At 63.2% G+C, this 49,834-nt stretch carries 44 protein-coding genes, 1 tRNA gene and 1 pseudogene; 14 read left to right on the forward strand and 32 right to left on the reverse strand.

Translation table 11 applies throughout. The features are described from left to right. Positions 1-509 precede the first annotated feature (509 nt). Both Mgrana_RS10100 and Mgrana_RS10105 read right to left on the reverse strand, forming a co-directional pair. Complete coding sequence (locus Mgrana_RS10100; RefSeq protein WP_119357489.1) at positions 510-947, reverse strand: DUF420 domain-containing protein; 438 nt, start codon at positions 945-947, stop codon at positions 510-512. A gap of 58 nt (positions 948-1,005) precedes the next feature. Beyond that, on the reverse strand, positions 1,006-1,299 hold the full coding sequence (locus Mgrana_RS10105) for a hypothetical protein (RefSeq protein WP_119357490.1): 294 nt from the start codon (positions 1,297-1,299) through the stop codon (positions 1,006-1,008). Positions 1,300-1,363: 64 nt separating this feature from the next. On the opposite strand from Mgrana_RS10105, the gene Mgrana_RS10110 reads away from it, so the two are divergent. After that, on the forward strand, positions 1,364-1,693 hold the full coding sequence (locus tag Mgrana_RS10110) for a tRNA-binding protein (protein WP_119357491.1): 330 nt from the start codon (positions 1,364-1,366) through the stop codon (positions 1,691-1,693). A 63-nt stretch (positions 1,694-1,756) separates the two neighbouring features. Further along, positions 1,757-2,218 (forward strand): CBS domain-containing protein, encoded by a 462-nt coding sequence (locus Mgrana_RS10115; RefSeq protein WP_119357492.1) that lies wholly within the window; start codon positions 1,757-1,759, stop codon positions 2,216-2,218. Here the strand turns inward: Mgrana_RS10115 and Mgrana_RS10120 are convergent. The 9 genes from Mgrana_RS10120 to Mgrana_RS10160 form a co-directional block, all read right to left on the reverse strand. Continuing rightward, positions 2,187-3,803 (reverse strand): helix-hairpin-helix domain-containing protein, encoded by a 1,617-nt coding sequence (locus Mgrana_RS10120; RefSeq protein ID WP_119357493.1) that lies wholly within the window; start codon positions 3,801-3,803, stop codon positions 2,187-2,189. The genes Mgrana_RS10115 and Mgrana_RS10120 overlap by 32 nt on opposite strands. A 44-nt stretch (positions 3,804-3,847) precedes the next feature. Beyond that, positions 3,848-4,636 (reverse strand): histidinol-phosphatase HisJ family protein, encoded by a 789-nt coding sequence (locus Mgrana_RS10125; protein ID WP_119357494.1) that lies wholly within the window; start codon positions 4,634-4,636, stop codon positions 3,848-3,850. 56 nt (positions 4,637-4,692) lie between these two features. Next, a complete protein-coding gene (truA, locus tag Mgrana_RS10130) occupies positions 4,693-5,454 on the reverse strand; it encodes a tRNA pseudouridine(38-40) synthase TruA (RefSeq protein ID WP_119357495.1) in 762 nt (253 codons plus the stop codon). Positions 5,455-5,596: 142 nt separating this feature from the next. Beyond that, a complete protein-coding gene (locus Mgrana_RS10135; protein ID WP_119357496.1) occupies positions 5,597-6,187 on the reverse strand; it encodes a nitroreductase family protein in 591 nt (196 codons plus the stop codon). 161 nt (positions 6,188-6,348) lie between these two features. Next, positions 6,349-7,521 carry a DUF1501 domain-containing protein gene (locus Mgrana_RS10140; protein WP_119357497.1) on the reverse strand — a complete coding sequence of 391 codons (1,173 nt, stop codon included), beginning with the start codon at positions 7,519-7,521 and terminating at the stop codon, positions 6,349-6,351. A gap of 35 nt (positions 7,522-7,556) precedes the next feature. After that, positions 7,557-8,765, reverse strand: coding sequence for a DUF1800 domain-containing protein (locus Mgrana_RS10145; protein WP_119357498.1), 1,209 nt, complete (start codon positions 8,763-8,765; stop codon positions 7,557-7,559). Between the two features lie 131 nt (positions 8,766-8,896). Further along, positions 8,897-9,628 carry an HAD family hydrolase gene (locus tag Mgrana_RS10150; protein ID WP_119357499.1) on the reverse strand — a complete coding sequence of 244 codons (732 nt, stop codon included), beginning with the start codon at positions 9,626-9,628 and terminating at the stop codon, positions 8,897-8,899. 71 nt (positions 9,629-9,699) lie between these two features. Continuing rightward, on the reverse strand, positions 9,700-10,311 hold the full coding sequence (locus tag Mgrana_RS10155; protein ID WP_371862045.1) for a DNA-3-methyladenine glycosylase family protein: 612 nt from the start codon (positions 10,309-10,311) through the stop codon (positions 9,700-9,702). A gap of 17 nt (positions 10,312-10,328) precedes the next feature. Next, positions 10,329-11,573 (reverse strand): aminopeptidase, encoded by a 1,245-nt coding sequence (locus Mgrana_RS10160; protein WP_119357500.1) that lies wholly within the window; start codon positions 11,571-11,573, stop codon positions 10,329-10,331. Between the two features lie 225 nt (positions 11,574-11,798). Between Mgrana_RS10160 and trpB the strand changes: the two genes are divergently transcribed. Both trpB and trpA read left to right on the forward strand, forming a co-directional pair. Continuing rightward, positions 11,799-13,049 carry a tryptophan synthase subunit beta gene (gene trpB / locus Mgrana_RS10165; protein WP_119357501.1) on the forward strand — a complete coding sequence of 417 codons (1,251 nt, stop codon included), beginning with the start codon at positions 11,799-11,801 and terminating at the stop codon, positions 13,047-13,049. After that, positions 13,046-13,828: a tryptophan synthase subunit alpha gene (gene trpA, locus Mgrana_RS10170; RefSeq protein WP_119357502.1), complete on the forward strand. Its 783-nt coding sequence runs from the start codon at positions 13,046-13,048 to the stop codon at positions 13,826-13,828. Before trpB ends, trpA begins: the two co-directional genes overlap by 4 nt. Here the strand turns inward: trpA and Mgrana_RS10175 are convergent. The 9 genes from Mgrana_RS10175 to smpB all read right to left on the reverse strand — a co-directional run bounded on the left by Mgrana_RS10175 (position 13,825) and on the right by smpB (position 23,352). Next, positions 13,825-14,307, reverse strand: coding sequence for a hypothetical protein (locus tag Mgrana_RS10175; RefSeq protein ID WP_186813087.1), 483 nt, complete (start codon positions 14,305-14,307; stop codon positions 13,825-13,827). The two genes, trpA and Mgrana_RS10175, sit on opposite strands and share 4 nt — an antisense overlap. Positions 14,308-14,324: 17 nt before the next feature. Continuing rightward, positions 14,325-16,010, reverse strand: coding sequence for a cbb3-type cytochrome c oxidase subunit I (locus Mgrana_RS10180; RefSeq protein ID WP_119357503.1), 1,686 nt, complete (start codon positions 16,008-16,010; stop codon positions 14,325-14,327). Positions 16,011-16,013: 3 nt separating this feature from the next. Continuing rightward, positions 16,014-16,496: a cytochrome C oxidase subunit II gene (locus tag Mgrana_RS10185; RefSeq protein ID WP_119357504.1), complete on the reverse strand. Its 483-nt coding sequence runs from the start codon at positions 16,494-16,496 to the stop codon at positions 16,014-16,016. 4 nt (positions 16,497-16,500) lie between these two features. Then, on the reverse strand, positions 16,501-16,611 hold the full coding sequence (locus tag Mgrana_RS10190; protein WP_240631321.1) for a cytochrome c oxidase subunit 2A: 111 nt from the start codon (positions 16,609-16,611) through the stop codon (positions 16,501-16,503). A 151-nt stretch (positions 16,612-16,762) separates the two neighbouring features. Beyond that, entirely contained in the window at positions 16,763-17,734 is a 972-nt protein-coding gene (locus Mgrana_RS10195) for a tyrosine-type recombinase/integrase (protein ID WP_119357506.1), read from the reverse strand. 55 nt (positions 17,735-17,789) lie between these two features. Then, positions 17,790-20,981, reverse strand: a complete 3,192-nt coding sequence (locus Mgrana_RS10200; RefSeq protein WP_119357507.1) for an AAA family ATPase — start codon at positions 20,979-20,981, stop codon at positions 17,790-17,792. Between the two features lie 58 nt (positions 20,982-21,039). Then, positions 21,040-21,570 (reverse strand): GerMN domain-containing protein, encoded by a 531-nt coding sequence (locus tag Mgrana_RS10205; protein WP_119357508.1) that lies wholly within the window; start codon positions 21,568-21,570, stop codon positions 21,040-21,042. Continuing rightward, on the reverse strand, positions 21,567-22,850 hold the full coding sequence (locus Mgrana_RS10210; RefSeq protein ID WP_119357509.1) for an N-acetylmuramoyl-L-alanine amidase family protein: 1,284 nt from the start codon (positions 22,848-22,850) through the stop codon (positions 21,567-21,569). Before Mgrana_RS10210 ends, Mgrana_RS10205 begins: the two co-directional genes overlap by 4 nt. Before the next feature lie 70 nt (positions 22,851-22,920). Continuing rightward, complete coding sequence (smpB, locus tag Mgrana_RS10215; RefSeq protein ID WP_119357510.1) at positions 22,921-23,352, reverse strand: SsrA-binding protein SmpB; 432 nt, start codon at positions 23,350-23,352, stop codon at positions 22,921-22,923. 118 nt (positions 23,353-23,470) lie between these two features. Here smpB and gap point away from each other — a divergent pair, with 118 nt between their 5' ends. The 8 genes from gap to paaZ all read left to right on the forward strand — a co-directional run bounded on the left by gap (position 23,471) and on the right by paaZ (position 33,443). Next, a complete protein-coding gene (gene gap / locus Mgrana_RS10220) occupies positions 23,471-24,478 on the forward strand; it encodes a type I glyceraldehyde-3-phosphate dehydrogenase (RefSeq protein WP_119357511.1) in 1,008 nt (335 codons plus the stop codon). Between the two features lie 68 nt (positions 24,479-24,546). Beyond that, positions 24,547-25,734: a phosphoglycerate kinase gene (locus Mgrana_RS10225; protein WP_119357512.1), complete on the forward strand. Its 1,188-nt coding sequence runs from the start codon at positions 24,547-24,549 to the stop codon at positions 25,732-25,734. 7 nt (positions 25,735-25,741) lie between these two features. Beyond that, positions 25,742-26,494, forward strand: coding sequence for a triose-phosphate isomerase (tpiA, locus tag Mgrana_RS10230; RefSeq protein WP_119357513.1), 753 nt, complete (start codon positions 25,742-25,744; stop codon positions 26,492-26,494). 115 nt (positions 26,495-26,609) lie between these two features. Continuing rightward, positions 26,610-27,590, forward strand: a complete 981-nt coding sequence (locus Mgrana_RS10235; protein WP_119357529.1) for an aldo/keto reductase — start codon at positions 26,610-26,612, stop codon at positions 27,588-27,590. A 221-nt stretch (positions 27,591-27,811) separates the two neighbouring features. Further along, positions 27,812-28,939 carry a pyridoxal phosphate-dependent aminotransferase gene (locus tag Mgrana_RS10240; RefSeq protein ID WP_119357514.1) on the forward strand — a complete coding sequence of 376 codons (1,128 nt, stop codon included), beginning with the start codon at positions 27,812-27,814 and terminating at the stop codon, positions 28,937-28,939. Between the two features lie 263 nt (positions 28,940-29,202). Then, positions 29,203-30,237 carry a pyruvate dehydrogenase (acetyl-transferring) E1 component subunit alpha gene (pdhA, locus tag Mgrana_RS10245; protein WP_119357515.1) on the forward strand — a complete coding sequence of 345 codons (1,035 nt, stop codon included), beginning with the start codon at positions 29,203-29,205 and terminating at the stop codon, positions 30,235-30,237. Then, positions 30,234-31,232: an alpha-ketoacid dehydrogenase subunit beta gene (locus tag Mgrana_RS10250; protein WP_119357516.1), complete on the forward strand. Its 999-nt coding sequence runs from the start codon at positions 30,234-30,236 to the stop codon at positions 31,230-31,232. Before pdhA ends, Mgrana_RS10250 begins: the two co-directional genes overlap by 4 nt. A gap of 159 nt (positions 31,233-31,391) precedes the next feature. Continuing rightward, positions 31,392-33,443: a phenylacetic acid degradation bifunctional protein PaaZ gene (paaZ, locus tag Mgrana_RS10255; RefSeq protein WP_119357517.1), complete on the forward strand. Its 2,052-nt coding sequence runs from the start codon at positions 31,392-31,394 to the stop codon at positions 33,441-33,443. A gap of 111 nt (positions 33,444-33,554) precedes the next feature. On the opposite strand, the gene Mgrana_RS10260 is transcribed toward paaZ, so the two are convergent. From Mgrana_RS10260 to Mgrana_RS10285, 6 genes are all read right to left on the reverse strand, one after another. Continuing rightward, positions 33,555-34,397: an MBL fold metallo-hydrolase gene (locus tag Mgrana_RS10260; RefSeq protein ID WP_119357518.1), complete on the reverse strand. Its 843-nt coding sequence runs from the start codon at positions 34,395-34,397 to the stop codon at positions 33,555-33,557. A 29-nt stretch (positions 34,398-34,426) separates the two neighbouring features. Then, entirely contained in the window at positions 34,427-35,263 is an 837-nt protein-coding gene (locus tag Mgrana_RS10265; protein WP_119357519.1) for an XAC2610-related protein, read from the reverse strand. A 38-nt stretch (positions 35,264-35,301) separates the two neighbouring features. Further along, positions 35,302-36,153, reverse strand: coding sequence for a DNA-methyltransferase (locus Mgrana_RS10270; protein WP_119357530.1), 852 nt, complete (start codon positions 36,151-36,153; stop codon positions 35,302-35,304). A gap of 131 nt (positions 36,154-36,284) precedes the next feature. Continuing rightward, on the reverse strand, positions 36,285-36,941 hold the full coding sequence (locus tag Mgrana_RS10275; protein WP_119357520.1) for a hypothetical protein: 657 nt from the start codon (positions 36,939-36,941) through the stop codon (positions 36,285-36,287). A 9-nt stretch (positions 36,942-36,950) separates the two neighbouring features. After that, the gene (locus Mgrana_RS10280; protein WP_170146445.1) at positions 36,951-38,507 is read right to left on the reverse strand and encodes a pyrroloquinoline quinone-dependent dehydrogenase; all 1,557 of its coding nucleotides are present in this window, start codon (positions 38,505-38,507) and stop codon (positions 36,951-36,953) included. Between the two features lie 28 nt (positions 38,508-38,535). Continuing rightward, complete coding sequence (locus tag Mgrana_RS10285) at positions 38,536-38,937, reverse strand: c-type cytochrome (RefSeq protein ID WP_119357531.1); 402 nt, start codon at positions 38,935-38,937, stop codon at positions 38,536-38,538. A 268-nt stretch (positions 38,938-39,205) separates the two neighbouring features. Here Mgrana_RS10285 and Mgrana_RS10290 point away from each other — a divergent pair, with 268 nt between their 5' ends. Then, the gene (locus Mgrana_RS10290; RefSeq protein WP_240631322.1) at positions 39,206-42,895 is read left to right on the forward strand and encodes an alpha-amylase family glycosyl hydrolase; all 3,690 of its coding nucleotides are present in this window, start codon (positions 39,206-39,208) and stop codon (positions 42,893-42,895) included. Here the strand turns inward: Mgrana_RS10290 and Mgrana_RS10295 are convergent. Next, complete coding sequence (locus Mgrana_RS10295) at positions 42,885-44,300, reverse strand: FAD-binding oxidoreductase (RefSeq protein ID WP_119357523.1); 1,416 nt, start codon at positions 44,298-44,300, stop codon at positions 42,885-42,887. The two genes, Mgrana_RS10290 and Mgrana_RS10295, sit on opposite strands and share 11 nt — an antisense overlap. A 58-nt stretch (positions 44,301-44,358) precedes the next feature. On the opposite strand from Mgrana_RS10295, the gene Mgrana_RS10300 reads away from it, so the two are divergent. Beyond that, positions 44,359-44,814: an EVE domain-containing protein gene (locus tag Mgrana_RS10300; RefSeq protein ID WP_119357524.1), complete on the forward strand. Its 456-nt coding sequence runs from the start codon at positions 44,359-44,361 to the stop codon at positions 44,812-44,814. A gap of 8 nt (positions 44,815-44,822) precedes the next feature. On the opposite strand, the gene Mgrana_RS10305 is transcribed toward Mgrana_RS10300, so the two are convergent. From Mgrana_RS10305 to Mgrana_RS10325, 5 genes and pseudogenes are all read right to left on the reverse strand, one after another. Continuing rightward, on the reverse strand, positions 44,823-46,028 hold the full coding sequence (locus Mgrana_RS10305; protein WP_240631323.1) for a YncE family protein: 1,206 nt from the start codon (positions 46,026-46,028) through the stop codon (positions 44,823-44,825). Between the two features lie 94 nt (positions 46,029-46,122). Continuing rightward, positions 46,123-46,208, reverse strand: a tRNA-Leu gene (locus Mgrana_RS10310). Between the two features lie 69 nt (positions 46,209-46,277). Continuing rightward, on the reverse strand, positions 46,278-47,435 hold the full coding sequence (locus Mgrana_RS10315; RefSeq protein ID WP_119357525.1) for an LCP family protein: 1,158 nt from the start codon (positions 47,433-47,435) through the stop codon (positions 46,278-46,280). A gap of 44 nt (positions 47,436-47,479) precedes the next feature. Next, complete coding sequence (locus tag Mgrana_RS10320) at positions 47,480-49,357, reverse strand: S8 family serine peptidase (protein WP_119357526.1); 1,878 nt, start codon at positions 49,355-49,357, stop codon at positions 47,480-47,482. Between the two features lie 20 nt (positions 49,358-49,377). Then, positions 49,378-49,834 (reverse strand): annotated as a pseudogene (locus Mgrana_RS10325) (VWA domain-containing protein); the annotation flags it as partial.

A 49,834-nucleotide genomic window follows, 5' to 3' on the forward strand; every position in this document is an offset into this window, starting at 1 on the left:
GGCTTGGGCCCAGCGTAGGAACCAGCAAAGGGTCGTTATCCAGTGGCGTTTCACCGCCGCCGACGCGCGCATCAAGCTGGCCCACCTGTACCCCAGAAGGAGTGGCGATGATTAACTTACCAGAGCACTAGAGCCATGAAACGCTACCTGGGACGGTAGCGCACCTGTCCTACCGCCAGGGCTGCCCCAAGCGCACTTGGCGGCCTGGGCTGGACGGAAGACCTGGCAAGCTGGAAAGGGGATACCATAGGGGCATGAAGCGTGGGAACCGCGAAAGCCCCAAACAAAAAACTTACGGCCCTGACCCAACCTCATGGGCAGATGATTTCATTGTTCTCGAGCCTGCTAACCCCAAGAAACGACCATTCCCCCCACAAGTCAAGCTTAAGGGTAAGAAAAGCTCCCTCGAGCACGTCCAAGAGCAGCGCAGGTGAACGGATCATCTTGGGTACGGGCCAGATTCATACCCAAATTTGCCTTACAGCCTTCAACCGAGCCGGGTTGGGGCGTTAAAAGCGAATGCTCCCAGTGCTCTCGCCATAGCGGCGCAGCACCAAATCAATGACCCATCCGGTGGCGGCCACATAGAGCCAAATGGGTACCGTCCAGCGAGCCCAGGGCTTGTGGATGTTAAAGCGACCTTTGACCGCATTGTAGATGAGCCAGATCACCAGCGGGCCATTAATTGCAGCCAACAGGGTATGGCTGATGAGCAGAGCATAATAGGCTCCGCGCCACTCCTCCGGCCCCACGTAGCGGGTGGTTCCGTAAAGGCCCCACTTGAGCAGGTAAAACACCAGAAATAACGCCGCCAGAGCGGTCGCGGTGAGCATGATCCGGGGATGCCATACGCGGTCGCCCCGGCGAATGAAGATGACCCCGATGATGACCGCAATTCCTGAAAGCGCGATGAGTGCAGCCGCGATGTCGCCCAAGGTTTGCCCCATACCCTAATAGCTCCCTCCAATCCCCGAGACTACAGCAGCCTTTCGGGACATTTATCCCTTAAAACTCCTCGCCCAACTTCTCGGCCAGGCGACGCACCCGCTCTTCTCTCGAGGTGCGGGCATAGCTATACCCCAGCAAGTAAGCGCGTTCGGCCTCGCGCTTTTGTCCGATCTTGCGTTGTACCTGAGCCAGCCGGAGATAAGCCAGAGCCATCATTCCATCGCGTTCCTTGCCCGGTGCGACCGCCTCGAGGAGCGCAATGGCTTCTTGAAACCCACGGGTGGCCTGCTCCGGGGGGAGGTCTCGAGAGTCGCGGATCAGGATGGCGGCTTGGTCGAGCAGGCGTTGCACAAAGGCCAGTATATCGGCCCGATGATTCTTGTGGACCTTCTACAGGATAGGGATAATCGAGAACGTGACGCCTTTGGAAGCCTTTGAACTGCTGGATCTGCGGGTGGGGAGGGTGCTGCGGGCTGAGCCCAACCCCAAGGCCCGTAAGCCAGCCTATAAGCTCTGGCTGGATCTGGGGCCTTTGGGACTGCGCCAGAGCAGCGCCCAGCTTACCGAGCTGTATACCCCTGAAGCCCTGGTGGGGCGGTTGGTGGTTTGCGCGGTCAACCTGGGGGAGCGCAACATCGCCGGGTTCACCTCGCAGGTGCTGGTGCTGGGCCTTCCCGACCAGGAAGGGCGGGTGGTTTTGCTCTCGGTGGAGCGGGAGGTGCCCCTAGGCGGACGGGTGTATTAGGGAGACATTTGCCTCTGGTTGGCCGGCGGGCAGAGGGTTACCCTCCAGTTTGAGGTGGTGCCTATGACGGTTCGAGAGTACATGACGCCCAATCCGGTCACCGTCTCCCCCCAGACCCCGGTTTCCGAAGCGGCAGAGCGGATGAAGCGGGGGCAGTTCCGCCGCCTTCCGGTGATGCAGGGGGATGAGTTGGTGGGTATCGTGACCGACCGCGACCTCAAAGAGGCCATGCCTTCCGATGCCACCGCCCTTTCGATTTGGGAGATCGGTTATCTGATTGCCCGGCTCACCGTAGGAGAGATCATGACCAAGCAGCCGCTCACGGTAGTGGATACCCTGCCGCTCCAGGCTGCGGCCAAAATTCTGCTCGAGGCCAAGGTGGGCGGCTTGCCGGTGATGCACGGGGGTAAGCTGGTAGGGGTGATCACGGTTACCGATGTGCTGCGGGCATTTCTCGAGCGTGAAGCCGAACTGCTGGTAGGGGCCGAGGAAACTAGCGCCGAAGCGTCCGCGGGGCCTCGATAAGCTGTTCCGCGCTCCAGGTGTTGGCGATCTGGGCTGGCCGCAGGCCGCCCTTGTTGGCGAACAAAAGGCCATAGTGGATGTCGGCCAGCCCCCCTACGCTGTGGGCATCGGGGCCCAGCGAGAAGTGCAGCCGGTCGCGCCACTGCAAGAGCAATCGCCAATCAAGATCAAGGCGGTAGGGGTTGCAGTTAAACTCCACGAGTTTGCCCTGCCGAGCGGCCTGCTCGAGGATGGCTTCCCAGTCGGCATCGACCCCTTTGCGCCGCAGCAATAAGCGCCCGCTGGGATGACCCAGGATGGTCAGATAGGGGTTTTCCAGCGCCCGTAGGAAGCGCTCGGTCTGGTCTTGGCGGGAGAGGTTGAAGCCGGAGTGCAGGCTGCCGATGATCACCTCGAAGCGGGCCAGCACCTCCGGGGGGTAGTCGAGCGAGCCGTCGGGGAGGATGTCTGACTCAATGCCCTTGAGAATGCGAAAAGGGGCCAGCTCGGCGTTGAGCGCGTCTACCTCAGCCCATTGGCGCTCGAGGTCAGAGAGCTTCAGCCCACCGGCATAGGCTGCGGTTTGGGAATGGTCGGAGAGCACCATGTAGGCGTACCCGGCAGCGATGGCCGCCTCGGCCATCTCCCGCAGGGTGCCGCTGGCGTCGGAGTAGGTGGTGTGCAGGTGAATGAGCCCGCGCAACTGCTCAGGCCGTAAGCCCTCCTCCGGGGGGTTCAGGCCGATATGCTCGGGCTCGCGCCAGTAGGGGGGCACATAGGGAGCCCCAGCCGCGGCAAACACCGCGTCCTCGCTGCGCTGCGCGGCCAGGGGATACCCGCCGGCCAACAGCCAGGGGCTCGAGCCGGTCGCCTGAAACAACACTGTACCGAAGTTTTCCGCGCTGGCACAAAAGACCCGCAGCGGCAACCCCTCTAACTGGCCTAGAACCCGGTCTGGCTCGAGCTTTTGGGCGTGCTCCCCGATCGCGGCAGCGACCTGCTGGGGACTGGCCAGGGCGACCATATCCAAGTTCCCCACCGTTTCTAACCCGCGCCGCACGCTTCCAGCCAGCTCCGCCCGAATTCCAGCCCGGGTCAGGTCCTCCAGCAGCAGTTTGCCCGCGGCAACCCCTACGGGCAACAAAACCCGGCGCAGGTTGCTCAAGGCGAAGCGAGCCGCCTCCAGCAGGCTGGCCTCGCTCTTGGCCCCGAAGCTGGGCAGACTGCGAATCTTGCCCTCCTCGGCCCAGCGAATTACCTCCTCGAGGCTGTCCATCCCATGTTCCCACAGCGCCCGGATGCGCTTGGGGCCCAGCCCCTGTACCCGAAATAGCTCGAGCACCCCTGGGGGGATCTGGGCCTCGAGCTCGCCCAGGTAGGCAAACTCCCCGGTTTGGACGATCTCGGTTAAAACCGGGGCCAACCCCGGGCCAACCCCCGGCACCCCCCGAAAACCGTTGGCTGCGAGCTCGTCTAGGCTTTGCTCTATGCGCTCGAGGTTGCGTGCGGCTTTACGGTAGGCCCCCGCCCGAAACTCCCCCTCCCCAAGCACCTCCATCAAATCGGCGGCGTACTCCAGCAGCCCGGCCAGCTCTTTGCGCTCCATAGGGATAGCCTAAAGTCAAACCCCCAAACCTTGAAGGCGTGGGGCTAAAGCGGATAGGCTATGGCGTTCCCTGCGCGAAAAACCACCGCTTCGGTATAGCCGGCGGCTTTGAGCAGGGCGGCCGCCTCGGCGAAGCGATGGCCCACCTCCTCGGGGTGATGCGCGTCTGAGCCCAAGACCACAGGGATTCCCAGCGCATGGGCTCGAGCCAACAGGGCTGGGCTTGGGTAAAGCTCGCCGATGGGTTTACGCCAGCCAGCCGTGTTCACGTCGAGCGCCAGCCCCTCTCCGGCGATGATCTGTAGGGCCTCTTCGGCCAGATCCAGATAGCCCTCTGCCGGCAGGTGACCGAACTTTTTGGGTAGGTCCAGATGCCCGATGCTGTGGAATAGCCCGCTCCGGGCGGCCTGGCCGATCAGTCCAAAATACTCGGCATAAACCTCGCGCAGCTCGCGGGCCTCGAACTCGGCTGCAAACGCTGGGTTATCGAAGGGCCAGGCCCCGATATAGTGCACCGAGCCGATCACGTAGTCATAGGGATAGCCGGCAATCAGCCTGCGGACATAGGATTCAGTGCCGGGATGAAAATCGGCCTCGAGCCCGATCCCCACGTAGAACCCCCCGGCTTTGGCCCGGGTCTGCTCGAGCAGGGCCTGATACAGGGGCAGTTCCTCGCGGCGCATTCGCACCTCGGGGTCAAACCAGTCAGGCATGGGGCTATGGTCGGTGATGACGATGCCCTGGAGGCCGCGCTCCTGTGCGGCGTTCAGGTAGTCCTGGGGGGCTCCAACCGCGTGGCGACACAGGGGGGTATGCATGTGGGAGTCGTACATCCTGGCTCCAGGCTAAGGGTTCGGGGCCCAAGGCTCAACCCTGATTCCCGGCTCGGCTAATGCTTCCCGTAGGGCTCGTAGCCCGCCCGCACAAAATACAACCCTTGCGGAGGGGCGGTAGGCCCGGCCTGGCTACGGTTTCCGCTGTGAAGCAGGGCGGCGATGCTGCTGGAATCCCGCTTGCCCAGCCCAACCTCGACCAAGGTCCCGACCATGCTGCGCACCTGCCCGCGCACGAACCCCGAGCCGATAAACTCCATCCAGATTTCGCGTCCGGAGTCGGTAGGGCGCACCTCGAGGTGCGCTCGGTAAACCTCACGTAGGGTGCTGCGTTCTTCCTTGATGGCAAACGCCCCGAAGTCGTGCAGGCCCACCAAATCTTCCAAGGCATGGCGCATGGGCACCAGGTTGAGCGCCTGGGGGATCCACCAAACCCGGTTGCGCTCCAGGGCCGGGGGAAAGGTGCGCTGGAGGATGCGGTAGCGGTACTCCCGCCAAAAGCAGCTTTTGCGGGCATGGAACCCTGGGTCAACCTCCTCGGCCGACAGCGCCCGCAGGTCAGGGGGCAGGAGGCCGTTGAGGGCGAAGGGAATTTTGGCGGCGGGGATCGGGTCTTGGGTATCGTAGTGAACGGGCATGGCCAGGGCGTGAACCCCGGTATCGGTGCGTCCGCAGGCCACGATTTTGGGCAGAGCCCCCGGAATCTGCGCCAGGGCGGCCTCGAGCTCCCCCTGCACGGTGCGCTCTCCCTGGGCCTGGGTTTGTAGGCCTGCGAAATGGGTCCCGTCAAATTCAATCGTGAGCTTGATGCGTCGCATGGTGGGGCTGAGGGTCGGAGCGGGGCCGATCTGTCCGCGAACGGTTCTAGGCCGAAAAGCCGGTTGGAACCTAGCCTACCAGGAAACAAGACCAGGGCCGATACCGGCCCTGGTTCAGGCTATCAAATGCGGCTGGAGGTGCCTAGGGGTTTCCCCAGTGCCACACCACCTTTTGCCGCCAGTCCCCTCGAGCCCCCTTGGGCCAAGGAACCGCTGGACGCCCCACATAGACGAAGCCCAGCAGCTTGGTGGGGGGTTCCCAGCCCACGAAGCGGGCGGTGTTGGGGTGGGTCACCGGCATCCCCGAGGCCCAGAAAGCGCTCAGGCCCAGGCTTGCCGCCACCAACTGGGCTCCATATACCGCGGCCCCCACCGCCGCCACCTCTTCCCACTCCGGATGCCGCCCCCCGGGCTGCATTCCGATGGCAATCCATACCGGGGCCAGCCAGACCCGCTTGCGCTGCTCCTCTTCGGCCTGGGGATTGTACTTTTCCTTTGCGACCCCCAGCCGATAGGACCGGGCGAAGGTTTCGCCCAGCGCCTTGCGGGAATCCTCGGCATACACCGCGAAACGCCAGGGCTCGCTGGCGCCATGATTGGGGGCCCAGTTGGCCGCCTCGAGCATCTGTTCGATCTGCTCCCGGGGGATGGGATCGGGCTTAAGCAAGCTCTGTTTAAGGCTGCGGCGATGAGCAATGAGGCTGAGCAGTTCTGGAGTCGAGCAGGTGAGCATGGAGCCTCCGCAAGATAGAGGGGATGGATTGGGCTCAAACCCGGGGTTTCTTTGAGCCCTAGTGGCTGCCGACGACCACGGCCAGAGCAGCCAACCCGTCCACTCTAGCATGGGGACGGCACTCCATAGGAGATTCTCAACCGCCGCGCAGCAAGGCTGGTTTAGACCACACCCAGCGGCTTAAACTCCTGCCCCAGCACCTGTTTGGCATCCGCCTGAATCCAGCCCAGCGCGGCGCTGTAGACGTTCCTAAAATCGGTCTGGTATCTGAGGTCGCCGTCATCAAGATCCTCGAGGTTCGGCTCCCCCCCATACATTCCGCCTTTGATCCCGCCCCCCAGCACCAGCATCAGCCCACCTTTGCCGTGATCGGTGCCGTGCGAGGCGTTCTCCTGGACCCGCCGCCCAAACTCGCTGAAGGCCAGGATCAGCACGTCTTTGTCGCGGCCTATTGCCTTCATGTCCGCCCGGAAGGCACTCAGGGCTTGGCTCAGATACCCCAACAGCTCCCCCTGACGGGGCAACTGGGCCGCGTGGGTGTCCCAGCCCCCTACGGTGGTGTAATACACCGAGGAGCCCAGACCCCCTGCGATCATCCGGGCCACATCGGCCAAGTTTTTGCCAAAGGGGTGGTTGGGATACTGGGCCTTGGTGCTGTAGGTCCGGATCTGACCGATTTTATCCAGGGCCCCGCGCAGGCTGAGCATGGCCTGGCGCACCTCTTCAGCCTGGCCTTGGCGTTGGGTGTGCATCTCGGCTTCGAGCGCGGCCTCGAGGGGTTTGGGCATTCGCAGGGTAAAGCCATCCACGCTGCTGACGGCTGGGGCGCTGCGCTCATGGCCCTGCAGGGCTTGGGGGGTGGCCCCGCCTATAAAGGTGTCACAGAAAGGATCGTCTTGGCCGTCGCCCCAGCGTCCCAACCAACCGGTTCGCTCACGGCGGGTGGGATCCGCGGTGTGCCAGATGGAGGTGGAGATGAAGTGGCTGCGGTTGGGGTTGGGGTAGCCGACCTGGGGGATCAGGGCTAATTCCCCAGCGTCCCACATGGCCATTAGGGGGCGAAGCTGGGGATGGAGCCCCAGCCGGGCCCCGTTTTGCCCCAAATCCAGCACCTGCTCGCGTGAAATGGCGATGCTGGGTCGATTGCGATAGTAGAGGTCATTGCGGAAGGGGATGAGGGTGTTGAGCTGGTCATTTCCGCCAAACAGATTGACCACCACCAGGATTTTCTCCCTGGACTGAGCGGCTAGGGCCGTGCGGGAGAGCAGCGAGGGGGCCGCTTGTCCTAGGGCCAGGGTGAGCAGGGATTTTTTGATGAAGTCGCGTCGGTCCATGGAATTCTCCAAACTTTGCCTTGGGGCTCGAGCCCCTACAACAGCTGAGCCTCGGGTTTGACCAGCGAGAGTGGGCCGGTAGCACCATCCATGAAGACCTCGAGGTTGAGGCTGGGTTCCTGCCCGGCCAAAGCCGCCACCAGGTTGAGCCGGGCCAGGAGCGGCGACTCCGCCAGCCAACTCATCCCGCCATCCCAACCCTTCACGGTGGGGGGATCGAAGGGAACCTGCCCCATGGTGGCCAACAGTCCGAGCAATCGGCCCGAGGCTTTGCCGTCGTCTTTGCCGATGAGGGGCCGGGTCTGCCCGGCCGCATAGAGCAGCCCGACCACGTACTCGAGCGGACTCTTGACGATCGAGGCCCGGTGTGCTGGAGCGTAGAACTCCGGATGGGTGAAGAGCCAGCGCAAAAACTCCCGGGTTCCGCTGCTCTGGAGCACCTTAGCCCCCTCGCTCACCAAGGGCGCGGGGGGCTGGGGATCAAGGTAATAAGCCAGCAACTTGCGTCCGATAAAGGCATAGGTCTGTGGGTGGCGGGTCAGAATCTCCAGCACCTCGTCGCCGCTCTCAACCGGCTGCCCTAGGAAGCTTTTGGAGCCGGTGTCGTGCCAGTTTTTGCGGAAGAAGAACTCGAAAGCCTCGTTGGGATCACGCATCTTGCCGCCCTTGCCGCTGGGCAGCCGCACGGTCCAGCCGGTGAAGGCCCGGGCCGATTCCTGCACGTCCTTCTCGCTGTAGAACCCCGGCCCCAGGGTGTACAACTCCATCAGCTCTCGAGCCCAGTTTTCGTTGGGGTGTTCCTTGCGGCTCTCGGCGTTGTTGAGGTAGAGCAGCATCATGGGGTTATGGGCCACCGCCTTCAGCAGCTCCCCCAAGGGGCCGTATCCCTGGGTACGGAAGGTGGCGAACTGCGCCCAGACATCGCTGCCCTGGGCCCCCATGGTCTCGCGGAACTCTGAGGTGAAGTGGCCATGCCAAAACAACACCAGCCGTTCGGCGGCGGGGGTAGGGGTGTTGAGCCAGTGGGTGAGCCAGAGCTGGGTGAGCTGGCGCTGCTGCTCCCCGCGCTCACTGCTCGAGACCTCGGTTTTGAAAGCGGGGGCGGGGGTGGGGTCTTGCAGCAGCGAGTCCACCGCCGCCTCGAGGCCCAGCTCGCTGAGCCGACGGGCTTCTTCTGCTCGCCCTCGAGCAGCAGCGCGCCGCAGCAGGTGGACGGCGTCGGGGTAGCTCAGGGGCTTAGCCATAGGGGTGCCGGATTCCTTTCATGACGCTCAAGATGGAGCAAGTCACTGAAACAGATACCGGCCCTACCTGAAACCAATCTTAAGCTTAAATCGGCTTCCGCCGGAGAATGGCGAGGGTTGGGGAGGGCGGCTCAAGCCGACCGGCGCTCGCTGTGGGCTTGGGGCCGGTACCACTGGGCCTCGAGCCACTCGGGCAACTCCCCGATGGAGCGGAGCTGGGTATAGGCCTTAGGCCGGAGGTTTTCCAGCTGGACGTGCTCGTAGGCCCAGAGCTGGGGCGAGGGGATGTGGACCGCCTGGGCCCCTAGCTCGAGCGGCGGCAGGATGTCTGAGCGCAGGCTGTTGCCCACCATGACAAACTGTTCGGGGCGGATGCCGCAGCGCCGCAGAATCTTGCCGTAGGTATGGGTGTTTTTCTCGCTCACCACCTCGATGTGGCGGAAGTACTGGGCCAGGCCCGAACGCAGAATTTTGCTCTCTTGATCGAAGAGATCCCCCTTGGTGATGAGCAGCAGGGGGTAATCCCCTGAGAGCTCGTCCAGCACGGCCTCCACCTCGGGCAGCACCTCCACCGGGGCCCCGAGCATCTCCTTGGCCAGCTCGAGCAGGGCGTGGATGTCCTGGGCCGAGATTCGCCCACCGGTGAGCTGGATCGCGGTCTCAACCATCGAGAGGGCAAAGCTCTTGACCCCATAGCCATAGTGGGGCAGGTTGCTGACCTCGGTTTCGTACAGGTGGTTGCCGTCGTAGGTGTCTCCCAGATAGGCCTGCATCAGGGCTTTGAACCGCTCCTGGGCCGCGCAGAAGTGGGTCTCGTTGTGCCAGAGGGTGTCGTCGGCGTCGAAGGCGATGAACTCGAGCATGGCTGCACCAACCTTGAGCTCGAGTGTAGGACGAATGTCCCTACCCCCTCGGGTTATCTGACCCAGGGAGGTTAGGGGGTTTCCAGCACCCGCCACAGGTACCAGGCGGCGTGGCTACGGTGGGGTTGAAAGCGTTCCCCCAGGGCCTCGAGGCCCTGCCGGTCTAAGGGACCATAGAGCCGCTCCGCGCCTTTGCGCACGCCCAAGTCCAGGATGGGCCAGACATCGGGGCGACCCAGACCAAACATCAGATACATCTGCGCGGTCCACACCCCAATTCCCTTGACCTGGATCAGCCGCGCGACGATCTCCCCATCGGGGAGCCCTTCCAGCCCCTCGAGCCCGCCCCTTAGGGCAAAATGCGAGAGATCCCGGATGTAGGCGGCTTTGGCTTTGGATAGGCCCAGGGCCTGGAGTTCTTGGCCCTCGGCCACCCCAAGCACCTCGGGCTGGAGGGGAAAGCGGGCCTCGAGGCGCCGCCAGATGGTCTCGGCGGCTTTCCCGGAAAGCTGCTGCCCCACAATGGAGCTCACCAAGGTGCGAAAGGCCGGCTGGATTTTCACCGGGTTGGGGTGGAAGGGGGCTGGGCCGTGGAGGGCACGCAGGGTTTGCATGTGCGGGTCGCTGAAGATCACTCCACCCCCGGAGGCGGGGCTTTGGGCCTTTGGCTTGGGAGGTTTCATGAGAGGAAAGCTGGCTCCTATGAAGAGGGAAGCGCGACCCACTCCCCGCTGCGCATGATCGGCTCGGATCGTCCATCGGAGGAGATTCCATCCACCTCCACCTGGTCTGAACCGATCATCCAGTCCACATGGATCAGGCTTTGGTTGTAGCCCCGGGCCCGGCGCTCGGCCTCGCTGGCGCCCTCAAAGCCCTCGAGGTTTTCCACATAGGCCCGACCCAAGGCGATGTGGCTGGCGGCGTTCTCGTCGAGGAGGCTGTTGTAGAAGAGGATCCCGGTCTGGGCTACCGGGGAGCTGTGGGGTACCAGGGCCACCTCGCCCAATCGGCGGGCCCCCTCATCGGTCTCGAGCAGCTTCTCCAGCACCTCCTGCCCCTGCCGGGCCTGGACCTCTACGGCCTGCCCTGCCTCGAAGCGCACCCGGATGCCCTCGAGCACCTGCCCCCGCAGCGAGAGGGGCTTGGTCGCGCTGACCCACCCTTCCACCCGCTCACGGTGGGGCATGGTGAAGACCTCCTCGGTGGGCAGGTTGGGCAGGCAGCGCACCCCATTCTTGGCCACCCCGCTGCCTCCAGCCCACAGGTGCCCCTCCGCCAGCCCCACCTGTAGGTCGGTTCCCGGCCCGCGGAAATGCAGGGCGGCGTAGCGCTTGGCATTGAGCCACCGTATGCGGGTTTGCAGCTCGGCGTCGTGAGCCTGCCAGGCTGCGATGGGGTCGGCGGTGTTGATCCTCGAGGTTTGGAAGATAGCCTCCCATAGGCGTTCCATGGCCTGAACCTCGTCCAGCTGGGGGAACACCAGCTTGGCCCACTCGGGCGAGGCATGAGACACGATGGACCAGTTCACCGCAAAGCCCGAGATCAGCTCGGAGATACGGTGGCCAGCCTGGGCCTGGGCCCGGCTATGGATGGCGATTTTTTCGGGATCCACGTCTTTGAGCAAGGCGGGATTATCGCCATAGATGGCCAGCCGTGCCGCGCCTTCTTGGTGGGCCCGGGCGATGGCGTCCATGTACCATCCTGGGGCGTACTCGAGCGCCCTCTGAGAGCCGTAGCGATACCGGGCCAACACATTTTGCTCATCCCCGTACATCACCGCCACGTTTTTGGCCCCAGCCTTGTAGGCCTCGGCCACGATCCGGCGTACCAGCCCGGCCTCGTTCAGGTTGGCGGTGATGATCAGCTCCTGCTCCGGTTGCAGGTTGACCCCGATCTTAACCGTGATCTCGGCCAGTTTTTGTAGGCGTGCTTCAAAGTGTTCCACCCCCCCACTTTACCCGAGTCCGGTTGAGGGAACCCGCTCTTGACGCCGTGCGTGAGGCCAGGCTACCCTAACCCCATGCGCCCGCGAACCCCCCGCAGCTACAAGTGGCACCACCAGCGCTGGTGGTGCTGGTGGTTGGGGGACCGCACCCACGGCTAAACGCTCGTACCGGTAGGGCTCGAGACCGTTTGGCCTCGAGCCCTTAGCCTTTTATGGAGGTAAACCATGCACTTACCCACGTATCCCCTGCCCGACGCCAAAGGGCGCTATGCCGAGTTTGGCGGGCGCTACGTACCCGAGACCCTGATGCCGGCCCTGGAAGAGCTCACCGAGGCCTACCTGCACTACAAAAACGACCCCGAGTTTCTGGCCGAGTACGACTACTACCTGCGCGAGTATGTGGGCCGCCCCTCGCCTTTGTACCTGGCCGAAAACCTCACCCGTCACCTGGGCGGGGCCAAAATCTACCTCAAGCGCGAAGACCTGAACCACACCGGGGCCCACAAGATCAACAACACCCTGGGCCAGGCCCTCCTGTGCAAGCGCATGGGCAAGAAGCGGGTGATTGCCGAGACCGGGGCCGGTCAGCACGGGGTGAGCGTGGCCACGGTGGCGGCCCTGATGGGCCTGGAGTGCGTGGTCTACCAGGGGGCCGAGGACGTGCGACGGCAGGCCCTGAACGTCTTTCGCATGAAGCTCCTGGGGGCCGAGGTGCGCCCGGTGGAGAGCGGCACCCGCACCCTCAAGGACGCCACCAACGAGGCCATCCGGGACTGGGTGACCAACGTGCGCGATAGCTTCTACATCATCGGCTCGGTGGTGGGGCCGCATCCGTACCCCATGATGGCCCGCGACTTCCAGAGCATCGTGGGCGAGGAGATCAAGGCCCAGCTACGAGAGAAGGAAGGGCGGGAGAACCCCGATGTGGTGATTGCCTGCGTGGGCGGGGGCTCCAACGCCATTGGGGCCTTTGCGCCCTTTGCCTACCAGGAAAACCGCCCGCGCCTGATTGGGGTAGAGGCCGCGGGCCACGGGGCGGCTTCGGGGCTGCACTCGCTCTCCATTGGGGCGGGTCGCAAAGGGGTGCTGCACGGGGCCAAGATGTTCTTGCTCTACGACGACGACGGCCAGATTCGCCCGGCGCACTCGGTCTCGGCGGGCCTGGACTACCCCGGCGTGGGCCCCGAGCACAGCTACTATGCCGAGGCGGGCCTGGCCGAGTATGTGGGCATCACCGACGAGGAGGCCCTGGAAGGCTTCCAGCTTTTGTGCCGCCTGGAGGGGATTATTCCGGCCCTCGAGTCGGCCCACGCCATCGCCTACGCGGCCAAACTGGCCCCCGAGATGGAGCCCGAGCAGGTAATTGTGATCAACCTTTCGGGCCGGGGCGATAAGGACGTGGTGGAGGTGATGCGCGTTATGGAGGAGGGTCAGGGGTCAAGGGCCGAGGGTCTTGTGCAGGGAGGTCAGTCATGACCACCCGCGAAGCCTTTGCCAGGGCCAAAGCCGAAGGGCGCGCGGCACTGATTCCCTACGTGATGGCCGGTTATCCGAGCCGGGGGGCCGACCTCGAGATGGTCAAACAGGTCTTGCCCTATGCGGATTTGCTCGAGGTGGGCCTGCCGTACTCCGACCCCCTGGGCGACGGCCCGGTGATCCAGCGGGCCTCGGAACAGGCCCTGCGGCAGGGGATTCATGTGGCCGACGTGGCAGCCTTCGTGCGGGAAATTCGGAGCCTTACCGATAAGCCCCTTTTCCTCATGACCTACATCAACCCCGTGCTGGCAGTGGGGCCGGAACGCTTTTTCGGCATGTTCAAAGAAGCCGGGGTGAACGGGCTGATCCTGCCCGACCTGCCCCCCGACGAAGACCCCGAGCTGGTGGGGCTGGCCCAGGGGGCGGGCCTCGAGACCACCTTTCTGCTGGCCCCTACCTCTACCGAGGCCCGCATCCAGACCGTGGCGCCCTACTGCACCGGCTTTGTGTACACGGTTTCGGTGGCGGGGGTCACGGGGGCGCGGGACAAGCTTCCCGAGGGACTGCCGGAGCTGGTGGGGCGCATCCGCCGGGTAACCGAGGCCCCAGTGGCCATTGGCTTTGGCATCTCCAACCGGGCCACCGCCCAGCAGGCCGCCCAGGCTGCCGATGGGGCGGTGATCGCCAGCGCCCTGATCCGTGCGCATGAAGAGGGGAGAGGGCTGGTGGAGGTGCTGCGCGAGGTGCGGGCGGGCCTCGAGCGGTCCCTACGGGTCTAGGCCCCCAGTTGCCTAGGGCTTGAAACCCCCTGCCCCCAGAGCCAGGCCAGCCCCATCTGTCCGAGCCAGACCACCAGCATCAGCCCTCCCACCGCATCCATAGGGGTGGGAGGGGCCCATAGCCAGCCCAGGGGGCTGGGTACGGGGAGCGGGGCGATGCGGCTGAGCAGGTAAACCAGCGCGGTCAGGCCTGCCAGCCCTCCTGCCAGCCTGGCCCAAGGCCGGGCTTGGGCGGGGGAGAGGGGGCGGTTGTACATCAGCCGGAGCATCAGCAGGACGAACCCCAGGGTCATCAGCAGGGAGATCCCCCAAAGCAGCATCTGGGCATAGAAGCCCTGGGGAGCCTCGAGGGGGTCTAGGCCAAGGGTTCCACAGGGCCCCTGGCCTAGGGGGGTTCCGGCCCAGCCCAGCAACTGCAGGGCGAAGGGCAGGAATAGGCTGCTGATCAACAGCGGCTCGAGCTTGGAAGGCCTGAACATGGACTAAACCGCAAACGCTACCACAGCCGTTGCCCCGGTACCGGATTCATATGGGTGAACATCTGTAGCAGCACCGGGCCATAAGCCAGCACCACCAACACCACCGCTACCCCGAACCAAAACCACACCCGGTCGGTCAGGGCGGCCAGACCGCTGCCCTCTGGGTCGGAGAGCACCTGGGTGAAGGGAACCTCGGGCATCACCCGGCTGGGGTCACGCTGCTTTTGCAGCAGGGTGGCGAAGATCACATAGAAGAAGAAGAGGGTGGCGATGGTGAGGATGATTCCGGCGATGGCGTTGAGGGTCATCCAGGTGCCGCTGTCCTTGTAGGCCTCCATCGCGGTAGGAGAGCCTGCGATAAAGGCCCGCCGGGGGACCTGGTACAACCAGCCCATCCAGTGCAGGGCAAAGGTCATGATGAACATCCCCAAGAACCACATCCACTGTGAAGCCACCGCATAACCCCGTCCCACCAGGGGTTTGCCGGTGAGGTGGGGGATCAGCCAGAAGGCCGTGCCCATCGCCCCCATGGTGACCAGAGTGGCCACTTGCAGGTGGAAGTGCCCAGGAATCCAGGTGGTGTTGTGGATGCCCTGGTTGAGGGTGAAGCTGGCATTTACGATTCCGCCCGCCCCCCCTGGAATAAAGGCCAGGAAGCCCAATATAAACGCCAGCACGGTGGGGTTATCCCAGGGGAGGGCCCTGATCCATCCGAACCAACCTTTGCCCCCACGGGCTCGTCCGGCGTTCTCCAGGCTGGCCGCGATGGTAAAGGCGGTGGCCAAGCTGGGTACGGCCACCATCATGGTCAAAACCATGTGGATGAACTTCCAGGTAGGGGAGATGCCGGGGTCGGAGAATTGGTGGTGGAACCCCACCGGGGTTGAGAACAACAAGAACAGCAGGAAGACCAGTCGAGCCAGGGGGTCAGAGACCAGCTTTCCACCGGCCAATCGGGGCAAGGTGGTATAGGCCAGGGTATAGACCGGCAGCAGCCAGAAATACACGATCGGGTGCCCGGTAAACCAGAATAGGGTGCGCATCAGGAGTGGGTCCACCCCGCTGATCAGGCCGAGCGACCAGGGGATCAAGAAGACCGCTACCTCCACAACCAATCCCAGCGAGCACAGGAGCCACATCAGCCAGAAGGTTACGGCCATGTAGGTTGCGAGGGGGGTCAGCTTTCCGGGGTTCTGGCGCTTCCAGCGGGTCCACATCTCGATCGTCAAGAAGGCGGTAACCCAGCTCGAGAGCACGAAGATCGCGGCCCCAACGTAGAAAGCCCAGTGGGCTTCTAAGGGGGGATAGAAGGTATACAGCACTGAAGCGGCGTTGGAAAGCACCGCCAGAGCGGTGATCAGAAGGCCAATTAGGGCCATCCACCACGAGATCCAGGCCCAGGTCAGGTTGGGCCGCAGGCCTAGTTCCCTCGAGGGCAGGTAGAGCATTATGGCTTGCCCAAAGAGCTGGGTGAATACGATCGCGTTGAGCACCCCGTGTACGGTCAGCCCCTGATAATACGACTGGATCATGGGCTTGAGCACCCGGTAGAGGTCAATCCCAGCATAGTTGAAGGCCTGCAACGGGCCGAAGAGGGTTCCTACCAGCAAGGCCGCAAACCCCAACACCAGCATGTAGAGGGTGAGCTTTTTCTCTGGGTTACCCGCGTAGGCATCGTATCTTGAGAGGCTTTGTACGGCCATCGCTTATTCCTCCACGACGATCTTGGAAATCATGTTGGCATGGCCGATCCCACAGTACTCGTTGCAGAGCACCTGGTATTGACCTGCTCGGTTGAACACGGTGCTGACCTGAGCCACCTCACCGGGGATCACTTCCACGTTGATGTTGGTGTTCTGTACGTTGAATCCATGCACCACATCAGGGCTGGTGATGTAGAAGGTCACCTTGGTGCCTTTTTTCACCCGTACCTCTGAAGGCAGGTACCCAAAGGCAAAAGCCTGCATATGGACCACGTACTCGTTGCCCACTTGTTCGACCCTGGGATTGGCGAACTCCCCCTGGGTGCGCACCTTGGTGGCATCAATCCGGCTGACCCCAATGGGGACGGTGCCGCCTTGGTTAACCAAGGTGTAGCCCACCAAGAGGATGAACACCACCACCATGACCAGGCCGAACGTCAGCCAGCCTCGCTCGTAGCGCTCGATCGTATTGTGATTGTCGTCCATAGGGCTAGCCTCGAGAAAGGTGTAGGTAGTAGGTGAAAAACCAGAAGGTCAGGATGAACACTGTGACCACCCCAACCACCAGCAACGCTCCGATGGGTCGTTTTTCTTCGTTCACGCACTCCTCCTGTGGCCCGTACATAACCCCAAGGAAACTATGGCTTTTCTGTTACCAAACCATTACCACGATAGCTTATCTAACTTCCGGAAGGGATAGGAAATAAGAATTTCACGAGCATTATTTATCGTGAAAATAATCACTTTTAGTTCTACCAATCATCCAACGTATCCCGGAGATCATCGGTAGGGAGCTGGGCATAGGTGCGGGTGACATTGGTGTCGGAGTGCCCCAGATGCTTGGCCACTCGAGCAATGTCTTTGACCTGCTGCATCAGCTTGGTGCCGCTGTGCTTCCGAAAGGCATGGAACCCCCGGAAGCGAACCCCCGATTGCACGATGAGCTTATCCATGCGCTTGACCGCGCCTGAGCGGCCCTTAAAGCTGAACAGGCGCCCTCGAGCCATCCCTAAGCCTTGGCGGTAGGCCCGGAGAGCCTCGAGCAGAGAGCGGCTCATGCTGACCACCCGCTGCTTGCGTCCTTTACCCTTATTGACCCGAATGCGCCGCCGCCCTTCGTCGAGATCCTCCCACTCCAGGGCTAGGGCCTCGCTGATGCGCAACCCCCCATGGGCCAGCACCAAAATCAGCACCCGTTCCTGCGGGTCGGCAAACTCCAGCAAGGCCTCGAGTTCCTCATCGGTATAGGGCTCGCTTTTATCCCAGGGGTTGGTGTGCTCCCTGGGGATTTTCACATCGGCAAAGGGCTCGGCCTCGGTCACACCGGCCCAGCGCAGGGCCTTATAGAGCATTCGGGCCGCGGCCACCCGAGACTCCACGGTATTGATGCTTTTCCCAGCGGCCAGCAAATGGTTGATGTAAAGCTGGGGCTCGTTGCGGCGGGGGGCCAGCAGCTTCCAGGCGTTTTCGCTGCTGTAGGCCACCAACTGCTGCACCCCGGTGCGGTAGCTGCGGATGGTGTGCCTCGAGGTCAGCAGGGTGCTTTCGCCATACAGCGTTAGATAGGCCAGGACGATCTCCCAAAGCCCAGCAAAATCTTTCTGGCCGGCGGCCAAGGCGGCCTTGCGTTTGAGCTCATCCTCGGACAGGGTGGCTACTTGGCGGGCGTGGTCTAGCAGGGAGCCTTTGTACAGCTCGAGGTCGGTGCTGGGCTGGGGGGGCATGGTCTCGAGTATACACGGTGATGATAAGGGGATTTATCATCACCGCTCATTCTCCCTAATCCGCCTTGATGCTCCACAGTTTAGAGAGCCCTTGGTCCGCAGCGACCCCATACAGCGCGTCGCAGGCCTCCATGGTGCGCTTTTGGTGGGTCACCAAGATGAACTGGGTCTGGTTTGAAAACTTCCTGAGGAAGTGACAGAAGCGCTGAATATTGGCCTCGTCCAAGGGGGCATCCACCTCGTCCAGTACGGCAATGGGCAGACCGGCTCCCTCGCCCACCTCAGAGAGGGCAAACAAAAAAGCCAGGGCCCCCATGGTGCGTTCCCCCATGGAAAGCAGCTCGAGGCTCACCCCGCGCTTGCCCGCCGGCCTGAGCCAGAGCTTTAGCCCCCCCTGCGAGCGCTCCAGGTGGGCCTCGGCCCCCAGCAGGGCCTCGGTGTACTGGGCAAACTTTTCCTTGAACACCCCGTACTTGGACTCGAGCTGTTGGTGGTATTGCCCCTCCACCTGGTGCAACTCCGCGGTGAGCTTGGCCACCACCGCCTCGGCCTCGGTTAGGGCGGCCTCCAAACGGGCCACCCCGGCCTGGAGCTCAGCAGCTTCCTGCTGGGCCAAGTGATTTACCGGTCCCAGGGCCGCCAAGCGAGCCTCTACCTCCCCCAGCATTCGGCTCAGGCTGCGGGCCGAGCCGTTTTCCACCGGGCCTTGGGGAAGCTCGTTCAGCTCGGCTTGTAGGGCCTCGAGCGTGGCTTCGCGCCGAGCTTGGGTAAAGTGGAGGGCCTCGAGGTCGGCCAGCAGCGTGTTGGTACGGGTTACAAGCTGCGACTCCTCCTCGGCCAGGGCCCTTAGGCGTTGCCGAGCCTGTCGCAGATCGGCTTCCTGGGCCTCGAGGTTCAGCCTTGCGCGGGCCGTTTCTAGGTCGGCCTTAGCCACCTGCAGGGCCTGGAGGCGGGTCTCGAGCTCAGCCTGTTCGGTTTTGAGCTGCTCCAGGCGGGCCTCGAGCTCCCCAAGCTGCTCCTGGGCCTCTGCATAACGGGCCTGGTCCTCTCGGTAGCGCTGCCACATCGCCATGGCCTCACGCCCCAAAGCGATCTCCGCGCTCAAGGCCTCGCGCTCGGCCCGCAGGGCGGCCAGCCGTGAGGGCTCCGGAGGGGGCACCGGCTCGGGGGGCTGGGGCAGTGTCTGATGGGCTTGGCGGCCCAGGAAGGCCTTAACCCCGCGCAGCTCGGTTTGAAGTTCGACCTGCTGGCGGCGTAGGGTCTCGAGGCCCAGCCCCTTGAGCTGCGCCCGGAGCCCCTCGGCTTCCTGCTGTAGGGCCTGAGCCTCGGCCCGCAGCCGCTCCGTGTCCCGCCGGGTCTCGCTCAAGCGGCGGCGCAGGGACAGAACCTGCCCGCCCCGGGCACTGCGCCCCCCGGTGAGGGCCCCGCTGGGCTCGAGCAATTCCCCTTCCAGTGTGACCATGCGCGGCGCTTCAAGCGCCTGCTTGCGCAGGTGCAGCGCGGCCTCCAAGGTTTCCAACACCAGCAGCTCCCCCAGCAGGGTGGGCAGGGCCTCCGGACAAGCCGGCAGTTCGACCAATTCTCGGGCCAGACCCAGCACCCCTGGCTCCTTCGACCAGTCCCGTGACCTGCGGACGACCGGGCGCAGCAGGGTCCGCGGGAGAAAGGTGGCCCGTCCGCCCTGGCGTTTGAGGTACTCGATCGCGGCTTGAGCCGCGGCTTCACTCTCACACAGTACCCAGCCCAACCGCCCGCCGAGCGCGGTCTCGAGGGCGAGTTCCAGAGGGGCAGGGACCTCGAGTAGATCAGCTACGATGCCCACAATTCCGGCGATCCCCGAGTTCCGGGCTCTGCGCGGCCCTTCGGCCAGGTCGGAACCCGAGCGAATCAGGGCGTTCAGCCGTTCGGCCTCCGCCTGGGCTGCCCGCAGCTCCCCGGTAAGGCTGCCCTCGCGCCGAACCACCCCATCCAGTTCCCGCCGCAACCGCTGCTCCAGGGCCTCGGTCTCGGCCAACGCCGCCGTGACCTCAGCCAGCTTGGTCTCCAAGCGGCTGGCTTCGGCTTGGGCTTGCGCGTGCTCGAGCTGGGCTTTGCGGAACGCAGCTTGCTGTACCTCAAATGCGGTTTGGGCCTGCAAAAAACGTTCATAGGCCGCCTGTGCAGCTTGCTGGTGAAGCTCCTCGGCCCGCAGGCTGGCCAGAAGCTCGGCCAGTCGGGCTTCCTGCGATTGCTGCAGCTGGGGATCTGGCTCCTGCAGAGGAGGGAGGGCCGGGGGCGAGATCGCCCTGAGCCGCTCCGCGCGGGCCTGGGCCTCGCCTAAATCCTGCGCGGCCCGCTGCAGGAGCCGCCGCTGGGAAGACTCCTCCTGGGCCATCAGCCGCAGCTCACCGGCGAGGGCCTCGGCCTGCTGAGCCGCCTCACTGTGGGCGGCTTGGGCCTGTTCAAGCTGCTCCAGCGCAGCAACCTTATCGGCCCCGAGCTGGGCCAAGCGGGTCGAAATCGCGGCCCGTTCAGCCTCGAGCCCCGCGGCCTTGGCCTGGGCAGCCTGGACCTCAGCGGCTGCCTCGGCCATGCGGGCTACCCGCACGCTGCGGCGCAGCGTCAAGACCTGGGTGGCCAGCTCCGCCGCCTCGCGGGCGGCTGCGGCCTGCTCGAGCTTGAGGGCCAGGGCCTGGCGACGCTCCGCTGTCTCTGCCAGGCGGGCCTGGAGCTCCGTGGTGGCCAGCTCCAGGTGCTCTCGAGTGGCGCGGGCAGCCTGGGTCACGGCCCGCAACCCCGCCGCCTCCTCGAGGTAAGCCAGCAGCACCTCGGGCCCAGCCTGCAAAATTTGCCCCACCTCGCCCTGCCCTACCACCGCATAGCCATTGCGCGAAAGCCCTGTGCCCATCAGGGCGGCCTCAACCTGGCGCAGGCTGGCCCGGGCTCCATCCAGCCGTATCTCGCTGCTCCCCTCCCGCTCGAGCCGCCGCAGTAGGCTTCGCCGCCGCGGGCCATGGGAGAGCTCGAGGGTCACCTCAGCAAACCCCAGCGGGGCTTTGCCGTCGGCGCCATGAAACAGCAGGGACTGGGCCTCTTCGCCGCGCAGGTCTCGAGCCCTGGCCCCCACCACCCAGCGCAAAGCCTCCACCAAATTGCTCTTCCCGGAGCCATTGGGCCCCACGATGCCAAAAACCCCTGGGCCGAAATCCAGCACTGTGCGTTCACCAAAGGACTTAAACCCTTGCAGGGTCAGGCGGTCAATCCTCATGGGGCTCCTTCATGCCGAAGCAGCCCATAACCGCGGGTTGGGTTGCGGGATATACCGGTCATTGCTGGCGTTTGAAGGGATCTACGAGCGAGAGGTGGCCCAGGCTCAGCACGTCTTTGCCCCCTAGGAGGAACTGCACTGCGCTCACCCTCTTGAACTCGAGCAAGGTGGCCGCAATCCCGTAGATTAGGTTGTCCTCGGCGACGGTGCCGTAATTGAGCTTGGCGTAGGCCGGAGGGAGGTCTACATAAGCGGTACCGTCGCGCAGAAACACCGTAGGCGGCAGACTGCCCACCGGAACCAAGGCCACCGCCCCCGGCGCCTGCGGCCCTTTGACCAGCTCGGCCATGGCCCGATTCAAGAGGTCTTCGCCATCCCCCGTCTGCACCACCCGGGTCTCGACCACCATACCGCTGCCGCTGTCTTTACCGAAGTGCAGGCGCAGGGTTTTGCTGCCCCCTGGCTCGATATCGCCCGGAAGGTTGAGCTGGCGGGTGTCGGGGCTGGTCTGGACCAGCGTGCCCAGCCAAATCCCGCCGATAAGGACCGCGAGTCCTAAAAGATTGGTAAAGCTGAGGAAGCGCATCATGGTTTAGTGGCTCCTGGCTGGGGTTGGGGAGCACTGGGGACCGGCGCGGGGCTTGGCAAGCCCAAGTAGGAGAAGACGGCCTGGGCCAGCGCTCCGGCCACCGCATCCCGGCCCTGGGCTGTGCGCAAGGACTCAAAGCCTAGCTCAGCCAGCACAGCAGCTCCGCCGCTCTGCGAGAGCACATACATGGCATCCTCGCTGGCCTGGGCCTTGACCGCGATCCCTGCCAGGGCTCCCGCCACCCCTTGAGCGAAGCGGGCCGCCGAGCCTGGAGGGGCCACATAGCGCTCGAGGACGGCCTTCTGGGCCGCCGGAGTCTTGGGCAGCAATTCGCGCCCCTTTTCCAAGAGGCGCAGGGTCTGCACCTCGGGGTAGCTGTAAACGTGAGCCTGTGCCCCCGCTGCGGCGTGGAGGCTCAGGAAGACCTGCCCCAGACTGGCGTACTGGGCACGGGTCAAAAGCGGCACCGAGGCGTCGCTCTTGCGGGTGGTCATCACCTCGAGGCCCCGGGCTTCCAGGAGCTTCTGCAGGCGCTGGGCCAGGCTTAGGGTGAGATCCTTCTCGGCCAGCTTACCCACAACCACCCCGGTATCCTCTCCCCCGTGTCCGGGGTCCAGCACCACCAGGGTGGGCTGCGCGGGGTTGCCCCGTTCTACGATCACCTGACGCGGCAGGAAGATGAGGTGAGGCGGGTCGTTGCCTGCGGGCAAGGTGAGCTCGCTGCCCCACTCGGTTTTGGTCAGGGTTACCGGCGAATTCGGTGGAACATCGGGGGTTGCAGTGACCCCGATCAGGGCTAAACGGGGGGGGTTATTGGCCAGGAGTTGGACCTGTACCTCGCGGTCAAAGTTGAGGAGGTAGCGCTCAGCTCCGCCCGCATTGGCCCGCTTGACCTCCACCAGCCGCGCGGGCTTGAGGGCCAGTACCGGGGCTCCATAATCGTTGCGGTAGAGCAAACCCAGGTTAGCGGCCAACTGCTGCACCGGCACCCAAACGCTGCCCTGAGCCCGGTAGGCAGCCGCCCGGCTGGCCGCTCGAGGCCCGTCTTCGGTGATAAAAAAGCTCGAGACCGTGCTGCCCAAGCTCAGATAGACCCGACCGCCTGCCTCGAGATACCCCAATCCCAGGGCCTGGGCAATCAGTTGGGCCGGGCCAAACGCGGTGCTGTCCCCACCGGGATAGATGGCCTGGGTTTCCTGGAACCCCACCAGCAGACGGTTTTCGTACTGAGCCGAGGAAAAACCCAGCAGCAGGATCAGGAGGAGGATCAAGCGTCGCATCCGAGTCTCAACCTCAATGTTGTACGGCACGAGGATTAGATGTGCAATAGAAGACCCGCACCCTGGCCCATTACCAGCCCTCCAGCTCCCGCTGCACGGCCCGTTTCTTATCGTCGGCCTTTTTCTGATAGTCGCGCTTGCCTCGAGCCAGGGCCAGCAGCAGCTTGGCTTTACCCCGCTCGTTGAAGTAGATCCGCAGGGGAACCAAGGTGAGCCCCTTTTGTTCCACCTGAGCTTTGAGCTTGTTCAGCTCACGGCGGTGAAGCAGCAGCTTACGGCGGCGACGGGGATCATGGTTGGTATACCCCCCCTTCTCGTAAGGCGCGATGTAGAAGTCTTGGAGGAAGAGCTCACCCCCTTGGAACCGGGCGAAGGACCCGGTGAAATCAACCTGGCCGGCCCGCAAGCTCTTGACCTCGGTGCCCACCAAAGCCAAACCCGCCTCGAGGGTTTCCAGGATTTCATAGTCGTGCCGCGCACGGCGGTTCTCGAGTCCGGCCATAAAACGCCTCATTTTAGAGCACGGGCGCAATCCATCCAAATCGGCGGTGGTATGCTAGGCTTTGGCTTGGTTGGAAGAGATTCCACAGACCCACAGCCCCCACCAAGGAGGTAACACCATGAAAGTCGGCATCAACGGATTCGGACGTATCGGTCGCCAGGTCTTTCGCATCCTGCATGAGCGCGGAGTGGATGTGGTGGCCGTCAATGACCTCACCGACAACTCGATCCTGGCTCACCTCTTGAAGTACGACTCCAACTATGGCCGCTTCCCCGGCAGTGTTTCCTACGATGAAAACAACCTAACCGTAGACGGCAAAACCATCCGGGTTTATGAAGAGCGAGACCCAGCCAAGCTGCCCTGGGGCGAGATCGGCGTGGATGTGGTGATTGAGAGCACGGGGCGCTTTACCAAGCTCGAGGCGGCTCAGGCCCACCTGCAAGCCGGGGCTAAAAAGGTGATCATCAGCGCACCGGGCAAAGGCGAGATGCTCACCGTGGTGATGGGGGTCAACGAGCAGATGTACGACCCCGCCAAGCACCACGTGATCTCCAACGCCAGCTGCACCACCAACGGCCTAGCCCCGGTGGCCAAGGTTTTGAACGATAAGTTTGGCATTGAGAAGGGCATCCTGACCACCGTTCATGCCTACACCGCTTCACAGAGCCTGGTAGATGCGGCTAAGGACGACCCCCGCGATGCCCGGGCGGCAGCGCTCAACATCGTTCCCAGTGAGACCGGGGCCGCCAAGGCAGTGGGGTTGGTCATTCCCGAGCTGCAGGGCAAGTTTGGCGGGATGAGCTTCCGGGTACCCACCCCCACCGTGAGCGTGGTGGATTTCACCGCGGTGCTGACCCGCAACGTCACCAAGGACGAGGTGAATGCGGCCATGAAGGAGTACGCGGATGGCGCCATGAAAGGCATTTTGGCCTACACCGAAGAGCCGTTGGTCTCGATGGATCTCAAGGGCAATTCCCACTCCTCGATCTTTAGCGCCCTGGACACCATGGTGGTGGGGGGGAATTTGGTCAAGGTGATTAGCTGGTACGACAACGAGTGGGGGTATTCCTGCCGCGTGGCCGATCTGGCCCAATACATTGGTCAGAAGCTGCCGGTGAAGGCTTGAACCGGAGGGTGGGCTAACGCGCTGCCAGGCCCCTCTCAAAGGAGAGGGGCTATTCTTAGGGGGATACGATGCGCACCTTGAAGGATTTGGATGCTAAGGGCAAGCGGGTGCTGGTGCGGGTAGATTACAACGTGCCGATGAAGGAGGGCAGGGTCAAGGATGACACCCGAATTGAGGCCAGCCTACCCACGCTCCTGCACCTCTTGCAGCAGGGGGCTTCCCTGGTGCTGTTCAGCCACCTGGGGCGGCCTAAAGGCGGTTTCGATCTGGGGAGTAGCCTCGAGCCGGTCGCTAAGGTGCTCGAGCAAAAGCTGGGCAGGCCGGTGCAGTTCATCGGGGGTAAGGCGGAACTCCTGCCGGGTTCGGACGCGGTGCTGGAGAGGGTCAAAGCCCTTCCGCCGGGCTCCGTCGCCCTACTGGACAATGTGCGCTTCGAGAAGGGCGAGGAGAGCAACGACGAGGCCTTGGCCCGGCAATACGCCCGACTGGGTGAGGCCTTTGTCCTCGACGCGTTTGGCAGCGCCCACCGGGCCCATGCTTCGGTGACTGGGGTGGCCCGGTTTTTGCCCAGCTATGCCGGGCTGTTGATGGAGAAGGAGGTCCGCAGCCTGAAGCGGGTGCTCGAGCAGCCCGATCATCCCTATTGGGTGGTGCTGGGTGGGGCCAAGGTCTCCGATAAGATTGGGGTGATCCAGAATCTCCTGCCCAAGGTGGATGGAATGCTCATCGGTGGGGCCATGGCCTTCACCTTCATCAAAGCCCAGGGCGGGCAGGTGGGCAGCTCGCTGGTCGAAGACGATAAGCTCGAGCTGGCTCAAAGCCTGCTACAGCAGGCCCAGGCGCAGGGGGTGAGGCTGCTGCTCCCGGTGGATGTGGTGGCGGCCCAAAAAATCGAAGCCGGAACCGAGACCCGGGTGATGCCTGCCGATCGTATCGAGGTGGGCTGGATGGGGCTGGATATTGGGCCCCAGACCCAGCAGGAGTTTGCCGACGCCCTTAGGGGGGCCAAGACCGTTCTTTGGAACGGCCCGATGGGGGTCTTTGAAGTGGATGACTTCTCCAAGGGCACCTTAGCGGTGGGGCAAGCCATTGCCGATCTCGAGGGAGCCTTCACTGTGATCGGCGGTGGAGACTCGGTGGCTGCGGCCAACAAGCTGGGGGTGGCCGAGCGGTTTAGCCACGTCTCGACCGGGGGTGGGGCCAGCCTGGAACTGCTCGAGCTGGGCACCCTGCCGGGAATTGAAGCGTTATCGTAAGGAATTTATGCGCCAAACCCTGATTGCCGGCAACTGGAAGATGTACAAAACCCCCTCTGAAGCCCGGCGGTGGTTTCACGACCTCATCGCCGCCAAACCCGAGGGGCAAGCTGAGGCTGCGCTGATGGTGGCCTATCCCCTGCTCCCCGGGGCCCGTGAGGTCTTGGAGGGACACGGGGTGTCCTGGGGTGCGCAGGATGTCTCAGCCCACCTCGAGGGGGCCTATACCGGTGAGGTTTCGGTCAAGATGCTGGCCGATCTGGCCTGCCGCTACACCGTGGTGGGCCACTCCGAGCGGCGCAGCTACCACGGGGAGTCCGATGCCTTGGTGGCCGAAAAAATCCGGAGGCTGCTGGAGTATGACATCACCCCGATCTTGTGCGTGGGGGAGCCCCTCGAGGTGCGCGAAGCCGGGAATCATGTGTCCTATACCCTGAAGCAGCTCGAGGGGAGCCTGGCGGGGATTGCCCCCCAGTCCGCGGATCGTTTGGTGGTGGCGTATGAGCCGGTCTGGGCTATTGGCACCGGAAAAACCGCCACCCCTGCGGATGCTCAGGCTATGCACAAGGAGATTCGCACCTGGCTGGCCGGACGCTTTGACCTGGGCTTTGCCAACCAAGTCCGCATCCTCTATGGGGGTTCGGTGAAGCCCGAGAATGCCGCGGCCCTCTTCGGTCAGCCTGATATTGACGGTGGGTTGGTGGGCGGGGCCAGCTTGAAGCTCGATGATTACGTTGCCCTACTGAACACAGTGGGATGAGCATTGGCCCTGAACCGTTCACGGTTGGCAGCGAGCCAAGAACACCCCGGTGCAGGGTATGCTTTTGCTTTCTGCGGTTAGCGCTCGCCGCTGAATGGCCAACGAGGAGGTTCACGTGGAATACGTCCGCTTGGGAAACACCGGTCTCAAGGTCTCGAGGATCTGCCTCGGCATGATGACCTATGGCAACCCTGCCCTGCGCCCTTGGAGCCTCGAGCAAGACGCCGCCGAGCCCTTCGTGCGGCAGGCGGTAGAGAGCGGGATCAACTTTTTCGACACTGCCAACGTGTACTCTCGCGGGCGCAGCGAGGAGATTACCGGGGCGCTCCTCACCCAATACACCCGGCGCGAGGAGGTGGTGCTCGCCACCAAGGTCCATGGCGAGATGGGGCCTGGCCCCAACGACCGGGGCCTTTCGCGCAAGCACATCTTCGACCAGGTGGACGCCTCCTTGAAGCGCCTTGGTACCGACTACATTGATCTCTACCAGATCCACCGTTGGGACTACAGCACCCCCATCGAAGAGACCATGGAGGCCCTGCACGATTTGGTGAAGTCGGGGCGGGTGCGCTACATTGGGGCTAGCAGCATGTTCGCCTGGCAGTTCGCCAAGGCCCAGTACACCGCAGATCTGCACGGCTGGACCCGGTTCGTCTCGATGCAGAACCATTACAACCTACTCTATCGCGAAGAGGAGCGCGAGATGATAGGGCAGTGCCTGGACATGGGAGTGGGGCTTCTCCCCTGGAGCCCACTGGCAAGGGGCGTGCTTACCGGCAACCGCACCCGCGAGGGGCAGAAGCTCACCGACCGGGCCCGCACCGACGCCTTCGCCGATTCGCTCTACACTCACCCCTCCGACTTCGACATCGTGGACCGGGTGGCCGAGGTAGCCCGGGAGCGTGGGGTTTCCCCGGCCCAGGTGGCCCTGGCCTGGCTCCTGCACAAACCCGGCGTGACCAGCCCGATCGTGGGAGCCAGCAAGCCGGGGCACCTCAAGGACGCAATCCAGTCGGTCGAACTGAAGCTCTCCGAGGGGGAAATCCGCCGTCTGGAGGAGCTGTATCAGCCGCACCCCATCGCTGGACACAGTTGACCCTATTCGGTACGGGAAGCTGGAAGCCACCGACGAAGAGATCATTGAGGTTGCCAAAAAGGCCAACGCCCACGGGTTCATCATGGCCCTGCCCGACGGCTACAGCACTGACATCAGCCAGCACAGGGTAAAGCTCTCGGGCGGGTAGGGTATATGCCAACTTGTACAGTACCCAGCTCAGCATTTTGGGCTCGAGGCCGCTAAACGGTATCCTCTTATTTATGACCCACCCGCTCCACCCTCGCATCCAGCTTTCCAAGGAAAGCATCTTCTCCCATATGAGCCGCCTGGCGGTTCAGCATGGGGCCATCAACCTGGGGCAGGGGTTTCCCTCCAATCCCCCACCGGCCTTCTTGCAGGAGGCAGCGCGGCGGGCCATCGGCACGGTAGACCAGTACACCCCACCCATCGGCCTGCCCCGCTTGCGCGAGGCCGTGGCCGAGGATCTGGGCGCGGCCCCCGAGGATGTGGTCATTACGGCAGGGGGTACCGAGGCCCTGCACGCGCTGGCCGAGTCGCTGTATGGCCCCGGGGATGAAGTGGTGATGCTCGAGCCCTACTTCGACGTTTACATCCCCCAGGCCCGCATTGCCGGTGCAGAGCCGGTGATGGTGCCGATGCGCCTTACCGACCGCTGGGAAGTGGATTTACCGGCGCTGGAACGGGCCATTACGGTACGCACCCAGGCCCTGCTGTTGACCAACCCCTATAACCCCACCGGCTCGGTTTTTTCCCGTACCGAGGCCGAGCAGATTGTGGCCCTGGCCCGCCAGCACGACCTCTGGATTATCAGCGACGAAGTGTACGACGAGCTCTACTTCGGGCCGCCCCCTATTCGCTTACGTGAACTCGCACCCGAGCGGGTCTTTACCGTGGGTTCGGCAGGTAAGCGCCTCGAGGCCACCGGCTGGCGCATTGGCTGGATTATCACCCCGCCCGGTCTGGCCCCGCAGGTGGCGGGCATGCGCCAGTGGAGTAGCTTTTGTTCGGCAGCGCCGCTCCAGGCCGCAGTGGCCGAGGCCCTGCCCATCGCCCGCAGGGAAGGTTTTTATGCGCAGCTCCGTGAAAGCTACGGCAGGCGCAAGGATTTGCTCGAGCAAGGTCTGCGGGCAATGGGTCTGCAAACCTTCGCCCCTGCGGGCAGCTACTTCCTGACCGCCCTCCTGCCCGAGCTGGACGCCGAAACCCTGGTGCGCGAAGGGGGGGTCGCCATTATTCCCGGCTCGGCGTTTTACCTCCAAAACCCCGCACCCAGGGGCCTCGTCCGCTTTGCTTTCTGCAAGACCGAAGCAGAAATCGAACAGGCTTTGGAGCGGCTCGAGGGCTATCTGAAAAAGGTTCATTCCTGAGCCTGTTCTCAGTACAACGCTGCATAGTGCCCCTACGCTTCCGAATTGCACTTATTTTCACGATACAATGCTTGTTAATTATTTCTGCAAACATCGCAGACTGAACCCATACTGCTACGTGCCTCCCGCCTGTGATTTGGATAATGGCATGATCAAAAATCATTCGGGTATTGCGCCCGGAGCATGATTTTCTAGCGCAGCCTGGATTCATCTCTAGCCTTATACGGGCGCAACTTAACTCGAGTTCGGCTAAACTGAGCTACGTGGACACAGTGCAATACCTCGACGATCACGGTAAACCGTTGCGGGACATACCCCTGAGCAACGAGGAGTTACTCCAGGGCTACCGGGCCCTGCGCCGGGCCCGGCACTTCGACGAGCGGGCGCTGGTTTTGCAGCGCCAGGGGCGGCTGGGGGTGTATCCCCCCTTTCGGGGCCAGGAGGCCGCCCAGGTAGGGGTAGCCCTGTGCTTGAAGGCTGACCACGACTGGCTTCTGCCCAGCTACCGCGAAAGCGCGGCGGCCCTTACCTTTGGGATGCCCATCAGCAAGCTGATTCTAAGCTGGCGGGCCGACCCGGCAGGCTGGGGCGCCCCCCCCGACGTGAACATGGTGCAGTTTTACATTCCCATCGCCACCCAGATCCCCCAGGCGGCGGGCGTGGCCCATGCCCAAAGGCTTTTGGGCAAAGACGCAGTCGCTGCAGTGTTCATCGGCGATGGCGGCACCTCCGAGGGCGACTTCCACGAAGGGCTGAACTTTGCCTCGGTGTTCAACGCTCCCTTGCTGGTGGTGGTGCAAAACAACGGCTGGGCCATCAGCGTGCCCACCCAGAAGCAGATGAAGGTGCCCCGCATTGCCCAGAAGGCCCAGGGGTACGGGATTCCGGGGGTCACGGTGGACGGCAACGACCTGGTGGCGGTCTGGAGTGTGGCCCGGGAAGCTGTGGCCAGGGCTCGCAAAGGCGAAGGCCCGACCCTGATTGAGGCCCTTACCTACCGGGTAGCCCCCCACACCTCCTCCGACGACCCCAGCCGCTACCGCACCGAGGAGGAAACCGAGCGCTGGCTGAAGCGCGATCCCATTCTCCGCATGAAAAACTGCCTCCTGCACCTGGGGCTCTGGAGCGAGGCGCAGGAAGCCGAGCTCATGGAGGCACTCGAGGGCGAGTTCCTGGCTGCGGTGGAAGAGGCCGACCAGGCCAGAGAGCCCAAGCCCTGGGAAATTGTGGAGCAGGTGTACCAGGAGATGCAGCCCGACCAACTGGCCGCCTGGAGCTATCTGCGGAGGGAAGCATGATTGCCGAGCGCGAGACCCGGGTTCTGAACAACGTACAGGCCATCAACGAAGCCCTCGACCTGGCCCTGGCCCAAGACCCCCGGGTGGTGGTCTTTGGGGAGGACGTGGGCAGGATGGGCGGGGTCTTCCGGGCTTCCGATGGCTTGCAGCAGAAGTACGGCGAGCAGCGGGTTTTTGATACTCCCCTGGCCGAGTCGGGCATTGTGGGTTTTGGGATTGGGCTGGCCATGGCCGGGCTCAGGCCGGTGGCCGAGATTCAGTTCGCGGGCTTTTTGTACCCGGCGCTGGATCAGATTCTCTCGCACCTGGGCCGGATGCGCCACCGCACCCGGGGGCGCTTTACGGTTCCGATGGTGATTCGGGCACCCTACGGTGGTGGGGTGAAAACCCCCGAGCAGCACGCCGATAGCCCCGAGGCCGTGCTCTGCCACGTGCCGGGGGTCAAGGTGGTGATTCCCGCCTCACCCGAGCGGGCCAAGGGGCTATTGCTGAGCGCCATCGAAGATCCCGACCCGGTCTTTTTCTTGGAGGCCATCAAGCTCTACCGGGGGGTGAAGGGCGAGGTGCCGGAAGGCTACTACACCCTGCCCCTGGGCAAGGCTCGAGTGGTGCGCGAAGGCCAGGCGGCCAGCCTCTTCTGCTACGGTGGCATGGTGGAGGTCTGCCAGAAGGCCGCCGAGGTGGCGGCACGGGAGGGGGTGGAGCTGGAGGTGGTGGACCTCGAGACCCTGGTTCCCCTGGATACCGAAACGATTTTTGCCTCGGTGCAGAAAACCGGCCGTGCGGTGGTGGTCTACGAGGCCATGCGCACCGGCGGCTTTGGGGCCGAGATTGCCGCCCGCATCGCCGAAGAGGCCCTGGACTACCTGCAAGCCCCCATCGTGCGGGTAGCGGGTTGGGATGCCCCCTACCCCCCCTTCAGCGCGGTGGAAAACTACTACCGCCCCGACGCCAAACGGCTGCTCGAGGCGGTGCGCAAGGTACTGACTCACTGAGAATTGCCTTGTCGTAAAGCCCATCCGCTTGCACAGGTCTCGGGTCGCAAGTCGCAGGTCTAGCAGGGGTTAGCACCCAAGCCCTGGCAAAGGCTACACCCTTGCCACACCACAAGCCACTCGTCCACATACAAACAAGCGTTTGTTAGAATATCGGACATGAAAATAAGCAGCTATGCCGCCGGGGCCTGGTACCAGAGCCCCGCCGAAGGAACCCTGGTACGGGACGCCGTGTATGGAGAGCCGGTGGCCCAGGTCAGCAGTGAGGGGCTCGACTTCAAGGCCATGGTCGAGTACGCCCGCAAGGTGGGGGGGCCCAACCTCCGGCGCTACACCTTCCACGAGCGGGCGGCCATGCTGCGGGCCCTGGCCCAATACTTGCAGGAGCGCAAGGAGGCCTTTTACGCCCTCTCTTACAAGACCGGGGCCACCCGCTACGATAGCTGGTTCGATATTGACGGGGGCATCGGCACTTTTTTCAGCTACTCGTCGCTGGCGCGGCGCGAGCTGCCCAATGCGCGTTTTCTGGCCGAGGACGACCCCCTCACCCTCTCCAAGCAGGGCACCTTCCTGGGCCGGCACATCCTGGTGCCCAAGGAAGGGGTGGCGGTACACATCAACGCCTTTAACTTCCCGCTCTGGGGGATGCTGGAAAAGCTCGCACCGGGGCTCATTGCGGGCGTACCGGCCATCGTCAAGCCGGCCACCCAGACCGCCTACCTGACCGAGGCGGTGTTCAGGGCCATGCTCGAGGCCAACCTCCTCCCCGAGGGGGCCATTCAACTGGTCTGCGGCGGGATTGGCGACCTTTTCGATCACCTGAACGAGCAGGACAGCGTGACCTTCACCGGCTCGGCGGCCACCGGACGCAAGCTCAAGACCCACCCCAGCCTGATTGCCCACTCGGTGCCCTTCAACATGGAGGCCGACAGCCTCAACTGCGCCATTCTGGGCCAGACGGTGGAGCCGGGCGACCCCGAGTTTGGGCTTTTTGTAAAGGAAGTGACCCGCGAGATGACGGCCAAGGCCGGGCAGAAGTGCACCGCCATCCGGCGGGTGATTGTGCCCCGCGAGAAGACCGAGGCCGTCCTCGAGGCCCTCAAGCAAGAGTTGAGCCAGACCCGCCTGGGCGACCCTAGCCGCGAGGACGTGCGCATGGGGCCGCTGGTGGGGGCTAACCAGCGGGCCGACGTGCTGTCTGTGGTCGAGGCGCTCAAAGCGCAAGGCTGTGAGGTGGCCTGGGAGGGCTCGCGCGAACTGCTGGGCGGCGACTTAGAAAAGGGCGGCTTCATGCCCCCCACCCTGCTCTTTAGCCCTAAACCCTGGGACTCTGCCGCCCACGACCTCGAGCCCTTCGGCCCGGTGGCTACCATGATGCCCTACGAAAGCCTGGACGAGGCCATCGCACTGGCCCGCCGAGGCCGGGGCAGCCTGGTGGGGAGCGTGGTGACCTACCAGCCCGAGGAAGCCCGCACCCTGTTCTTTGGCCTGGCCACCCACCACGGCCGGATGCTGATTCTGAACCGCGAAAACGCCAAAGAGTCCACCGGCCACGGCTCGCCTTTGCCCCTGTTGCTGCACGGGGGGCCCGGAAGGGCCGGGGCCGGCGAGGAGCTGGGTGGGGTGCGCGGCATCAAGCACTACATGCAGCGCTGTGCAGTGCAGGCCGACCCCACCACCCTGATGGTGCTCTCCCAGGAGTACGTGCGGGGAGCCCGGCTCAAAGAAGATGTAATCCACCCTTTCCGCAAGTACTTTGAAGACCTGGAGATTGGCGAAAGCCTCCTCACCCACCGCCGCACCGTAACTGAGGCCGACCTCGTGAACTTCGCCAACGTGACGGGCGACTACTTCTACGCCCACGTAGACGAGATTGGCGCGAAGGACTCCATCTTTGGTAAACGGGTGGCCCACGGCTACTTCCTGATTTCGGCGGCGGCAGGGCTGTTTGTGAGCCCGGCCCCCGGGCCGGTGCTCGCCAACTACGGCCTCGAGAACCTGCGCTTTATCGAGCCGGTGGGGATGGGCGATACCATCCGGGCCCGCCTCACGGTCAAGTCCAAAACCGCCAAAGACCCCAGGCCCGGCGAGCGGCCCACCGGCGTGGTGACCTGGGCGGTCGAGATTACCAACCAGGACGGCAAAACCGTGGCTCTTTACGACATCCTGACCCTGGTGGAGCGCAGACCCGAGAGCGTACCCCAAGCCTAGAGTGCTCTTCACCTATTTTGAGCCAGCCGACTTTAAGAAAGCTTTGTCCTGTAGAGAGCAGTGGCCGCCTATCCAGGCGGCCACGTCTGTGAAGAGCGCGATTGGCCATGCCTACCGATAGAGGGGCTCGGCCTGGTAGCCCTTCTCGGAGTGCACCAGCCGCCCTAAAGGATGCCCCGGCTCGTGGGTGAAACCCAGCAGATACTGGCCCTGAACCCAGCGCTCATACAGGCGTTTGCGGGTCTCGAGGGTGGTCATGGGGTAGAGGTCAAAGGCCATGATGTAGGGCAAAGGGGCTTGCATCATGGTAGGGACCAAGTCGGCGGTATAGGCAAACTGCTGGCCCTCCGAGTAGATCTCTACAGCCTGCATCCCCAGGGTATGTCCCGGTACCGGCACCAACCGAATCCCCGGCAAGGGTTCGATCTCACCCTCCACAGTTTCAAAGGAGATCCCCTCCAGGTTCTCGGCACGGTAGCTGGCCTGGCTGCGCTCATGGAGGTGGGTGGCCTCCCACAGTTCTTGCTTCTGCACGATGTGGTGGGCGTTGGGAAAGGTGGGGACTAGACGGCCCTCCTCGAGGCGGGTGTTCAGCCCGGCATGGTCAAAGTGCAGGTGGGTGTGCAGGATCAGCCCAATGTCCTCGGGGCGCACCCCCAGTTCGGCCAGCTGGCCCAGGACAGGGTTGTCCGCGCTCAGCTTGTAAATGCTGCGAAACTTCTCCCCCGGCTTACGATCGATGCCGGTTTCCACCAAAATCCACCGCTCTGGGTGGCGAATCAGCAATGGGTTAAGCCCAAGGCGAATGCGGTTTTGCGGGTCGGGCTCGGTGAGCTTAGACCACAGCACCTTGGGTATGGTGCCGAAGGTCGAACCCCCGTCGAGCCAGATCTCGCCGTCGCTCAGGAAGAAGAGCTCGAGCTGCCCCAGCCGAAAGGGAACAATGGGCCGCATGACCCTACTATACGCCCGATTGAGCAGGTCTAAGGAACATGCACCCAGCGCACGATTCGCCCCACCGCCCGGCTTTGATAAGCCACCTTGACCCAGGCGTAGTCGGACGCATTGAGCCCTAGAATCTCTACCCGATCCCCCCGAACCAGGTAGCCATTGGGTGCAACCTTCGGGTCAGGGCTCGGGTACAGCGGCAGACGGGGCTGCACAACCACCCTCGAGGCCACCTGGGTTTGGCGAGGGCCATCGCTCCACAGCTCACGCATAAGCTGGCCTTTGGCATTAAAGGTGCGGATATAAAAGATCAGATCGTCTTTGCGGCCAAACCCGCTCAAGGGGTACAGCTGGCTGGTGCGGTAGAGGTATGGCTGTCCAGCAGCGAACTTGTAATCAGCGTAGGCGTAGCTTGGCCCTGTTTTGCAGCTCGTAAGCAGGGCTTTTTCCCCCCAGGAAACCTCCGGATTGCAAAACTGGCCATCGTACTCACCCGGCACCCTCAGCAGCGCGTAACCCCGGCTTAGGGGGTCATAGAAGTAGATTTCATAGAAGAAGTTAACCCCTCTGTAGCCAGTAGCCATCGGCAAGGCCAGGTCGAGCCAACCGTCAAAATTGAAGTCGGCAGCCAACACTGCCCCTGGGGGCGAAAAGCCATCGCTCAGGGTACCGACGGTAAGGCTCTGGGTGCGTTTGCTCAAGCGCAGCTCGAGGGTGTGGCTGCTTGGCTTCAGGCTTAGCTCTACCCGGGCCGCAGAGCCAGAGCGGAGGGGCAGGCTGGCCCCAAAAGGCCGATCTACCGGGTATTGCAGTGGCTTTTGCCCTAACCCCAGCCCTAAGAGCAAAAACAGCACAACGGAGAGGCCGCGCATGGTGTACCGATTGTAGCCGCTTAGGATGTGAACAGGCCTTAAAACTCGACCTCCCCAGGGCCCAGCCTGAGCAATTCGGGGCTCCAGGGCGCCAAGCGGCGCTGCATGATGCTGACCGCACTGGGGTTCTGGTCCACCAACACGAAAAAACGACCATGGCGGGCCGCAGCCTCACCCGTGGTTCCCGAGCCCGCGAAGAAATCCAGCACAGGATCACCGGGGTGTGAATGCACCCGAATGATGCGCTCCAGGAGCTTGAGGGGTTTCTGGGTGGGATAACCGGTCTTTTCCCTCGAGGCCGTCGGCACAATGGTCTGCCACCACACATCGGTGGGGGTCTTGCCTCGAGCGGCCTTCTCTGGCCCCACCATCTTGGGGGTGAGGTAGGGGATGCGGTCTATCGCCTCGTAGCAGAAAGTGTAGCGCTTGGGGTCTTTGGCATACCACAACAAGGTATCGTGCTTGGCAGGCCAGCGCCGTCTCGAGCGCCCTCCGTAGTCGTAGGCCCAGATGATCTCGTTGATAAAACTCTCCCGGCCAAAGATCGCATCAAGCAAGACCTTGACATAGTGCACTTCTCGATAATCCAGGTGGACAAACAAGGAGCCTGTGGGGGTGAGCAGGCGGAAGGCCTCGCGCAAGCGAGGCTCGAGGAAGCCCAGGAAATCACTGTAGGCATCGCGATAGGTTGGAGATTCAAGGGGTTCGCTGCGGTAGGTCTTGCCCCCAAACCCCCTCCGTCGACCCCCCGCATCCTGCACAACCCGTACCCGCTGGCGCTGCTGCAACCTGCCGGTATTGAAGGGGGGGTCTAAGTAAATCAGAGGGAAGGTGGCATCAGGTAGAGTGCGGATGTAGCTCAAGCACTCGGCCCAGACAATGCGATTCACACTGCGATTGTGGCAGGTTTGGTCACGCGCGTCCACATAAGTGATTTTATTCACTATAAATCTAGCTCGTGAAATATCTCCATACTAACAGCCCGCTCGAACTCAGAGCGGGCTGGCTAAATGCAGTCGCTTTATTGGTAATTGGCCAAATTGACCGGCAAAGTGTAGAGCTTCCCCGAAGCGTCTTTGAAGGTCAGGGTTGCCTTGAGATTGGCCAGCGCGAGACCTCGACGAGCCAGGGCACTAAGATCAAAGGTGTAGCTCACATACCCCAACCAGCGAAACTCATGGCCTCTGCCTTGAATGTTGTAGAAATCCTGTGCGGGCCCAAAGCGGTCGGTTTGGCTGGGGTGCAGGGTTCCATGCCCCGGAATCCGTAGGGTTGCCGAGCTGAAGCGCTCTAGAAACCCCTGGTCTTTGGGCTCAGGGCTCATGCTGTGAGCAAAAACCATGAACTCGAGCTGGTTGCCATACTGACGGGCATATCCCTCGGCCTGGGCGAGTGTGAGGGGGGTTCCTTCATAGGTGCTTCGGTAGCTCTTAAACCGAAGCCGCTCATAGGGGGTGCCCACCACCACCGCATCCACTTCTGGGGAGGTAGGAACCAGGTCCAGACCATTGCTATACTCCTTGAGCACATATCCCTTCCAGAGGTAGCCTTGGTTGGGCTGAACCATCTGCTGGCCTTGCTCGAGGGCTGCTTGGATCTGCGCTGGGGTGAGGAGCGGGCTGAAGGCCAGCCCACTCCCCAATACGCCCCCTACCAGGATCAAGAAAAGCCGCTTCATCTCGAACTCCTAGGGCAAGGCATAGATCACTACCTTAGCGTTGCCGGTGGTGTTCCAGATGGTACGGCTGGCATTGCCCGAGGCTGCTGCCACGTACTGCTTGCCATTTTGGGCATAGGTAACGATCCCTCCGGCCATAGCCCCACCGGTCGGGTTACGGTAAAGCACCTTACCGGTTTTGGAATCCAGGGCCAAGAAATCGCCGTTGAGGTCACCGGTGAAGAGCAGTCCCCCGGCGGTGGGGGTCACCGCAGCCACCATGGGGGTAGGCGCATGGTAGCGCCAGATCGGCTGACCGGTCTTGGCATCCATGGCCACGATCCAACCTCTGGCCTTGCTCGAGGGATCCAGCACGTTGGTTCCGCCAAAAAAGAGCTGGCCCTGCACGTAGCGCACCTCGCCCAGCTTGTACACTCCACACCAGTCCACACTGGGTACAAAGAGCGTTTCCATCTGGGGATCATAGGCAGGGCCGTTCCACTCCACCCCACCCAGAGTGCCTGGGCAGCTCCGCACCCCCTGGGGCGTGGGTTTAACGTCTGCGTTCAGGATGGTGGTAACTGCCGTTTTAAAGCTTTGCTGCTTGGAACCCTCATCGTAGCCGAAGACATAGCCCCCCTTGGTTCCCACCGCCATATAGTGGGTTCCAGCACTGTCATAGACTACCGGAGCAGCCGCAGTGTCCCAGTCGTGCGAGTCGTTGGGAATCTGTTGGTAGTAGTGTGAGAGCTGGCCAGTTTTGGCGTCTAAAACCACCACGCTATCGGTATAGAGGTTGGCCCCAGGGCGATACTCGGGAGCAAAATCGGGGGCCGGGTTTCCCACCGAGACGTAAAGCAGCCCAGTCTGGGGGTCAAGGGTGAAGCTGGTCCACATCGAACCACCGCCGGTGGTGGTGCTCTCAGCCTTCTGCCAGGTATCGGCCCCCGGCTGGTTACCGGTAGGAATTACGTCAAAGGTCCATAGCCGCTGACCGCTCTTGATGTCGTAGGCGTACATCTCCCCGTGCACACCCCAGTCTGCTCCGGCGGTACCGATGAAGATCATTCCATTCCAAACGATGGGTGCAGCACTCAAAAAGTAGCCCTTGCTGCTATCGGCCACCTTGACGTTCCACAGGAGCTTACCGGTGCTCGAGTTCAGCGCAATGAGGTGGGCATCCGTAGTCCCCCGAACCACCACGCCATCGTAGATGGCCACCCCACGGTTGGTGGTAAAAGGCTCCGGGCCGCTGGGTTTGTAGGTGTATCGCCACAGCGGCTTACAGTTGGTGGCGTTGATGGCTGCGGTAACATGCTGGCTGGTAATGTAAAGCACTCCCCCATAAACGATAGGACTGCTCTGGAATGAGCCATTCTCGCCTAAGGCATAGGTGCAAACTTTTTTGAGCGAGGCCACGTTAGAGGTATTGATCTGATCAAGGCTGGAGTAGCGCTGAGCCAGATAATCTTTGTTGTACATCAACCAGTTGCTGGTATCGTTAGCGGCGTTATCCAGCATCTCCTGGGTAGGACCGCCGGCTAGAGCCGAACCCGCTGCCAATCCCAGAAACAACGCGGCCTTCAAAATTGACCCTCGCATAAAAGTATCCTTTCTATTTCTTCGTCAGCTTGACGCTCTTGAGGTTCTTGCTGCTGAGCGCGACATTCCCCGGCTTGTAGCCGTTTTGTTGGAGAATGTAGGCGGTGACGCTCAGATACTGGGCCTCGCTCAGGCTGCCGGGAGCGGTGAGGGGCATCTGGGTGTGAATGATGTAGTACAGGTCGTCCGCAGTTTTACCCCCGCTTTCCCAGGTGGAGGCAAAAGTGCTCCCGCTAAGGGCCGGGCCCGCGCCCCCCTGGAGCTTGGCCCCATGACAGCTTGCGCAGTGGTTGGCGTATATGGCCTGGCCTTGAGTAGCCTGCGCCGCGGTAAAACCACCCGATTGCGGCTGGGCGGCCACTGCGCAAAGGCCTAACCCAGCCGCAAATATCCCCACCGATAGATAGCGATTCATACCAACTCCTTTCCGAAAATTTCCCATGGACAACGCATAAAGCGCTTCCTCCTTTACCCTAAGCCTTGGCCTCGAGGGGGCTGTGGTACACCTCACATCTGGACGGGTCAGGTTAAGTGGGTTTAGGCCTGTCCCCCAGGGCAATTTTCGGGTGGAGAGGGGGCCTTCAAGCCCTTATACTCCGCCGCCCTCTCCTTCCGGCGAAACCCCGCGAATTCAGGGATATAGTGGGGGCATTATGGCTCGCCTCTTCGCAGGTACCGGAGCAATGGAATTTCACGTTGCCGCTCGAGCCCGAGACCACTACCAATTCGATCTGGCCTTGTTCTCTTCCTCGGGCAATGTGGTCTTCGCCGATTTCGGGGCAGCCCGGCGCTTCGCAGCAGCCATGAACGCCAAGCGCCCCCCCGAGCGGGCCGTGAGTGTGGGGCAGGTCAATGCCATGGGGCTGATTGACGAGATGCTGCACGTCACCGTCGAGGCCTACCGCATCCAGCAAAACCCCCGGGTAATGGCTGAGGCTCTGGCCCAGCTCGAGGTACAACTCGGTCCTGAGGCCCTGGAGCGCACCCTGCGGACCTTCGCAACGGAGTTCCCCCCCCTGGCGGTTTACCGCGGTGAAATGACCATCGAGGCCTACCTGACTGGCCAGACCGAGGGGCGCAGTCACCGCGAGATCGTCCTCGAGGAGATGCTGATGCTGTGGATGGCCAACGCCAATCCAGCCTTTGCCCCTTTCTTAGAGCTCTTTGACGATGCCCAGCTCGAGCAGTCCACCGCCTACCTGCCTGCCATTCAGGCCCTGGAGCACTTCTTCGAGGGCGAACCGGCCTTCAGCGGAACCGGCCTCAGCCTGTTTAAAACCCTGCGCCTGCCGGCCTTGCAGTTTCCCGACTCCCTCGAGGCCCAGCTCGAGTTCCTGCTGACCCGGCTGGGCGGCAGCCTGGGCCGCTTCATCTACCGGCTGTTGGTGGGCCGCGATGTGCTGCGCGAGGAAGGGCGCTGGTTCGAACGGGCCCCGACCCACCTCGAAGCCCCCGGAGGCTTCGGCGGGGGCGACCTTAGCCCTGAGATGTTCAGCCCGCGGGCCCAGCGGCTCGAGCATGAGCCCGAAGCCTTTAGCCCCGACCTAGACTGGATGCCTCAGCTGGTCCTGATCGCCAAAAACGCTTTTGTCTGGCTGGACCAGCTCTCTAAGCAGTATGGAAGAGAAATTCAGACCCTGGATCAGATCCCTGACGCCGAGCTAGACAACCTGGCCAGCTGGGGCGTGACCGGGTTGTGGCTGATTGGGCTGTGGGAGCGCAGCCGGGCTTCCAAGCAAATCAAGCAGCGGATGGGCAACCCCGATGCGGTGGCCTCGGCCTACTCCCTCTACGACTACGTGATCGCCCGGGACCTAGGGGGGGAAGCAGCCCTACAGAACCTCAAGGAGCGGGCCTGGCGCCGTGGGATTCGCCTGGCCAGCGACATGGTGCCCAACCATGTGGGCATTGATGGGCGCTGGGTCTATGAGCACCCGGATTGGTTCATCAGCCTACCCTACCCCCCCTACCCGAACTACCGCTTCAGCGGGCCCGACCTATCGGAGGACCCTCGAGTAGGCATCTTCCTCGAGGACCACTACTACGACAAATCCGATGCCGCTGTGGTGTTCAAGCGCGTGGACCGCTGGACCGGCCAGGAGCGCTACATCTACCACGGCAACGACGGCACCCTCACCCCCTGGAACGATACCGCCCAACTCGACTATCTAAACCCGGAGGTGCGCGAGGCCGTGATCCAGACCATCCTGCATGTGGCCCGGCAGTTCCCGGTGATCCGCTTCGACGCCGCCATGACCCTGGCCAAGCGCCACATCCAGCGCTTGTGGTGGCCGGAGCCAGGCGGCTCACCCTGGGGCCAGTCCATCCCCAGCCGGGCTGAATTCGCCATGACCAAGGAGGAATTCGATCGGCGGATGCCGGTGGAGTTCTGGCGCGAGGTGGTCGACCGAGTGGCCATCGAAGCCCCCGATACCCTGTTGCTGGCCGAGGCCTTTTGGATGATGGAAGGGTATTTTGTCCGCACCCTGGGAATGCACCGGGTTTACAACTCGGCCTTTATGAACATGCTCAGGGATGAAAAAAACGCCGAGTACCGCAAGGTTCTCCAGGAAACCCTAGAATTCGATCCCGAGATCCTCAAGCGCTATGTCAACTTCCTTAACAACCCCGACGAGAAGACCGCGCTCGAGCAGTTTGGTAAGGGCGATAAGTACTTTGGGGTCATGACCCTGTGCGCCACCCTACCGGGGCTGCCCATGCTGGGGCACGGCCAGGTTGAGGGGTACAGCGAGCGCTACGGGATGGAGTACCGCCGGGCTTACTACCAGGAGCTCCCCGATCAAGGGCTAATTGAGCATCACCGGGAGCAGATCTTCCCCCTCCTGAAGCGGCGTCACCAGTTCGCTGGGGCCCAGCACTTTGTGCTCTATGACTTCGATTCTGAGGGGGGGGTCAACCAGGATGTGTTTGCCTATTCCAATCGGGAGGGGGCCGAGCGCAGCCTGGTGGTCTACCACAACCGAGCCAACCCCACCAAAGGCTGGGTTCGGCATTCGGTCGCCCAGCCGCTCGGAGGCAGCAAAGAGCTTCGGCGGCGCAGCCTCGACGAGGGCCTGGGCCTGAGCCTAAAGCCACGCACCTTCAGCCTGTTCCGCGACCGGGTGCGGGGGCTCGAGTTCATACGCTCCAACACCGAGCTGGCTGAGAAAGGCCTCTACCTCGAGCTGGGTCCCTACGGACGGCAGGTCTTCCTGGATTGGCGCGAGGTCTATGACGCCGACGGCAGCTACGCCCGGGTGGCCGCGATGCTGGGCGGCCAAGGGGTCGAAAGCGTGGAGGAAGCCCGCTATGAGTTGGTGCTCGAGCCCATCCAAACCCCTTTCCGCGAGTTGGTGAATGCAAGCGTGCTGCGCCGCTTGATGGGGGCTGCACGCAACCCAGATCCAGCCCTCCTGGAAGACCTCCAGGCCAGGCTGATGCGCCTTCAGGCGGGGATTGCCGCCCACACCGGGAAAACCCCGCCTGCCCTCGAGCTGCGAGAACGCCTGGCCCCCCTGCTGAGGGCGGCGGCCTCCCCGCAGAGCCCCGTCTTGTGGGGCGCGCTGTGGGTTTGGAGCTTCGCCCCGGCCTTGGGCGAAGCCGACCAACCCCGCGATCGCCTCGAGGAGTGGCGCCTGGGGCGGATCCTCGAGGGCGCGGTGCGCGAGCTGGGGACGAGCCCGGCAGAGGCCAGCCGGGCAGCCGGGCTGGCCAAGCTGCTGATGGCCCAGCCCAGCCTGCTGAAGGGCGGTCTGCTGGCCCTCGAGGGGCTGGGCCAGGACCCCGAGACCCAGCGCTACCTGGGGTTCAACCGTTTTGAAGGCGTCACCTACTTTAACCGTGAGGCTTTGGAGTTGCTGCTGGAAGCCCTCGAGGTCTTAGGTGGGGCTCGGGCCAAGCCGGGCTGGAGCACCTGGCGGGCCCCGGTGGCCGGGCTGGCGGCGAAGGTGGGCTACCAAGCCGATGCCTTCCTGGCCCAGCTTCGCCGAATGGCCAAAACCGCCAAGAAGGGAGGGGTCGGCAAAACCGCTAAGGTCTCGCAGGGCAGGGTTCGCCAAACCGGGGCTACCCCCAAGCCCTCCCCTCAAGCAAACCGCCCCAACCCAGCGGGCTCAAACCGGGCCCCCTCGACCCTTGATGACCTCACCCGTATTGCCGGGGTAGGCCCCAAAACCGCCGCTGCGCTCAGGGCAGCGGGAATTACCAGCTTTGCCACCCTGGCCCAGACGCGGGAAGCCGAGCTGCGAAAGGCCCTCTTGGCCGCAGGGCTGCGCACCGGACTGCGGCTGGAAACCTGGGCCAAGCAAGCGCGCTATCTGGCCAAAGGGGATCGGGCCGGGCTCGAGCGCTACCTCAAGCGGCTTAAGGGGTAGGCAACACCTTGCCTGGGTTGAGCAGGTTAGAGGGATCCAAGGCCGCCTTTACTGCCCGCAGGGCCTCGAGGGTTACGGGGTCTAGGGCTTCCTTCATGAAGTCCCGCTTCATCAAGCCGATGCCGTGCTCACCGGTCAACACCCCCCCATGGCGCAGGGCCACCCGGGCCACCTCATGAAGCAGCTCCCAAACCCTGGCCTCGTTGTCGGTTTTGGGATCAAACATCACGTTGGGATGGAGGTTTCCATCCCCGATATGCCCAAACTGCACCAGCGGAAGACCGTACTGCCGACCCAGGGCCTCGATCTCGCGTACCACCGCCGGAAGGCTCGAGCGGGGCACCGCGATATCCTCGTTCAGGCGCTTGGGGCGGATGCGCCCAATCGCCGGGGAAACCGAGCGCCGCGCCCTCCATAAGGCCTCGCTCTCGGCGGCATTGGCGGCCATCTGCACCACTCCTCCGTGGGCCCGGCAAGCCTCGGCCACCCAAGAAAGCTCCTCCTCTACCACCAGCGGATCATCGCCGTCGGTATCCACCAACAGCACAGCCGCGGCCTCCACCGGTAAACCCATCCGAAAGGACTCCTCTACCGCGCGGATGCAGCCGTTATCCATAAACTCCAGCTTGGCCGGGACTGCCCCCGCGGCAATCGCCTCAGAGACCGCTTCCGCTGCCTGTCCCACCTCGGCAAAGCTCGCGAGCAGCGTGCGGGTATGGCGCGGCAAGGGTTCCAGCCGCAGGCGCATCTCGGTGATGAGGCCTAGGGTGCCTTCCGAACCCACCAGAAGCCCGATCAGGTCATATGCACTGCGCTCGAGGCGGTGAACCTCGGCGGCATCGTCTACCCATTCCAACTCGAGCACATAATCTCCCGTGACCCCGCGCTTAAAACACATCGGCCCCCCGGCGTTCTCCGCCAGGTTGCCCCCTAAGGTACTGGTGCGGAAGGAAGCCGGGTCAGGGGGGTACATCAGCCCAAAGGGCCGAGCCCGCTCACTGACCTGCGCGGTCACCACCCCAGGCTGGGCCAGGGCCGTACGGCTGTGGGGGTCTACGCTGAGCCTGGTCATCCGGGTAAAGCTCAGCACCAGCGATTCCCCAATCGGGACAGCCCCCCCTGAAAGCCCACTGGCCGCCCCTCTGGGTACGATGGGCAGTCCCATCTGGCGGGCAAAGCGCAGGGCTTCCACCACATCCGCGGTGCTCTCCGGTAAGACCACCAAGGCCGGGGTGGCCCCAAAGGCAATGCCGTCGTAGCTGTAGTTACGGCGCTGGGAAACCTCGAGCAACACCTTTCGCTCGCCCAGCCGGGCTTGCAGCTCCTTAGGGCTTGCTGCGGGTAGGGGGTGAACTTCTCGCGTGGTCTTTTTGGGCCGCGTCTTTCCTAGGTTGAGCCCCTGCATAAACCCAGCCTATCGCCTGGGCCCAGCCGAGGCTAGAGCCAGCCCATACAATAGCCCCATGGCTTACTGGCTGCTCAAATCCGAACCCCAGACCTTCAGTATCCATGACCTCGAGCGCGATCAAACCACCCTTTGGGACGGGGTACGCAACTACCAAGCACGCAACTACTTGCGCTCGATGCACCCCGGCGACCGGGCCTTCTTCTACCACTCGAGCACCGCCGTCCCTGGGATCGTCGGGCTGTGCCGGATCCATCGGGCCCATCTGGTAGACCCCAGCCAATTCGATCCCCATTCGCCCTACTTTGACCCCCACAGCTCCCTCGAGCAGCCGCGCTGGTGGACGGTGGAGGTGCAGTTTGAGCGAGCCTTTGCGCAGCCTCTGCCCCTAGAAACCCTGCGCCAGCAGTTCACCTCTGAGGAACTCGCCCTGTTGCGCCGCGGCAATCGCCTCTCGGTGATGCCGGTGGAGGAAGCGGTTGCCAAGCGGATTTTGAAGCTGGCCACTCCCTGAGAGGCCCCTTACCGGAACACCCCAGTGTGGCCCAGCGAATACCGCCCCGGTTGGGGGTAGATGGCCAGCCCATGAGGCCCCTTCCCCACCTTGATGCGCTGAATCAGCCCCCCCTTCTGCAGGTCGGTATTGAACACGTAAACCTCTCCATGATAGCGCCCAGCCAGCCACAGGGTCTTGCCATCTGCGGAAACCCCGCCCATATCCGGGCTGCCCCCACCGGGAATCTTCCACTTGGTCACCAGCTTCCGGGTGGCGAACTCGAGCACGCTCACCGAGCCTTCGGCGCGGTTAGAGATGTATAGGTATTTTGCGTCTCGGCTGGGATAGAGGCCATGGGCCCCCTTCCCGGTGGGGATAAAGCCGATTGGCTTGAAGTTTTCCCCGTCTATCAGGTGTATCCCATTGGCATCCATATCCGCCACATAGAACACCTGTCCATCGGGCGAAAGCTTCACATCCTGGGGCATCCCCCCCACATGGAGCTTGCCCAGCACCTTCTGCCCCACCACATCAATCTTGAGGATGTCTCCGCTGAACTCGCAGCCTGCGATCAGGTAGCGCCCATCCGCGCTGTAATCCATGTGGTTGACCCCTTTGCACGGCACGCTGATCGAGCTTTGGCGATTCCAGGTGTGGGGGTCAAAAAAGTCCAGGCGGCGCTGGTATTCCGCCACCACGATGGCGTATTTGCCGTCGGGGGTGAAGTAGAGGTTGTAGGGGTCCTGTACCGGGATGCGCTCGCCCAGCTTGCCGCTGACGGGATCTATGGGGATGATGGTATGCCCCATATCGTTGACGACGTAGAGGGTTTTCAGGTCGTAGGAGGGCACCACGTGTTGGGGCTCGGCGTCTACCTTGTAGCTGGCCGTCACCTTGTAGGTCTTGGGATCTATGAGGTAAAGGCGGTTGGTCTTGCCATCTGGAACATAAACCCGCTCGGGAAAATTCTTGACCACCGGTGAGAGGTCCCCTTTTCCGGTAAACGCATAGATGTTTTTGGGGTCATACTCAGGCATCCCCGGCAGTCCGGCCTGTAGCCTCGAGGCGGGCTGCGCCGGGGCCGGATTGGCCGGTACGGCCGGGGCCGAGGCGGGGCTCGAGGCGGTCTGGGTGGGGGCTTGGGGCTGGGCCGCACTCGAGGAATGCGAACGACAAGCAGTCATCCCGATGGCCAGGGTAAGGGAAAAAAGGGCTAACAGGGCTCGATGCATACACTTCCTATAAGACCTGCCGAGAATGATGCTTAAATGAAATCGCGCTCGAGATCCCCCCAGCCGCACCCCGCAGATCTCTCGCATGCAACGCTGGTGCCGGGGATGGGACTCGAACCCACACGAGGTTTCCCCCAACGGATTTTAAGTCCGTAGCGTCTACCATTCCGCCACCCCGGCATTCCGGCCTCGAGCGGATCTGAGGCCAGGGCTAGTATGCACTAGCCCGTACCCATACTGCAAGAAGGGCTATTCCTTGGCCGGCATTTGATAATCGCTGCCCAGGCGCACGGTCAGGTCGGAGTACAGCACCGCTTCACCGGAAATGCGCCAAGGCAGGTTCACCGCCTCGGCGGCGGCCTGGGCCAACTCTGCCTGCCCATTGGAGATCACCTCGCTCTGCGGCGGCGCACTCTCTGCCTCCCGCAGCACCACTCGCATTCCCAAGCTCCGCAGCTTGCGGCGTAAGGCAATGGCCCCATCCTCTTGGGGGGTGGCATAGACAATCACCGCCGTCTTTCCCTGCAGGCTCACCGCCTGGGCAGGAGGAGCGGCATTCGCAAAGTAGCGGGCCACCAAGGCCCGAAGGGCTGGATGGTCCACCTCCCAGCCTTGACCAAACTCCCCTGGGGTCAGGAGGGTAACCATCTGAGGCTGACTGGCCGCAAAGCCCAGCAGGGCCGCGATCTGGTCGCGGCTCAGGTCGGTGTGGATGTTCTGCTCTACCGCTGCGATGGCCCGGGGCAGGCGGGCCAGCCCCGAGGGGGTGAGGACCTGGGTTTTGAGGGCCTGGAAAAAGGCCTGTTGGCGCTGGATGCGTCCAATATCCCCCAGAGCGTCGTGGCGAAAGCGCAGATACCCCTCCGCCTGCGCCCCATTTAGGTGCTGGCAACCGGGCTCGAGGTTGATCTCGAGCTTAGCCGCGGTATCGGTGTAGCGCATGGGTTTCTCCACGCAAACGTTGATCCCCCCGAGGGCATCTACGCCCGCCCGTATGGCCTCCACGCTGAGCGCCACGTAAGCGTCAATGGGAACTCCTGTGAGGTTGGTAAACACCTTCTCGGCCAGTGGGGGGCCCCCAAACTTGTTGGCATGATTGATGATGTAGGTCCCGTAACCGGGGATGGGCACATACGTGTCCCGTGGAACCGAGAGCACCACCACCCTGTGGGCTACAGGGTCAAAGTGGACCAGCAAATTCACGTCCGACAGACCCTTGAGCTCCTCAGGGGCCCTCTGGTGGTAATACTTATATTCTGGAGCGATCCCCAGCACCAAAACCGTCAGGGGCTTATGGAGGGTCCGGGGCAACGCGCCGTATTTGATCAGCGGTTGCAGCAGGGGGTAGGCCCACCAAGCCACACCCGCCAGCAACACGAGGATGAGCACGGGGACAAAACGTCGCACCTCGACAGTCTATAGTATCGGCCTGAGGCTGGGTGAGCTCAGGCTCAGGGCGTGAGCAGCAGAAGGCCCAGATCGAGGCTATCGGTAGGGGGAATGGTAAGGGTCTTGCTGGTTTGAGGCTCCCCGGAATCACACAGGCCATTGCCCGAATCATCCCGGCACACCATCACGGTGTAGGTCCCAGGCATCAAGTAGGTGCTGAAGGCTCCACCCGTTGTGGCCAGTTGGCGGTTGGTTGGGCCCAAGAAGTCCACGGCGTAGTCTCCTTTGGGCAATGGCCAGCCAAAAGCCGAGGGCAGATAGAGCAGACCCTTGCCATAGGCATCGTTGCGCCCAGGCTTGCCCAGGTGGGTCAGGTTGGACTCGAGCAAAGACCAGGCTTCAGCCCCACTTTTGGCCTTCCCGCTGCTGAGCAGCAGGGCCAGGGCCGCTGCAACCTGGGGGGAAGCCTGTGAGGTGCCCATGTAATAGGTATAGTTGGGCTGATTTAGCTGGTAGTTCCAGGTGGTCGAGAGAATCCCAGCCCCAATCCCCTGGGCGATATCCCCCCCCGGAGCGGCCAGGGTCACATGGCTGTTTTGCTGGCTGTACCAGGTCACCTGGTTGTTGAGATCCGTGGCCGCCACCGAGATCACCCCCGGGCAGGCCGCAGGGTAAACCAGCTGCCCCGGCGCATCGGCCTGGTAATTTCCCGCAGCCGCCACCACCAAAACCCCTCGAGCGATGGCGTCGCCAGCCGCATCGCACATGGCCTGGGAATAGGTGAGGGCGCCCAGGGATAGATTGATAACCTGGGCAGGCGTGGGGTTTTGCAGGGTTTGGGAGCCCACCACCACCGGTATACCCGCCGCATAGCGAATGGCCAGGGCCACATTCTCAAAGCTGCCGTTCCCGCTCTCATCCAGCACCCGCAAGGGCAGCACCTTGACCGGGGCGTTGTAGTCTACCCCGACAATCCCCGAGGAGGTACAGGTGGGGCAGGCCGGAGGGAAGGGGCCACTGCCCGCGGTGATAATCCCGGTGACATGCGTCCCGTGGCTGCCGCCAGTAGGGCTGCTGCTGTCCCCAGGGTCGGTGGGGTCTGGCTGGCCCCGCACGAAGTCGTAAGCTCCTTCGCCGGGCAGCACCAGCCGACCGGCCAAATCGGGGTGGTCGTAGCGCACCCCGGTGTCAATCACCGCTACCGTGACCGGGTAGGGGAAATTCCCCAGATAGCTGAAGCGGGCACCGGTGGTCTTGAGGTACCACTGCTTGGGGTAAAACTCGTCGGTGGGTTCCCCTATAGCCTCCCCTTGGGCACGGACGTACCCGTTGAGCTCGGCCCATTCCACATTAGGGTCACGGCGAAGCGCCTCGAGCAGGGCCTGGGGGTTGGGGCTTTTGAGCTTGACCAGGCGGTGGGCCCGGTCGAGCGAGCGCAACTGGGCTTGCAGGGGCAGGCGGCTGGGCTGCGGAGCTTGGCGGTATTTTACCAGCACCTCGGTGCTGGGGGGAGGGGCTTTGTGCGGGGACCATCCCCTCGAGCCCAAGGCCGGCAAGCCGAGAGCTTGGGCCTGAAGAGCCTGACCCTGACCCAGGTCCGCGACCTGCCCGGTCACCCACACCAGCGGCAGCCGAACCGCTACCGTGGCCTTGAGGTCCCCGCCCACCTCGAGGGTGGTGGTGTATTGCCGGCCATCCGGAGGGTCTCCGCTGGGCTGGGCTTGGAGCTGTACGGAAGCCGGGCCAAGCCCCTGAGCAGGGGAAACCGTAAGCCAGTCAGCGTCGCTCTTGAGGGTCCAGGCCACATTAGAACCCACCCGGAGCCGCAGGGTACCGCTCTCACCGCGCAAAACCACCTCATCGGGCAAGGCAACACTTGGCCAGGACGAATTGGAGGCGCATCCGGCCAGAAAGAGCACGATCCAAAAAGCAAAACGCATTCCCCTCACAGTAGCCCACTTTAGGCGGTCGTCAAGTTCAACCGACGGTTGCGCAGGTACTCCTGTCGGCGCTCGAGCAGAAAACAAACCAGGGCCAAAGCCAGTAGGATCGGACGCAAGCTCCAAGGCCCTCGGGAAGGGAGGGTCGCCAGCTCGGCTGGGGAGGCCAGAAGCCGTCCCCCCGTCGCCTCGCTGAGGCGCTCGAGGTTGGCCTGGCCATCCTCAAGACGCCACTCCGCGGGAGCCGGAAGGGAAAAGCGCAACCGGGGCTGCTCCCCCTCGAGCACCGTAGCCACCCCACTGGCTTCCAGCGGAAGTTGCAGGCTGTACTGCAGCGGCCCGGTAGGGGCAAAGGGGCGCTCGAGGCCCCCCAGCCGCAGCAGCGGACGCTCGAACTGGCCCTGCAAGCGCACCTCCACCCCTCCCGCCTCCCGCACCGCCTCAACCCAGGGTGGAGGCGGTGCGGGAGGCGGGAGG

Source organism: Meiothermus granaticius NBRC 107808, assembly GCF_003574355.1.
GTDB classification, from domain to species: domain Bacteria; phylum Deinococcota; class Deinococci; order Deinococcales; family Thermaceae; genus Meiothermus; species Meiothermus granaticius.

What these genes read in the sequence shown, in the direction of transcription:
- Mgrana_RS10120 (WP_119357493.1), bottom strand. Translation starts at nt 3,803, where the DNA reads ATGGAGCGCAAAGAGCTGGCCGGGCTGCTGGAGTACGCCGCCGATTTG.
- Mgrana_RS10135 (WP_119357496.1), bottom strand. Translation starts at nt 6,187, where the DNA reads ATGCTCACCTGCTCGACTCCAGAACTGCTCAGCCTCATTGCTCATCGC.
- Mgrana_RS10225 (WP_119357512.1), top strand. Translation starts at nt 24,547, where the DNA reads ATGCGCACCTTGAAGGATTTGGATGCTAAGGGCAAGCGGGTGCTGGTG.
- tpiA (WP_119357513.1), top strand. Translation starts at nt 25,742, where the DNA reads ATGCGCCAAACCCTGATTGCCGGCAACTGGAAGATGTACAAAACCCCC.
- Mgrana_RS10205 (WP_119357508.1), bottom strand. Translation starts at nt 21,570, where the DNA reads ATGATGCGCTTCCTCAGCTTTACCAATCTTTTAGGACTCGCGGTCCTT.
- trpA (WP_119357502.1), top strand. Translation starts at nt 13,046, where the DNA reads ATGACCACCCGCGAAGCCTTTGCCAGGGCCAAAGCCGAAGGGCGCGCG.
- smpB (WP_119357510.1), bottom strand. Translation starts at nt 23,352, where the DNA reads ATGGCCGGACTCGAGAACCGCCGTGCGCGGCACGACTATGAAATCCTG.
- Mgrana_RS10155 (WP_371862045.1), bottom strand. Translation starts at nt 10,311, where the DNA reads ATGAAACCTCCCAAGCCAAAGGCCCAAAGCCCCGCCTCCGGGGGTGGA.
- Mgrana_RS10100 (WP_119357489.1), bottom strand. Translation starts at nt 947, where the DNA reads ATGGGGCAAACCTTGGGCGACATCGCGGCTGCACTCATCGCGCTTTCA.
- Mgrana_RS10240 (WP_119357514.1), top strand. Translation starts at nt 27,812, where the DNA reads ATGACCCACCCGCTCCACCCTCGCATCCAGCTTTCCAAGGAAAGCATC.
- Mgrana_RS10265 (WP_119357519.1), bottom strand. Translation starts at nt 35,263, where the DNA reads ATGCGCGGCCTCTCCGTTGTGCTGTTTTTGCTCTTAGGGCTGGGGTTA.
- Mgrana_RS10195 (WP_119357506.1), bottom strand. Translation starts at nt 17,734, where the DNA reads ATGCCCCCCCAGCCCAGCACCGACCTCGAGCTGTACAAAGGCTCCCTG.
- Mgrana_RS10175 (WP_186813087.1), bottom strand. Translation starts at nt 14,307, where the DNA reads ATGTTCAGGCCTTCCAAGCTCGAGCCGCTGTTGATCAGCAGCCTATTC.
- Mgrana_RS10300 (WP_119357524.1), top strand. Translation starts at nt 44,359, where the DNA reads ATGGCTTACTGGCTGCTCAAATCCGAACCCCAGACCTTCAGTATCCAT.
- paaZ (WP_119357517.1), top strand. Translation starts at nt 31,392, where the DNA reads ATGAAAATAAGCAGCTATGCCGCCGGGGCCTGGTACCAGAGCCCCGCC.
- gap (WP_119357511.1), top strand. Translation starts at nt 23,471, where the DNA reads ATGAAAGTCGGCATCAACGGATTCGGACGTATCGGTCGCCAGGTCTTT.
- Mgrana_RS10305 (WP_240631323.1), bottom strand. Translation starts at nt 46,028, where the DNA reads ATGCATCGAGCCCTGTTAGCCCTTTTTTCCCTTACCCTGGCCATCGGG.
- truA (WP_119357495.1), bottom strand. Translation starts at nt 5,454, where the DNA reads ATGCGACGCATCAAGCTCACGATTGAATTTGACGGGACCCATTTCGCA.
- Mgrana_RS10210 (WP_119357509.1), bottom strand. Translation starts at nt 22,850, where the DNA reads ATGCGACGCTTGATCCTCCTCCTGATCCTGCTGCTGGGTTTTTCCTCG.
- Mgrana_RS10295 (WP_119357523.1), bottom strand. Translation starts at nt 44,300, where the DNA reads ATGCAGGGGCTCAACCTAGGAAAGACGCGGCCCAAAAAGACCACGCGA.
- Mgrana_RS10260 (WP_119357518.1), bottom strand. Translation starts at nt 34,397, where the DNA reads ATGCGGCCCATTGTTCCCTTTCGGCTGGGGCAGCTCGAGCTCTTCTTC.
- Mgrana_RS10275 (WP_119357520.1), bottom strand. Translation starts at nt 36,941, where the DNA reads ATGAAGCGGCTTTTCTTGATCCTGGTAGGGGGCGTATTGGGGAGTGGG.
- Mgrana_RS10185 (WP_119357504.1), bottom strand. Translation starts at nt 16,496, where the DNA reads ATGGACGACAATCACAATACGATCGAGCGCTACGAGCGAGGCTGGCTG.
- Mgrana_RS10145 (WP_119357498.1), bottom strand. Translation starts at nt 8,765, where the DNA reads ATGGCTAAGCCCCTGAGCTACCCCGACGCCGTCCACCTGCTGCGGCGC.
- Mgrana_RS10115 (WP_119357492.1), top strand. Translation starts at nt 1,757, where the DNA reads ATGACGGTTCGAGAGTACATGACGCCCAATCCGGTCACCGTCTCCCCC.
- trpB (WP_119357501.1), top strand. Translation starts at nt 11,799, where the DNA reads ATGCACTTACCCACGTATCCCCTGCCCGACGCCAAAGGGCGCTATGCC.
- Mgrana_RS10250 (WP_119357516.1), top strand. Translation starts at nt 30,234, where the DNA reads ATGATTGCCGAGCGCGAGACCCGGGTTCTGAACAACGTACAGGCCATC.
- Mgrana_RS10140 (WP_119357497.1), bottom strand. Translation starts at nt 7,521, where the DNA reads ATGGACCGACGCGACTTCATCAAAAAATCCCTGCTCACCCTGGCCCTA.
- Mgrana_RS10290 (WP_240631322.1), top strand. Translation starts at nt 39,206, where the DNA reads ATGGAATTTCACGTTGCCGCTCGAGCCCGAGACCACTACCAATTCGAT.
- Mgrana_RS10125 (WP_119357494.1), bottom strand. Translation starts at nt 4,636, where the DNA reads ATGTACGACTCCCACATGCATACCCCCCTGTGTCGCCACGCGGTTGGA.
- Mgrana_RS10285 (WP_119357531.1), bottom strand. Translation starts at nt 38,937, where the DNA reads ATGAATCGCTATCTATCGGTGGGGATATTTGCGGCTGGGTTAGGCCTT.
- Mgrana_RS10150 (WP_119357499.1), bottom strand. Translation starts at nt 9,628, where the DNA reads ATGCTCGAGTTCATCGCCTTCGACGCCGACGACACCCTCTGGCACAAC.
- Mgrana_RS10320 (WP_119357526.1), bottom strand. Translation starts at nt 49,357, where the DNA reads ATGCGTTTTGCTTTTTGGATCGTGCTCTTTCTGGCCGGATGCGCCTCC.
- Mgrana_RS10200 (WP_119357507.1), bottom strand. Translation starts at nt 20,981, where the DNA reads ATGAGGATTGACCGCCTGACCCTGCAAGGGTTTAAGTCCTTTGGTGAA.
- Mgrana_RS10180 (WP_119357503.1), bottom strand. Translation starts at nt 16,010, where the DNA reads ATGGCCGTACAAAGCCTCTCAAGATACGATGCCTACGCGGGTAACCCA.